The sequence below is a fragment of the Burkholderia sp. AU4i genome, assembly GCF_000466765.1.
GTDB lineage: Bacteria > Pseudomonadota > Gammaproteobacteria > Burkholderiales > Burkholderiaceae > Burkholderia > Burkholderia cepacia.
Window position 1 is genome coordinate 1 of sequence record NZ_ASSI01000010.1, and the last position, 49,837, is coordinate 49,837.

The following is a 49,837-nucleotide window of genomic DNA, read 5'->3' on the forward strand; positions in this document are numbered from 1 at the left end:
CCGCGCTGCCTCGACGGGTGCGGCGGATACCGGCTTCGCCACGGCAGCCGATGCCGCCGCGACGCGCGGACCCGGCACCGCTCGCGGCACGGACGGCTGTCCGCCCGGCGCGCTGCCGGCTGCCACAGCCGGCTCGAACGCGAGCATCCGCAGCAGCGTCATCGTGAAACCGGCGTATTCGTCCGGCGCCAGGCCGAGTTCCGCGCGGCCGACCGTCGCGATCTGATAGAACAGCTGGACCTGCTCGGGGCTCAGCGTCTCCGCGAAGCGGCGCAGGTCGCCCGCTTCGGGCCATTCGTCGAGCACCGAGCCCGGCGCGAACTGCGCCCACGCGATCCGGTGCAGCAGGCTCGCGAGATCCTGAAGCGCGGTCGAGAACGACAGGCTGCGCAGCGACATCTCGTCGGCAATCGCAAGGATTTCCGGGCCGCTGCCCGCGGCAAGGGCGTCGAGCAGACGCACCATGTAAGTCTGGTCGAGCGCGCCGAGCATGCCCGACACGGCCGACTCGGTCACCTCGTTTGCCGAATAGGCGATCGCCTGGTCGGTGAGGGACAGCGCGTCACGCATGCTGCCCTGCGCGGCACGCGCGAGCAGGCGCAGCGCCTGCGGCTCGAACGTGATGCGCTCTTCGCCGAGAATCCGTTCGAGATGCGACACGATATGCCCGGCCGGCATCTGCTTCAGGTTGAACTGCAGGCAGCGCGACAGCACGGTGACGGGAATTTTCTGCGGATCGGTCGTCGCAAGGATGAACTTGACGTGCGGCGGCGGCTCTTCGAGCGTCTTCAGCATCGCGTTGAACGCGTGATTCGTCAGCATGTGCACTTCGTCGATCATGTAGACCTTGAAGCGCGCATCGACGGGCGCGTACACGGCGCGTTCGAGCAGCGCGGCCATTTCATCGACGCCGCGGTTGCTCGCGGCATCCATCTCGACGTAATCGACGAAACGCCCTTCGTCGATCTCGCGACAGGCGCGACACACGCCGCACGGCTGCGACGTGACGCCGGTTTCACAGTTGAGTGCCTTGGCGAAGATCCGCGACAGCGTCGTCTTGCCGACACCGCGGGTTCCGGTAAACAGATAGGCGTGATGGAGACGCCCGCCGTCGAGCGCGTGCGTGAGCGCCCTGACGACGTGCTCCTGGCCGACGAGCGAAGCGAAATCCTTCGGACGCCACTTGCGTGCGAGAACTTGATAGGTCATCGGGAAATTGTATCAGTAACGCTGCGTCGCGCCGACACGCGAAACGGTGCGAAAGACAGGCAACGCGCGGGTAAAACGGAGTGTGGTGCAGAAATAAAAAACGCCCGGCGAACGGGGCGAGAAGGAAGGTGACGAGCCCAACCCTCGGCACTGGCAGAAAACGATTGTGGCTGCTTCGTTCCCGACCTGACCAGGTTCACCGCCCCACCATGCGAGGAGGCCCGTCACGGCATATTCTATCACCGCTTCCGGACGAATGCGACCGATTGTTCGCACCAATGCGAATATGACCGGGCAAACCGGCGCGCATCGGGTCGCACGACGATCGCCCGCATCGAATTGCCTGCGTCCCCTTGTAATTTGCGGGCCGGCCTCCACCTGCAGGGCACAACGGTCGAACGGCGCGCCGTACCCCTACTCGCGTAGCGGCTACTATCGCCGCCCGCAGCAGATAGCAATTTAGGCTAATATGACGCCCGAACGACCCGCGAGCCGCGGCATGCAGCGCTTACACCCCTCCTGTCCGGAGAGCGGAGTGACCTGCCGCAGCGGCCGGCAGCCAACGGCGGCCGGTACGCCGCAACGCGCAAGCAGGCAGTCCCCGAACCGTAAGAGGTATTGACCCAATGAGCGAACAGATCAAACACATCAGCGACGCATCGTTCGAACAGGACGTCGTCAAGTCCGACAAGCCCGTGCTCGTCGATTTCTGGGCCGAATGGTGCGGCCCGTGCAAGATGATCGCCCCGATCCTCGACGAAGTCGCGAAGGACTACGGCGACAAGCTGCAGATCGCGAAAATCAACGTCGACGACAACCAGGCAACGCCCGCCAAGTTCGGCGTGCGCGGCATCCCGACGCTGATCCTGTTCAAGAATGGCGCGGCCGCCGCGCAGAAGGTCGGCGCGCTGTCGAAGTCGCAGCTCACCGCATTCCTGGACAGCCACCTGTAATACCGGCAGTTCCGCGGACGTGTTGTCAACCGGCAACACGTCCGTCGCCAAGCCGCCGTTCGCTCGCTCAAGCGCGAATCGGCCTATGCTAGAATTAAAAAACGTCTACAAGACGCATTTAAGTCTCTGAGCGCTTCCGCTCGCCCTCCTCCCTTTATTTCTTTCGTCGTCTCCTCCCTGGCGGGTTCTCCGTATGCATTTATCCGAGCTCAAGTCTCTGCACGTGTCCGAACTGATCGAAATGGCCAATGGCCTCGAGATCGAAAACGCGAACCGCCTGCGCAAGCAGGAGTTGATGTTTGCCATTCTTAAAAAGCGCGCCAAGACGGGTGAGACGATCTTCGGTGACGGTACGCTCGAAGTGCTGCCGGACGGTTTCGGCTTCCTGCGCTCGCCGGAAATGTCGTACCTCGCGAGCACCGACGACATCTACATCAGCCCGTCGCAGATCCGCCGCTTCAACCTGCACACCGGCGACACCATCGAAGGTGAAGTCCGCACGCCGAAGGACGGCGAGCGCTACTTCGCGCTGGTGAAGGTCGACAAAGTCAACGGGCAGCCGCCCGAGGCCTCGAAACACAAGATCATGTTCGAGAACCTCACGCCGCTGCACCCGAACAAGCCGCTCTCGCTCGAACGCGAAATGCGCGGCGAAGAGAACGTCACGGGCCGCATCATCGACATGATCGCGCCGATCGGCAAGGGCCAGCGCGGCCTGCTCGTCGCATCGCCGAAGTCGGGCAAGACCGTGATGCTCCAGCACATCGCGCACGCGATCAAGCAGAACCACCCGGACGTGATCCTGTTCGTGCTGCTGATCGACGAGCGTCCTGAAGAAGTGACCGAAATGCAGCGCTCGGTCGCGGGCGAAGTGATCGCGTCCACGTTCGACGAACCGGCCACGCGCCACGTCCAGGTCGCCGAAATGGTGATCGAGAAGGCCAAGCGCCTCGTCGAAATGAAGCACGACGTCGTGATCCTGCTCGACTCGATCACGCGTCTCGCACGTGCGTACAACACCGTGATCCCGGCATCGGGCAAGGTGCTGACGGGCGGTGTCGACGCGAACGCACTGCAGCGTCCGAAGCGCTTCTTCGGCGCGGCACGCAACATCGAGGAAGGCGGCTCACTGACGATCATCGGCACCGCACTGATCGAAACCGGCAGCCGCATGGACGACGTGATCTACGAAGAGTTCAAGGGCACCGGCAACATGGAAGTGCACCTCGAGCGCCGCCTCGCGGAAAAGCGCGTCTATCCGTCGATCAACCTGAACAAGTCGGGCACGCGCCGCGAGGAAATGCTGATCAAGCCCGAGATCCTCCAGAAGATCTGGGTGCTGCGCAAGTTCATCCACGACATGGACGAAGTCGAGGCAATGGAATTCCTGCTCGACAAGATCCGCCAGACGAAGAGCAACTCCGAGTTCTTCGACCTGATGCGCCGCGGCGGCTAAGCGCCCCCGCCCCGCACCGAACGGCCGCCCGCGCATCCTGCCCGGCGGCCGTTTTTCGGTGCCAACCTGAACGTGAACGTACAGGTTGATCTACAATCGCATCATCGCCCCGATCGAATTCCCTCCACGCCCCATGCCGAACGACACCTCCACCCCGTTGCTGACCGTGAGCGACGCCGCGTCGCGACTCGGCGTCACGCCGCGCACGCTGAAGTATTACGAGGAGCGCGGGCTCGTCACGCCGTCGCGCAGCGAGGGCCGCTACCGCCTCTACGACGAAGCCGACCTCGAGCGCTTCGCGCGCATCCTGCGGCTGCGCGCGCTCGGCTTCTCGCTGCACGGCATCACCGAAATGCTGAAGCGCCCGCTGGAAGAAACGGGCGACGGCCGGCGCCGCTACTCGGAAGCGTCGCTGCGCGACATCCGTACCGGCCTCGCCGAGCAGGTCGATACACTCGACCGGCGAATCGCGGCCGTCCAGCGCGAACTGAAGGAAGCCGTCGCGCTGCGCAGGGAACTGCAGCATGACATCGACTACGTCGAGCGGCGTCTTGCCGGCGAAAGCGCCGACACGCTGATCGCGCAGCGGCAGGCCGAAAGCGGCACGCGGCGCGCGCGCAAGGCGCGCGAATGAACGCGATGCCCGGCCGCCCGCCGCTGTGGAGCCGCGCGAACCTGCGCGCGGACCTGTTCCCGTGGGCGCTCGCGCTCGTCACCGGCATCGACTATTTCGACAACGCGGCCTTCTCGTTCTTCGCGAGCTACATCGCGGGCGGCATCAACGCTTCGCCCGACGAACTCGTGTGGTCGTCGAGCGCTTACGCGGTCACGGCCGTGCTCGGCATCCTGCAGCAGCAATGGTGGGTCGACCGGCTCGGCCATCGCCGCTACGTCGCCGGCTGCATGCTGATGTTCTCGTTCGGCGCGATCGCGGCCGCGCTCGCCGACACGTCGCTCGAACTCGCGTTCGCGCGCGGTTTCCAGGGGTATTTCATCGGCCCGATGATGGGCGCGTGCCGGATCCTGATCCAGATCAGTTTCAAGCCGCAGGAACGGCCGCCCGCGACACGCGCGTTCCTCGTCATGATCCTGCTCGGCAGCGCGCTCGCGCCGATCGTGGGCGGCCTGCTCGTCGCGCATGCGACATGGCGCGCGCTGTTTGCGTGCACGGCGCCGGCCGGCATCGCGTTCGCGATCCTCGCGCTGCTCACGCTGCCCGACTCGGGCCGGACGCCCGACGACGAACGCGGCTCCGGACATTTCTGGCCGTATGTCGTGTTCGCGCTCGCACAAGGTGCGCTGCAGATCGTGCTGCAGCAGGTGCATTACCAGCTCTACAGCGGCTCGCCGATGCTGATCCTGCTGACGATCGCGGGGATCGGCGCGCTCGCGTGGTTCGCGTATCACCAGTGGAACCATCCGACGCCGCTCGTGCGCCTTCACGCGTTCCGCGAAAGGACGTTCCAGGTCGGGCTGCTGCTCTACATGTTCTATTACTACGAGTCGACAGGCTTCAGTTACCTGACCTCGCGGCTTCTCGAAGGCGGGCTCGGCTATCCGGTCGAGAACGCCGGGCGGCTCGTCGGCACGATGTCGCTGATTTCGGCCACCGCGCTGTTCGCCTACCTGCGTTACGCGAAATTCGTCACGCACAAGAAGTGGTTCGTCGTGCCGGGGTTCGCGATCGCCATCACGGCCGCGCTGTGGATGACGCGAATGACGCCGCAGGTCGGCGAAGCCGCGCTGATCGTCCCGCTGCTGCTGCGTGGGCTGCTCCTGCTCTTCATCGTGCTGCCGGTGGCCAACCTGACGTTCCGGATCTTCGCGATCGACGAATACACGCACGGCTACCGGCTGAAGAACATCGTGCGGCAACTGACGATCTCGTTTGCGACGTCGTCGGTGATCATCGTCGAACAGCACCGCGTGGCCGTGCACCAGACGCGACTCGTCGAGCGCGCGAACGTGTTCGATCCGCTGTTCCAGCAGGCCGTCGATGCGCTGACGCGCAGCTATGCGGCCGCCGGCCACGCGCTGAACGACGCGCACGGGCTCGCGATCGCGTCGATCGCGCGCATGGTCGCGCAACAGGCGTCGTTTCTCGCGTCGCTCGACGGCTTTTACTTCCTGGCGGGCGTCGCGCTCGTCGGCGGCCTCTTCGCGGCATGGCAAAAAGAGATCGATTGAGTTAAAAGACAGGCTTTGGATTTCCGCGAGCCGCCTTCATGCTCTCGAAACTGACCCGCTGGTTCGACGACCGCCGCCGCGACCGCGCGCTGCGCAGCCATCCGATCCCCGATGCGCTATGGCAGGACACCGTCGAGCGCCTGCCGTTCCTCGCGGCGCTGTCGCCCGACGCGCTCGGCCGGCTGCGCGAACTGACGAGCCTGTTCGTCGCGAAGAAATCGTTCTCGACCGCGCACGGGCTCGAGCTGACCGACGCGATGATCGTCGCGATCGCCGCGCAGGCCTGCCTGCCCGTGCTGAATCTCGACCTGTCGCTGTACGACGGCTGGGTCGGCGTCGTCGTGTATCCGGGCGAATTCGTGATCCGCAAGACGGTGCAGGACGAGGACGGCGTCGTCCACGAAGTGGAGCAGGACGCGAGCGGCGAGGCCTGGGAAGGCGGCCCCGTGATCCTGTCGTGGGAGGATGCGCAGATGACGGACGGCCGCGACGCGTACAACGTCGTGATCCACGAGTTCGCGCACAAGATCGACATGGTCAACGGCGCAGCCGACGGCTATCCGCCCCTTTTTCGCCGCTGGCACGCGCCGCACCTCGATGCGCAGGCCTGGGCCGACGTGTTCGAGCACGCGTACGACCAGTTCTGCGCGCGCGTCGACGCGGTGCCGGACCGCGCGTGGGCGCGCTTCGAGCGGGAATCGCTGATCGATCCGTATGCGGCCGACCACCCGTCCGAATTCTTCGCGGTGTGCAGCGAAGCGCTGTTCGTACGACCGAAAGCGTTCGAGTCCGAATTTCCGGAGCTGTACCGGCTGCTCGCGCGCTACTACCGGCAGGATCCGGCCGGCACCGGCGCGCTCGACGCACCGTGAAAATAATTCGTCAACCATCTGATTTTCTGGCATAATCGCCGTTTTTCGACCTTAGGCAAGTGGCTCGCGCCGGGCTTGACGTCGGCTGGATCGCGCAACTTTGCGCGGCACGGCACGGCAAGCGGCGGGTTGGCTACCGCTCTCACCAAGGAAAATCATGAAACCTGGCATTCACCCGGATTACCGCGAAGTCGTCTTCCAAGACATGTCGAACGGCTTCAAGTTCATCACGCGCTCGACGATCCAGACGCGTGAAAACATCGAACTCGACGGCAAGACCTACCCGCTCGCCAAGATCGAAGTGTCGTCGGAATCGCACTCGTTCTACACGGGTCAGCAAAAGATCATGGACACGGCCGGCCGTGTCGAGAAGTTCAAGAACAAGTTCGGCGTTCGCGCCAGCGGCAAGGCGAAGTAAGCTTTGCACCGCATCCGGTGGTTGCAACGCACCGGTATCGCACAAAAGGGCAGCCCAGGCTGCCCTTTTTTGTCTCTGCTCGCCGGAAAAGCACCGGCCGGCGTCCGGGCATCGGCCTGACGCGCAACTGCCGGCGCGTCTACAATGCCGGATGCTCGAAACCGGCTCGACCGCGCGCACCCGCGCCGGCCGCCCGCCCATAACAAATCGCTCATCTGCATGAAGCCTGTCGTCCGTCTCACCGCCTCCGCCACGCGTGCGCTGCCGCGCTGGCTGCTGCTTACCCTCTGCTTCGTCTACGCAGCGTTCGGCCTGTTCGGCCGCGACCCGTGGAAGAACGAGGACGCGGCGGGCTTCGGCGTGATGTGGACGATGGCCAAGGGCGGCTGGCACGACTGGCTGCTGCCGAACCTCGTCGGCAAGTTCATCACGACCGACGGGCCGCTCGGCTACTGGCTCGGCGCGCTGTCGATCCGCGGCCTCGGCCCGTGGGTCGATGCGAGCAACGCGTCGCGCGTCGATACCGGCGTGCTGTTCTGCGTCGCGTGCGCGTTCGTCTGGTACGCAGCCTACCTGCTCGGCCGGCGTGCCGAGGTCCAGCCGTTCAAATACGCATTCGGCGGCGAACCCGAGCCGCGCGACTACGGCCGCACGCTCGCCGACGGCGCGCTGCTGGTGCTCGTCGCCTGCTTCGGCCTCGCGGAACGCGGGCACGAAACGACGCCGCAGCTGGCGCAGTTCGCGTGGATCGCCATGCTCGTCTACGGGATCGTCCGCGGCATCGACAAGCCGATGCAGGGCGCGCTGTGGTGGGGTCTCGCGATCGGCCTCGTCGCCCTGTCCGGCAACCCGGTGCTCGTCGTCGCCCTGCTCGCCGGCACGGCCGTGCTGTGGCTCGTCACGCCCGAGATGCGCAACCTGCGCCTGCCGCTGGTCGGCGTACCGCTCGCGGCCGCGATCTTCGCGCTGTGGCCGCTTGCCGCGTTCGTCGCGGCGCCCGACGACGCCGCATGGTTCTTCAACCAGTGGATTCACGGCAGCCTGATGCGCTTTTCCGGCCCGCCGACCGCCGTGCTCGGCTATGCGGCAAAGAACCTGCCGCTGTTCACGTGGCCCGCGTGGCCGCTCGCGATCTGGGCATGGTGGAGCTGGGCCGGCATGCGCCGCCGCGCGCACGTCGCGATCCCGCTGTCGGTCGCCGTGCCGCTCGTCGCGCTCGTGATCCTGCAGAGCCAGCAGTCGAACCGCATGTACATGCTGCTGATGCCGCCGCTCGCGGTGCTCGCGACGTTCGCGCTGCCGACCCTCAAGCGCGGCGCGATCAACGCGATCGACTGGTTCGCGGTGCTGAGCTTCACGATCCTCGGCACCTTCGTGTGGCTCGTGTGGCTCGCGTCGCTCACGGGCTTCCCGCATCCGCTCGCCCGCAACCTCGCGCGCCTCGTGCCCGGCTACGAGCCGCACTTCAAGATCCTGTCGTTCATCTGCGCGGTGATCGCCACGGTGTGCTGGTGCTTCCTCGTGCGCTGGCGCATCTCGCGGCAGCCGAAGGTCCTGTGGCGCAGCGTCGTGCTGTCGGGTGCGGGCACCACGCTGATGTGGGTGCTGCTGATGACGCTGTGGCTGCCGATCGTCAATTATGGCCGGACCTATCGCGACGTCGCGCAGCAGATCGCCGTGCACCTGCCGTCCGACTACGAGTGCATCTCGCCCGTGCGGCTCGGTGACGCGCAGCTCGCGACCTTCGCGTATTTCGGCAACATGCGCTTCGATTTCTCCGGCGACTGCGACGTGATCCTGCGCCAGGACCGCGCGGACTTCGGCGAGCCGAGCTCGATGTCGCAATACGTGTGGCGTCTCGTGTGGGAGGGCCGCCGCGTCGCCGACCGCGACGAGCGCTTCCGCCTGTACGAGCGCATCGAACGGCCGAAGACGCCCGTCAAGCGGCGTCCGCCGCGCCGTCAGCCGGCCGACTGACGATGTTCGGCGACATCCGCCGGATCGTCGGTCTCGCGTGGCCGGTGCTCGTCGGCCAGCTCGCGATCATCGCGTTCGGCGTGATCGACACCGCGATGGTCGGCCGCTACTCGGCCGTCGATCTGGCCGCGCTCGGGCTCGGCTCGTCGATCTACGTGTCGATCTACATCGGCCTGACGGGCATCCTGTCCGCGCTGCAGCCGATCACCGGGCAACTGTACGGTGCGCGACGCTATGCCGAAATCGGCGAGGAAGTGCGCCAGGCGCTGTGGCTCGCGCTGCTGCTCGCGGTGCCCGGCTTTCTCCTGCTGCATTTTCCCGAGCCGCTGCTGCGCGTCGCGCACGCACCCGCCGCGCTGCACGACCGCACCGTCGACTACCTGCGCATCCTGTCGTACGGGCTGCCCGCCAGCCTCGTCTTCCGCATCTACAACGCGCTGACCAACGCGGCCGGCAAGCCGCGCCTCGCGATGATCCTGCAGATCGGCGCGCTGGTGCTCAAGTTTCCGCTCAACGTGTGGTTCATCTTCGGCGGGTTCGGCGTACCGGCCCTCGGCGGCCCCGGCTGCGGGCTCGCGAGCACGCTGATCAACTGGGCGCTCGCGCTGATCGGCTACACGCTGCTCGCGAAGCTCGACGTGTTCGCGCCGCTCGCGATCTTCTCGCGCTTCTGCTGGCCGGTGTGGGAACGCCAGAAGGCGATCCTGAAACTCGGCGTGCCGATGGGCCTGTCGTACCTGATCGAGGTCACGTCGTACACGTGCATGGCGCTGTTCATCGCGCAATTCGGCACGACGACGCTCGCCGGCCACCAGATCGCCGGCAACATCGGCGCGGTGCTGTACATGACCCCGCTGTCGATCGGCGTGGCGGCATCGACGCTGGTCGCGCGCGCGCTCGGCGCCGGACGGCCCGAAGAAGCCCGGCTGCTCGGCCGGCACAGCGTGATCTTCGCGTGCGGCATTGCCGCGACATACGGCCTGCTCGTGTTCGTGCTGCGACCGCTGATCATCGGCGGCTATACGCCGAACCCGGCCGTCGCCGCGGCCGCGATGCCGCTCGTCGCGATCGTCGCGTGCTACCACGTCTTCGATGCGCTGCAGGTCACGTCGGCGTTCGTGCTGCGGGCCTACAAGGTCGCGATCGTGCCGACCGTGATCTATGCGGTCGCGCTGTGGGGCGTCGGGCTCAGCGGCGGCTACGTGCTCGGCTTCGACGTGGGTGGCATCGCGCCCGCTTGGCTGACCGGCGCGCGCGGCTTCTGGTTCGCGAACACGGTCAGCCTGATGCTCGCGGGCGCCGGGCTGGTGCTGTACCTGCGCCGGGTGAGTCGCGCGCACGCCCCGGCGCCGGCCTGACGCGCCGCCCGCTACCTGTCCTCCAGCACGTCGGCCGCATGGTATGACGACCGCACGAGCGGGCCGGCGACGACTTCCCTGAAACCCAGCGCCAGCGCGTCGTCGCGCCATGCGGCGAATGCCTCGGGGCTCACGTAGCGTCGCACCGGCAGGTGGTGCGCCGACGGCGCCAGATACTGGCCGAGCGTCAGCACGTCGACTTCGTGCGCGCGCAGGTCGCGCAGCGTGTCGCGCACCTCGTCGTCGCGCTCGCCGAGCCCGAGCATCAGTCCCGACTTCGTCACGAGCGTCGGCCGCGCGGCCTTCGCCTGCGCGAGCAATTCGAGCGAGCCGCGATAGTCGGCGCCCGGCCGCGCCGCGCGATACAGCGACGGCACCGTCTCGATGTTGTGATTGAACACGTCGGGCCAGGCCGTCGACAGCGCATCGAGCGCACGGGCCACGCGGCCGCGGAAGTCCGGCGTCAGCACTTCGACGCCGATGCCCGGCACGCTCGCGCGCACCGCCGCGATGCACGCGGCGAAATGCGCGGCACCGCCGTCGCGCAAGTCGTCGCGGTCGACCGACGTGATCACGACGTAGCGCAGACCGAGCGCCGCGGCCGCGTCGGCCAGCCGCGCCGGCTCGTCGGGATCGAGCGGCTCGGGACGACCGTGCGCAACGTCGCAGAACGGGCAGCGCCGCGTGCAGAGGCCGCCCATGATCATGAAGGTCGCGGTGCGCTGCGCGAAGCACTCGCCGATGTTCGGGCACATCGCCTCCTCGCAGACGGAATGCAGCCGATGGTCGCGCAGCACGGCAGCCATGTCGGCCACCGCCGCGCTCATCATCGGCCGCGCGCGCAGCCACGGCGGCTTCGGCAATGCCGCGCCGGCCGCGGGCTCGACGCGCACCGGAATGCGCGCGAGCTTGTCGCGGCTTCTCGCGCCCGGCTGGCCGAGCGCCGTGAGGCTGGGTCGTTCGAGCGCGGCGGCCATCGTCAGTCTCCGAGGAATGCGACGATCAGGCGGTTCACGTCGGCGGCCGCCTCCATCTGCACCATGTGCCCGCTGCCGGCGATCACTTCGGCACGCACGCCGTCGGGCAAACCCTGCACGTGATGCGCCGGGATCACCTGGTCGCGCTCGCCCCAGATCACGAGCGTGCGCGGTGCAAGCGTCACGAGCCGGTCGCGGAACACACGCCGCTGTGCGGCGCCGTCGAACGCCGCGTTCGCGATCTTCTCGAGCGCGGCCTGCACGCCTTCGAGCCGCTTGTACTTGACGAGATCCTCGACGAGCTGCCGCGTGACCAGCGCGTTGTCCGCGAACAGCGCGCCGAGGTGCGGCTTCAGCGTATTGCGGCTGTTGCCGGCGACGAAACCGTCGATGTAAGCGCGGTTGATGTCGGTGCCGAGCCCCGCGCTCGCGATCAGCGTCAGCGACGCGACGCGTTGCGGCGCCCGTTCCGCTGCCGCCATCGCAACCGCGCCGCCCATCGAATGGCCGATCAGGTGTGCCTGGTCGATGCCCTTCGCATCGAGCAGCGCGAGCACCGCGTCGGCGAGTTCGTCGAGGCTGCCCGTCTCGACCGCCTTGCCCGATTCGCCATGGCCGGGCAGGTCCAGCGCCCACACGGGCCGGTGCGCGGCGAGATCCGCGTGATTGAACAGCCAGTTGTTCAGGTCGCCGCCGAAGCCGTGAATCAGCACGGCGGGTGTGCCGGTGCCTTCGCCGAGCTTCAGGAAGCGCACCGTCCGGCCGCCGATCTGCGCCTTCTCGGGTTGCGGGCCGGCCGCTTCGTCGGAGGCCGCGCTCGGCACGAAATCGCGCTGGAAATCGGCGATCGCCGCGTCGATGTCCGCATCGCTCGCATCGGCCGCCGCGACGACGCCGAGCAGCGCGCCGACCGGCAGCGTCTCGCCTTCCTGCGCGACCTGCCGACGCAGCGTGCCGTCGAACGCGCATTCGACGCCCGACGAGATCTTGTCGGTTTCGACGTCGAGCACCTCGTCGCCCTTCGTCACGCGTTCGCCGATCGTCTTCAACCAGCCGTTGACCTGCCCCTGCTCCATCGACAGCCCCCACTTGGGCATCGTGATCATGTGAATCGACATCGTGTCAGCTCCTCGTCTTCAGGACCGCCTGCGCAATCGCATCGGCGGACGGGATATACAGGTCTTCCAGCACGCTCGCGAACGGCGCGGGCGTGTGCGGCGCGGTCACGAGCTCGATCGGCGCCTTCAGCGCATGGAACGCGCGCTGCGCGACGAGCGCGGCAATGTCGGTCGCGATCGAGCAGCGCGGGTTCGCTTCGTCGACGACCACGACGCGCCCGGTGCGCTCCGCGCTTTCGAGGATCGTTTCCTCGTCGAGCGGCGACGTCGTGCGCAGATCGATCACGTCGACCTGAATGCCGTCCTTCGCGAGCGTCGCGGCCGCGTCCATCGCGAGATGCACCATCCGGCCGTACGTGACGATCGTCGCGTCGTCGCCGTCGCGCATCACGTTTGCCTCGCCGAACGGAATCGCATAGGACTCCTCCGGCACGTCGCCTTCGCGGGTATAGAGCAGCTTGTGTTCGAGGAAGATCACGGGATCGTTGTCGCGGATCGCCTGGATCAGCAGCCCCTTCGCGTCGTACGGCGTCGACGGGCACACGACCTTCAGCCCCGGGATGTGCGTGAACAGCGACGTGAGCATCTGCGAGTGCTGCGCGGCCGCGCGCAGCCCTGCGCCGTACATCGCGCGGATCACGACCGGCGTCACGGCCTTGCCGCCGAACATGTAGCGGAACTTGGCGGCCTGGTTGAAGATCTGGTCGAAGCACACGCCCATGAAGTCGATGAACATCAGCTCCGCGACGGGCCGCATCCCGCATGCGGCCGCACCGACCGCCGCGCCGATGTAGCCGCCCTCCGACAGCGGCGTATCGAGCACGCGGCCCGGAAACTTGTGGAACAGCCCCTTCGTCACGCCGAGCACGCCGCCCCACGCGTCGTCCTCGCCCGGCGCGCCCGCGCCGCCCGCATTGTCCTCGCCCATCACGATCACGCTGTCGTCGCGCGCCATTTCCTGCGCGAGCGCCTCGTTGATCGCCTGCGAATAAGTAATCTTCCTTGCCATGTCTGTCTCCTGGAATGTTCGGTTCGCCGTGTCGGCCGCGGTGTCAGGCCGCGCTCACGGGTACGACACGTAGACGTCGGTCAGCAGGTCGGCTGCGTCGGGCAGCGGCGCGGCCTTGGCCTGCGCGACCGCGTCGTCGATCAGCGCCTTCACCTGGGCATCGACCGCGCGCAGATCGGCGGTCGTCAACGCTTCGGCCCGCACGACGCGCGTCTCGAAATGCTTCAGGCAGTCCTTCTCGTCGCGCAGCTTCTGCACCTCGCCGGGTGCGCGATAGGTCTGCGCGTCGCCTTCGAAGTGGCCGAAATAGCGCGTGAACTTCACCTCGACGAGCGTCGGGCCGCCGCCGTTGCGCGCGCGCTCGACGGCTTCGCCGAGCGCTTCGTGCACCGCGAAGAAGTCGAAGCCGTCGACGATCACGCCCGGCATCCCGAACCCGTTCGCGCGATCGGCGATGTTGTCGGTCGCGACCGACCAGCTCGACGACGTCGCTTCCGCGTAGCCGTTGTTTTCGGCCACGAAGATCGCGGGCAGCCGCCACACCGACGCGAGGTTCATCGATTCGAAGATCACGCCCTGGTTCGACGCGCCGTCGCCGAAGAAGCACACGCCGACGCCGCCCGTCTTCTTGTGTTTCGCCGCGAGCGCGGCGCCGCACACGAGCGGGCCGCCCGCGCCGACGATCCCGTTGGCGCCGAGCATCCCCATCGACAGGTCGGCGATGTGCATCGAACCGCCCTTGCCGTGGCAGACGCCGGTTTTCTTGCCGTAGATCTCGGCCATCATCCCGTGCACGTCGACGCCCTTCGCGATGCAATGGCCGTGGCCACGGTGCGTGGTTGCGACGTAGTCGTCGAGGCCGAGGTGCAGTATCGTGCCGACCGCGGACGCCTCCTCGCCCGCGTACAGGTGAACGAAGCCGGGGATCTCGCCGGTCGCGAATTCGACGTGCAGGCGTTCCTCGAATTCGCGGATCGTGCGCATCAGCCGGTAGGCGTCCAGCAGCTTGTCCCTGCTGAGCTGTGTCGAAACGGTCATGTGTGTCTCCTGGGTAGGTCTGACTGCGAATGCCGCCGCGGCGATGCCGTGGCGACGGATTGCACGGCCTGCGGCCGTCAGTGGAACGTGAAGCCGCCGTCGACGTTCACGGCCTGGCCCGTCACGTTGTCCATCGTCGCGAAGAACAGCGCGAGCCGGCCCATGTCTTCCGGTGTCTGCGCGCGGCCCTGCGGGATCAGCGTCAACTGGTGCCGCTGCCACGATTCCTCGACCGTTTCGCCGTCGGCCTTCCATTCGTCGGACAGACGGTCCCACATATAGGTACGGACGATGCCGGGGCAGATCGCGTTGACGGTCACGCCGTCGCGCGCAAGCTCCTTCGCGAGCGCGTTCGTGAAGCCGACGACCGCGAATTTCGATGCGCTGTAGTGCGCGAGATTCGGAAAGCCTTCCTTGCCGGCGATCGACGCGACGTTGATGATCCGGCCGCGGCCCTGCGCCTTCAGGTGCGCGAGCGCCGCGCGGCAGCCGAGGAAGGTGCCCTTCGCGTTCACGTCCATCACGACATCCCAGTCGCGCTCGGTCAGTTCGGCGACCGGATGAATGCTGATCACGCCCGCGCAATTCACGAGGATGTCGAGCCGGCCGAGTTCGGCGAGCGCCTGCGCGACCATCGCGTCGACCTGCGCGGCCTGCGTGACGTCGACTTTCGCGACCGCCGCCCGCCGGCCGAGCGCGCGTATCTCGCGCGCGGTGGCGTCGAGCGCGTCGTCGAGCAGGTCGGCCAGCAGGATGTCGGCGCCCGCGCCGGCAAGCGTCAGCGCAATGCCGCGGCCGATGCCGCGCGCGCCGCCCGTGACGATGGCGACCTGTCCTTCGAGTGAAGCCGTCATGGCAATGTCTCCTTGAGGATCGTTATGGATGTCGAAATGTCATGCGAAAAAGCGGCGGCTCAGTCGTGCCACGCACCGGCATCGCGCAGCAGTTGCCGCGACGACGCGTAACGCAGCGTGCGGCCGACATCGACCGTCAGCGGCCCGCGCCAGTCGAGCGAGATCTCGTAGCGATCGCCGCGCGCGACCTCGATCTCGCGTTCACCGTCGAACGCGAGCGTGCCGCGCTCGAACGGGATCGTCTGCCACGCGCCCGGCTCGAGCCGTTCGCAACTGCGCATCACGACGCGATCGACGCGGCCCGGCGCAATCGGCGCGACGAGCGGCGTGCCGGCCGCGTTGCCTTCGGCCGCGAAACGCATCGCGAGCCCGTGCGGCGCGCTGCGTTCGAGCGGCGCCCACGCGCCGCCGAGCGCGGACAGGCCGATCCCGTCCGGTTCCGCGAACGTCAGGTAGAGCGAATCGATGTCGTCGGACCCCGAGATCGCGCGGGCGCCGATGAAACGCTGGCGTGCGGCGCACACGTCGACGAGCGCGATCTCCTCGCGCCCCGGCTGCGCACCCGCCACGCAGCGCACGACGAGCCGCTTGTTGCGCGTGAACGCGACTTCGGCCGGCACCGCGCCGGTCGCGGCGAGTCCTGCCGCGACGCCCGCGACGGTTGCCTCGCGATGTTCGGGGAACGCGTTGTTGGTGCCGGTGGACAGCGCGACGAGCGGTGTCGCGCCACAGTGCGCGGCCACGGCGCGATGCGTGCCGTCGCCGCCGAGCACGACGATCAGCGCGACTTCCATCCGGTGCAGGTACGCGGCACCGGCCTGTGTATCGGCGACGGTATCGGTGATCGGCAGGTCGACGAATTCGACCTCGGGCCAGCGCTCGTGCGGCGCGACCGCGCGATGCGTGTCGATCGCGCGCAGCAGCAGCGTCGCGATGCCCGTGCGGTCGCGCAGCGTCAGCACGCGCTCGACGCCCATCGCGCCGAGGCCGGCCAGCAGGCGCACGATCATGTTCGCCTTCTCCGCCGTCGGAAACACGGAGGCATGCGTCGTGAGGCGGCGGATGTCGCGCCCCGATGCGGGGTTCGCGATCACGCCGACGGTAACGGGCGTCGTCACGGGTTTGTCTCCATCCAGTTGGCCGGCCCCGGCGCATGGGTGTACGCCGCGGCCCTGCCTGTCTCGTCCGCTGCCATCGCCGGGCGGCGGATCTTCATCGTCGACGCGACCGCGCCGACCTGCCCGTGATCTCTGCAAGCGGCGTGCCATCGTGCGTGCGATGACCGTGAAACCCGTGTGCACGCTGGCGCGGCGGGAATGTCGACGCCGCCGGTTCGCTGCCGGAGCCACGGCGTGCGCGGCAATTCCGCCCGTTCGTCTCACCCCGTCGATGCGACGAAACGGCCGCCGCGACGCCGCTGCAAGCGCGCCGTTGCGCCCGCAAACCCCGCGCTGTCGCGGTGCCGCGCGGGCCGCGTCATGCCGGACGATCCGCGCATGCCGCACATGCGTGCGTCTCAGCGACACGAGACAGCGCGCGATACCGGTGAGACGAACGTCTCACGCCCGCCGCGTGCTGCGATGCAATGTGATCCGTCGAACGGGATGTGCTACAAGAACATCGCATTCCCCGCCGTACGGAAACGGAGCCGACCATGCCTTACGCCGTCCCCCAGGCCCAGCACGCCGACCGTGTGCTCGGCGCGCTCGCCGGACGCCTGCCCGCGCCGGCCGAATCCACGCGCCTCGTGTCATCGTGGCAACGGTCGCTCGAGCGCTACCGTCTCGACCCCGCTTCGTCGATCGGCCCGCGCGTGCTGACCGCGGCGGAGCTGCGCGAAGTGCGCGACAAGGAGGAGGCCTTTCTGCGCGCGTCGGGCCAGTGCCTGACGCGGCTGCACGACATGATCCGCGTCGCCGACTACTGCGTGATGCTGACCGACGCGCACGGCGTGACGATCGACTACCGGATCGATCGCGAACGCCGCAACGACTTCCGTCATGCGGGGCTGCACATCGGCTCGTGCTGGTCGGAAAGCGAAGAAGGCACCTGCGGTGTCGCGAACGTGCTGACCGATCTCGCGCCGATCACCGTGCACAAGACCGATCACTTTCGCGCGGCCTTCACGACGCTCACCTGCAGCGCGGCGCCGATCTTCTCGCCGGGCGGCGAGCTGATCGGCGTGCTCGACGCGTCGGCCGTTCAATCGCCCGACGGCCGCGACAGCCAGCGTCTCGTCTATCAGCTCGTGCGGCAGAGCGCGGCACTGATCGAGGACGGCTACTTCGTGCACAGCACCGCGCAGCACTGGATCCTGTTCGGGCATCCGAATCGTCATTACGTCGAAGCGCAACCCGAGTGGCTGATCGCGTTCGACGAATGCGGCAATATCGTCGCCGCGAACCGGCAGGCGCGCGACGCGCTGCCCGCGTTGCGCGAACCGCGCCATATCGACGAGATCTTCGATGCGACCGAGATGCCGCTGCGCGATGCCGCGCGGCTCGATGCGATCGTCGCGCTGCGGCTGCGCGCGACCGGCGCGCCGCTCTATGCGCGGCTGCGCGCGCCGCTACGGCGCACCGGCCGCGAGCCCGGCACGGCCTCGCGCCGCCCGGGCACCACGCAACGCCACGTCGGCGCGCTGACGCCGTTCCTGCACAGCAGTGATGCGCATATCGCGCAACAGGCCGAACTCGCGTTGCGGGTCGCGAGCAAGCGGCTGCCGATTCTCGTGCTCGGCGAGACCGGTGCGGGCAAGGAAGTGTTCGCGCGCGCGATCCACGACGCCGGCGCGCGGCGCGCGCGGCCGTTCGTCGCCGTCAACTGCGGCGCACTGCCGGAAGCATTGATCGAGAGTGAATTGTTCGGTTACGCGGCCGGTGCGTTTACCGGCGCACGCAAGCACGGCGCGCGCGGCAAGATCGCACTCGCCGACGGCGGCACGCTGTTCCTCGACGAAATCGGCGACATGCCGCTCGCGCTGCAGACACGCCTGTTGCGCGTGCTCGCCGATGGCGAGGTCGTGCCGCTCGGCAGCGATACGCCCGTGCGCGTCGATCTCGACGTAATCTGCGCGACGCACCGCGATCTCGCGCGCATGGTGGCCGACGGCACGTTCCGCGAGGATCTGTACTACCGGCTGAGCGGCGCGACGTTCGAACTGCCGCCGCTGCGCGCGCGCGCGGACGTGCGCGACGTGATCGCCACCGTGTTCGCCGAGGAGGCGCAGGCAACCGGCCACGTGCTGACACTCGATGCAACGCTCGCGGAACAGCTCGCCGCGTATCCGTGGCCCGGCAACGTCCGGCAGTTGCGCAACGTGCTGCGCTATGCGTGCGCGGTGTGCGACGCCGCGCGCGTGATGCGACAGGATCTGCCCGCCGATATCGCCGCGCAGCTCGGCGGCGCGTCGATCGGCACCCTGCCTGACGACGAGCGCGGCCGCATCGTCGCGGCGCTCACCGCGCACCGCTGGCGGCCCGACGCCGCCGCGCAGGCGCTCGGCATCTCGCGCGCGACGTTGTACCGGCGCATCGCGAAGCACCGGATCGTCGCGCCGCACCGCGCGTGACGCGCGGGTGCCGACGCGTGCCCCGTCACGCGAGCTGCCCGACCGCGTCATGCGCGTCGTGCGCGTCGTTTTCCTCTGCGGCGGCTTCGTCGAGCCGCGCGAACACCTCACGCGCCGCGAACAGCGCGTTGAGCGCGGCCGGGAAACCCGCGTACACGGACATCTGCATGAACACCTCGACGATCTCGTCGCGCGTGCAGCCCACGTTCAGCGCGGCCTCGATATGCACCTTCAACTGCGGCTGCGCGTTGCCGAGCGCGGCCAGTGCCGAGATCGTCGCGATCTCGCGCGCCTTCAGGTCGAGTTGCGGCCGGCTGTAGATGTCGCCGAAGCCGAACTCGACCAGCAGCCGTGCGAAGTCCGGGGCGATCGGCGCAAGCGCTGCAATCACGCGTTCGCCCACCTCCCCGTCGATTTCCTTCAGTTTGTTCCAGCCGCGCGTGTAGCGGTCTTCAACGAGTCGTTCCATGGTGTTCGTCCTGTTCCGATGGGGAGTGAGAGGGTTTTGCCCGTCGTGCCGCATCACGCTCCTGTGCCTCGTAGTACGCGATCTTGTCGCTGATCACGTCGAGGCTCGCCTGCAGCTCCGCGAGATGCGCGCGCACCGCGTCGCGATGCGTGACCAGCAGGCTGCGCCGCGCACCGAAGGTCGGCTCGCCCTGCGCGCGCAGCGCCGCGAATTCCTGCATCTGCGCGATCGGCATGCCGGTCGCCTTCAGGCGCATCACGAAGGCCAGCCAGTCAAGGTCGGCCGGCGCATAGAGCCGGTGCCCGGCCGCCGTGCGCGAAATCGCACGCAGCAGGCCGGCCTGCTCGTAGTAGCGCAGCGTATGCGTGGACAAGCCGGTCAGCTCGGCGACTTGCCCGATCGTCAGCGGACCGGTGGCGGAAGGTTTGGATACGGTTTTCGACATGGCAGGAACAAGGTTAGGAGTTAGAGTCAACTCTAAGTCAAGCGCTTTTGAACGGCCAGCGCGACGACGACCCACGACACCCTGCGACACCGTAAAGAATGGTCAAAACCGCCGCCCGGCACGGGTTTCGGTCTTTACAGCGCCGCAAGCCTTCAGCAAGATTCGGTCAGCCTGTCTTAAAAAGGGCACGCATTTGTCCTATGCTTAACGGCGACGCCCGGCCAAGTCTCGCCCGCCGTCCGTTGCAACAGCCATTCATCCGTCAGAATCAGAACCAGGGAGCCTTTGCCATGCTGAAAAAGCTGCTGATGCTGTTCGTCGCGCTGTCGCTGTCACTCGCCGCAGGCCTTGCCGCGGCCGTCGAAGTCAACACGGCCGACCAGGCCGCGCTCGAATCCGTGAAGGGTCTCGGGCCGGTGAAGTCGAAGGCGATCATCGACGAACGCACCAAGAACGGCCCGTTCAAGGACGCGGACGATCTCGCGAACCGCGTAAAGGGCCTCGGCACGAAGTCGGTCGGCCATCTCGAGGAAAACGGCCTGACGATCGGCGGCTCGTCGACGCCGCCGAAGGGCGTGAAACTGTCGAAGCCGGCCGCGACGACACCGGCGCCCCCGTCGGCAACGACGTCGGCAGGCACCGCGTCGACGTCCACGACCGCAACGGCCGGTACGACGGCCACTGCGCCGGCACCGGCGGCAAGCGCGCCGGACACGGCGGCGAAACCGGCCAAGACCAAGCGCGCGTCGAAGAAGGAAAAGGCCGCCGCGGCCGCAGCGGCATCCGCCGACACGGGTGCGAGCGCACCGGCCGCCGCGTCGTCGACCAAGGCGACGAAGGGTTCGAAGAAGAAAAACAAGAAGGACAAGGCAGCCTCCGCCGCCGCGGCGTCGGGCGCCTGATGTGCGCCGCGCGCGCGACGGCGTGCGCGCGGCATTCGTTCAACGGGCGTCGTCGTCACGACGCCCTTTTCAGTAAAGGTGAAGCACCATGGGTCTCCTCGACATCGTTGGCGGTCTGCTCGGCGGCCAGGCCGGCGGCAACTCGCAAAGCGCGCTGATCACGACCGCGCTCGAATTCATCAACAACCAGCCGGGCGGCCTGAACGGCCTGATCGAGAAATTCAAGGCCGGCGGCGCCGGCGACATCATCGGCTCGTGGGTCGGCAACGGCGAAAACCAGCCGATCTCGGCAGACACGCTGCAGAACGTGCTCGGCTCCGACGTCGTCGGCTCGCTCGCGAGCAAGGTCGGCATCGATCCGTCGCAGGCTTCGTCGATCCTCGCGCAGGTGCTGCCGCACGTCGTCAACGGCGCGACGCCGAACGGCGAAGTGCCGGCAGGCGGCCAGGTCGATACGTCGAACGTGCTCGGCACGCTCACGCAACTCGCGGGCATGTTCGGCGGCAACAAACAGGGCTGAGCCCGCAACACGCCGGCTGACTGCCCCGGCGGCGGTTTTGGCCGCCCCATAAGCAAACACCCCGCCGAGGCGGGGTGTTTGTTTTTGCGCGCCCGGCGCGAACCGGGCGGGCAGCCGATGGCAGGCGATCAGTGAACGACGCGGTCGAACACGAACTTGCCGTCGTTGACGTCGACCGGGATCACGTCCTTCGGACCGAAACGGCCCGCGAGGATGAGCTTCGCGACCGGGTTCTCGATCTCCTGCTGGATCGCGCGCTTCAGCGGCCGCGCACCGAACAGCGGATCGTAGCCGACCTTGCCGATCTGTTCGAGCGCCGCCGGCGACACGTCGAGCGCCATGTCGAGCTTCGCGAGCCGGTCGTGCAGGCGGGCGAGCTGGATCTTCGCGATCGACTCGATGTTGCTGCGGTCGAGCGCATGGAACACGACGACGTCGTCGATCCGGTTCAGGAACTCGGGGCGGAAATGCTGCTTCACCTCGAGCCACACCGCGTCCTTGATCTCTTCCTGCGGCGCGCCCGTCATCGCCTGGATCACCTGCGAGCCGAGGTTCGACGTCATCACGATCACCGTGTTCTTGAAGTCGACCGTGCGCCCCTGCCCGTCCGTCATGCGGCCGTCGTCGAGCACTTGCAGCAGCACGTTGAACACGTCCGGATGTGCCTTCTCGATCTCGTCGAGCAGGATCACGCTGTACGGCTTGCGGCGCACGGCTTCCGTCAGGTAACCGCCTTCCTCGTAACCGACATAGCCCGGCGGCGCGCCGATCAGCCGCGCGACGCTGTGCTTCTCCATGAACTCGCTCATGTCGATGCGGATCAGGTGCTCTTCCGAATCGAACAGGAACGTCGCCAGCGCCTTGCACAGCTCGGTCTTGCCGACACCCGTCGGGCCGAGGAACAGGAACGAGCCGTACGGACGGTTCGGATCGGCGAGACCCGCGCGCGAACGGCGGATCGCGTCGGCCACCGCGCTGATCGCCTCATCCTGGCCGACCACGCGCTCGTGCAGCTTTTCCTCGATGTGCAGCAGCTTCTCGCGTTCGCCCTGCATCATCCGCGACACCGGAATCCCGGTCGAACGCGACACGACTTCCGCGATTTCCTCGGCACCGACCTGCGTGCGCAGCAGGCGCGGACGCGTCGGGTTGTGCTGCTCCTGCTCTTCGGCCTGCGTGACCTGCTTCAGCTGCGCCTCGAGCTGCGGCAGCTTGCCGTACTGCAGTTCGGCGACCTTCTCCAGCTTGCCGTCGCGCTGCAGACGCGCGATGTCCGCCCGCACCTTCTCGATCTCTTCCTTCAACTGCGCGCTGCCCTGTACCGCGGCCTTCTCGGCGGTCCAGATCTCCTCGAGGTCCGCATATTCGCGGCCGAGGCGCTCGATCTCTTCCTCGATCAGCTGCAGGCGCTTCTGCGATGCTTCGTCCTGCTCCTTCTTCACGGCTTCGCGCTCGATCTTCAGCTGGATCAGCCGGCGGTCGAGCTTGTCCATCTCTTCGGGCTTCGAATCGATTTCCATCTTGATCTTCGAAGCGGCTTCGTCGATCAGGTCGATGGCCTTGTCGGGCAGGAACCGATCGGTGATGTAGCGGTGCGACAGTTCGGCCGCGGCGACGATCGCCGGATCGGTGATGTCGACGCCGTGGTGCAGTTCGTACTTCTCCTGCAGCCCGCGCAGGATCGCGATCGTCGCCTCGACGCTCGGCTCGTCGACGAGCACCTTCTGGAAGCGGCGCTCGAGCGCGGCATCCTTCTCGATGTACTTGCGGTATTCGTCGAGCGTGGTCGCGCCGATGCAGTGCAGCTCGCCGCGCGACAGCGCCGGCTTCAGCATGTTGCCCGCATCCATCGCGCCTTCGGCCTTGCCCGCGCCGACCATCGTGTGGATTTCGTCGATGAAGACGATCGTCTGGCCTTCGTCCTTCGCGATGTCGTTGAGCACCGCCTTCAGGCGCTCCTCGAATTCACCGCGATACTTCGCGCCGGCGAGCAGCGCGGCCATGTCGAGCGACAGCACGCGCTTGCCCTTCAGCGTCTCCGGCACCTCGCCGTTGACGATCCGCTGCGCGAGCCCTTCGACGATCGCGGTCTTGCCGACGCCCGGCTCGCCGATCAGCACCGGGTTGTTCTTGGTGCGGCGCTGCAGGATCTGGATCGAACGGCGGATTTCGTCGTCGCGGCCGATCACCGGATCGAGCTTGCCCGCACGGGCGCGCTCGGTCAGGTCGACCGTGTACTTCTTCAGCGCCTCGCGCTGGCTTTCCGCATCCTGGCTGTGCACCTGCGAGCCGCCGCGCACCGCGGCGATCGCGGCTTCGAGCGACTTGCGCGTGAGGCCGTGCTGGCGCGCGAGCTTGCCGGCTTCGCCCTTGTCGTCGGACACGGCGAGCAGGAACATCTCGCTCGCGATGAACGTGTCGTTGAGCTTCTGCGCTTCCTTGTCGGCCTGGTTCAGCAGCCCGGCCAGCTCGCGGCCGATCTGGATGTCGCCGCCCGTGCCCGTCACTTGCGGCAGGCGCGAGATCGCTTCGTTCAGCGCGCCTTGCAGCGCCTGGATGTGAACACCCGCGCGCGACATCAGCGAGCGGGCGGAGCCGTCCTGCTGCGCGACCAGCGCGGCCAGCACGTGAACGGGTTCGATGTATTGATTGTCGCGGCCGGCCGCAAGGCTTTGCGCGTCAGCGAGTGCTTCCTGGAACTTGGTGGTGAGCTTGTCGATTCTCATTTTGTCGAGACCTCCAATTTTCGATTAACACCAAGGTGAGGATGGTTATGCGGCTTTCAAGCGTAATTCGGGTTGATTCAGCGCAAAAATCGATGGATATCCTCAAAGCGGCCCCGGGACGGGCCGCTGCCGGGTCGCAGGGCGCGGCGCTCGCGTATCAGTCGGCCGTCGACGGCGGCTCGACGGACACGGGCGCGTCTTCCGGCAGCGGCGCGGCGGGATGCACGCGCACGACCGGGCGAATGCCGAGCAGCGCCATGAGCGGCGCAGCGGGTTCGACCAGTTCACCGAGCGTGTGACGGTCGAGTTCGGCGAAGAACGCGTCACGCGCGGCCGCCAGTACGCCCTTCAGGCGACACTGCGGCTCGATCACGCAGCCGCGCGACTCACCTTCGGCCGAAAAGCAGCCGACCAGCGCGAAATCGCTCTCGGTTGCGCGCACGACCTGGCCGACGGTCAGTTGCAGCGATTCGGGGAACAGCCTCAGCCCGCCATTGCGGCCGCGAACGGTGTCGACCCATCCCAGCTCGCCAAGCTGCTGCACGACTTTCATCAGATGGTTCTTCGAGATGCCGTAGGCGTCCGAGATCTCCTGGATCGTCGCGAGTCCCTCGCCGCGCACGGCAAGGTAAAGCATCACGCGCAGCGAATAGTCGGTGTAGTCGGTGAGTCTCATGGGTGAATACGGAAGAGATCGATCGTGTCCCATTTACGTGAGCCGGGCCGATCGGGATGCGCACGGGGCCGGTCGACAGCCCTGTTCCGCGGCCCCGGGTTGCCGGGATGGCGCGCGCGCAATAAGATGCGTGACATCTACACGTTTTTCAGGGGTCGTTGGTCGCTATTTTGCGTCAAAATCCGGCCGGCGTCCTGCCCGATGCCGGCGCCGCCGCCCCGTCGTTGTCTGTCTCTCCCGGCCCTTTTTGCCATGACCGTCCTGCCCGCCTCGCCCGAACCCGCACCGGCCCGCCCTCGCGACGCCGAGCCGACCGAAGAAAACATCCGCGATCTCGTCTACGCGTTCTACGACCGCGTGCGCACCGATCCGCTGCTCGGGCCCGTGTTCGACGCAAGGCTGGCCGGCCGCTGGGACGACCACCTGCCGAAGATGGTCACGTTCTGGTCGAGCCTCGTGCTCGGCACCAAGGGCTATCGCGGCAACGTGCAACAGGCGCACCAGCCGCTCGGCGGGATCGAGCCGGCCCATTTCAGCCGCTGGCTGTCGCTGTTCCTGAAGACCGTCGAGGCGCGCTACGCACCGCCCGCGGCGATCCGCTTCATGGAGCCGGCGCTGCGGATCGCACAGAGCCTGCAGTTGAGCCGCTTCGGCTGGGATTACCGGATTCCGCCCGAGCAGCAGGCGCTGCTCGACGCGATCGCACCGCGCCGCCGCGGCGGGGACGACGGGGGCGACGATCCGCACGCGTTGCCGTCGCGTGCCCGCGGCGAGCCGTTTCCGGCGAAGATCATCGGGCGCAGCGGCGATCCGGACGCGTAACGGGTTGCCGTCACGGGTTGCCGTCGCGCGCGGCGCTTGCATGCATGCGGCACCTTGCCGCACGATGCCGCCGCCGCGCTCAGCGTCGTGTATTGCCCGATTCGATCCCCCAGCGCGCGAGCGCGGCATCGTCGGTACTGCGCGCGTCGACCCAGCGCTCGCCGTCCGGCGTGGTTTCCTTCTTCCAGAACGGCGCTTCGGTCTTCAGGTAGTCCATCACGAACTCGCACGACGCGAACGCGTCGCCGCGGTGCGACGCAACCGTGGCGACCATCACGATCTGGTCGAGCGGCAGGAGCCTGCCGACGCGATGCACGATCGCGACGTCGATGCCCGGCCAGCGCCGGCCGGCCTCGGCCGCAATCTTCTCGAGCGCCTTCTCGGTCATCCCCGGATAGTGCTCGAGTTCCATCGCGGCAACCGCATCACCTTCGTTCAGATCGCGCACCGTGCCGACGAAGCACGCGACCGCGCCGATCTTCGGGTTGCGCGCACGCAATGCCGCGACCTCGGCGTTCAGGTCGAAGTCGTCGGTCTGGATTCGTACCGTTGCCATTGCCGGTGCCTCAACCGCCCGTCACCGGCGGAAAGAACGCCACTTCGCAGCCTTCGGTGAGCCGCGTATCGGGATCGGTCATCTCGTGATTGCACGCCATGCGCAGCGCGCGTCCTTCCGCGAGCGTCTCGGCCCATGCCCCGCCGCGCACGCGCAGCCACGCGCGCACGTCGCCCACGGTCGTGACGCTGTCCGGCACGTCGGCCTGCTCGTCGGCCACACCGAGTGCCTCGCGTACGCTTGCAAAAAATTTCAGCTGAATCTTCATGGTTCGGGAAGCCGTCGCGTTACGACAGCAGTTCGGAAAACGGAATGAAACGCACTGTCTCGCCGGCGCTGATCGCGTGCTGCGGCGGATTGTCGATCAGGCCGTCGCCCCACACCGTCGACGTCAGCACCGCCGAACTCTGGTTCGCGAACAGGTCGAGGCCGCCGGCCGCGTTCACGCGGGCACGCAGGAATTCGTTGCGGCGGTCGCCCTTGCGTTGCGAGAAGTCGGCACGCAGCGACAGCGCGCGTGGCGCAACGTCGCGCACGCCGGACAGGCGCAGCAGGAACGGCCGCACGAACAGCAGGAACGTGACGAAACTCGACACCGGGTTACCGGGCAGCCCGATGAAGTGCGCATCGGGGCGATCGTCGCCGCGGCGCACCGCGCCGTAGGCAAGCGGCTTGCCGGGCTTCATCGCGATCTGCCACAGCGCGAGCCGCCCTTCGGCCTCGACGGCCGGCTTCACGTGATCCTCGTCGCCGACCGACACGCCGCCGCTCGTCAGGATCACGTCGTGATCGCGCGCGGCCGCGCGCAGCGTGTCGCGCGTCGCGGCGAGCGAATCGGGCACGATCCCGTAGTCGGTCACGTGGCAGCCGAGCCGCTCCAGCAGCCCGCGCAGCGTGAAGCGGTTCGAGTTGTAGATCGCGCCGGGCTTCAGCGGCTCGCCCGGCATCGTCAGTTCGTCGCCGGTGAAGAACACCGCGACGCGAACCCGCCGCGCGACCGGCAACTGCGCGCAGCCGACCGATGCGGCAAGACCGAGCGCCTGCGGCGTGAGCCGCGTGCCGGCCGGCAGGATCACCGAGCCCTGCCGGATATCCGCGCCCTGCGCGGTGATCCATTCACCGGCCTTCGGCGTGTGCAGGATCTCGACCGCATCGCCGTCGGCCGACGCCTGCTCCTGCATCACGACAGCGTCGGCGCCGGGCGGCACCGTCGCGCCGGTGAAGATCCGCGCGGCCGTGCCGGCAACGAGCGGCGCGGCCGGATGGCCCGCCGGAATGCGCTGCGACACCGGCAAACGCCGCTCGCCATGCAGCAGGTCGGCGACGCGCACCGCATAGCCGTCCATCGCGCTCGTATGCATCGGCGGCACGTCGAGCGGCGAGCTCACGTCGGCCGCCAGCACGCGGCCGAGCGCATCGAGCGTGGCGACGGTTTCGACGCCGGGCAACGGCTTCGCGGCATCGAGCAGCGCGGCGAGCGCCTCGGCGGTCGACAGCATCGGCGCGCGCGGCGCCGCGGGATTCGGGTTCGACATCGATGGAATCGGGGATCGTTGGATGCAATACGTCATTGTAGCGACGCCGTCGCGCGGGCGCGCGATATGGCGGACATGCGGAAACTGTGATTCGCGCGAACGCGCGGGTCTGGCACTTGTTTCACGCGCGATGCCGGTTTGACCGCAGCCGCGCGGCGCGGCACCGCCAAACGAAACGGCCGGAACCCCGATCCGTTCGACGAATCGGCATTCCGGCCGTCCTGCGCTGCCGGGCCCGCGGCCCGGCCACGCGTCATGCGCCCGTATGGGCGGCGATGAAGTCCTTCACCTGCTGCGCGTCGGCCTTCACGACCTCGAAACGCTGCGGCAGCGCCTCGAGCCCGTCGAATGCGGCCGGACGCTCGGCCTCGCGATCGAGCGCCTCGCGAATCGTCTCGCCGAACTTGATCGGCTGAGCGGTCTCGAGCACGACCATCGGCACGCCCGCGTCGAGGTGCTCGCGCGCGACCTTCACGCCGTCGGCCGTGTGCGTATCGATCATCGTGTCGTAACGCGAGAACACGTCGCGGATCGTCGCGATGCGGTCCGTGTGGCTGCTGCGGCCCGACACGAAACCGAACTCGGCGACCCGTGCGAAATCGCCGCTCGCCGCGAGATCGAAGCCGCCTTTCTCCTCGACGTCGCGGAACAGCTGCATCACGCGCGCCGGATCGCGGCCGAGCAGGTCGAACACGAAGCGCTCGAAGTTCGATGCCTTCGAGATGTCCATGCTCGGGCTGCTCGTGTGATAGGTGTTCTCGGCGCTGCGCACGCGATACGCGCCCGTGCGGAAGAACTCGTCGAGCACGTCGTTCTCGTTGGTCGCGACCACGAGCTTCGCGATCGGCAGGCCCATCATCCGCGCGATGTGGCCCGCGCAGACGTTGCCGAAGTTGCCCGACGGCACCGTGAACGACACGCGCTCGTCGTTGGACTGCGTCGCCGCGAAGTAGCCCTTGAAGTAGTACACGACCTGCGCGACGACGCGCGCCCAGTTGATCGAGTTGACCGTGCCGATCTTCTGCTGCGCCTTGAACGCGTGATCGTTCGACACCGCCTTCACGATGTCCTGGCAGTCGTCGAACACGCCCTCGACCGCGAGGTTGAAGATGTTCGGATCCTGCAGGCTGAACATCTGGGCCGTCTGGAACGCGCTCATCTTCTTGTGCGGCGACAGCATGAACACGCGCACGCCGGCCTTGCCGCGCATCGCGTATTCGGCCGCGCTGCCCGTGTCGCCGGACGTCGCGCCGAGAATGTTCAGCGTCTGCCCGTGCTTCGCGAGCGTGTACTCGAACAGGCTGCCGAGCAGCTGCATTGCCATGTCCTTGAACGCGAGCGTCGGGCCGTTCGACAGTTCCAGCAGCGACAGCGCCGCGCCGTTCTCGGTGCCGAGCGTCTTCAGCGGCGTGATGTCGGACGCGTTCTCGCCATGGCGCGTGTTGCGGTACACGTCGGCCGTGTACGTGCGGCGCGTGATCGCGCGCAGGTCGTCGGCCGGCACGTCGTCGCAGAACTTCGACAGGATCTCGAACGCGAGATCCGCATACGGCAGCGTGCGCCAGCGCGCGAGCTCGTCGGCCGACACCTTCGGATATTCGGACGGCAGGTACAGCCCGCCGTCCTTCGCGAGGCCGCCGAGCAGGATGTCGGAGAACGTGTGGCGCTCGCCGATGCCGGCGCCGCGCGTGGAGATGTAGTTCATGTCGCCTTCCGTCCTCAGTTCAGCGCTTCCATGCGCAGCTTCGTTACCTTCGAGACCACCGTCGAGAGGCTCTCGATCTGCGCGATCGCCGCGTTGACGTTCTTCTCGACCGTCTCGTGCGTGATCAGGATGATGTCGGTCTCGCCGTTCGCGCCGTCGATCTGCTCGGATTCCTTCTGCAGCAGCGCGTCGATCGAGATGCCCGACGCGGCGAGGATGCGCGTGATGTCGGCCAGCACGCCCGTCTGGTCGGCGACGCGCAGGCGCAGGTAGTAGCCGCTCGTCACTTCCTCGATCGGCAGGATCGGCGTGTTCGACAGGCTGTCCGGCTGGAACGCGAGATGCGGCACGCGATGCTCCGGGTCCGCCGTGTGCAGGCGCGTGACGTCGACGAGATCCGCGACCACGGCCGACGCGGTCGGCTCCGCGCCCGCGCCCTTGCCGTAATACAGCGTCGTGCCGACCGCGTCGCCGTGCACGACGACCGCGTTCATCGCGCCCTCGACGTTCGCGAGCAGGCGCTTTTCCGGGATCAGCGTCGGGTGCACGCGCAGCTCGATGCCGTTTGCGGCGCGGCGCGCGATGCCGAGCAGCTTGATCCGGTAGCCGAGCTCTTCCGCGTAGCGGATGTCGGTCGCGTCGAGCTTGCTGATGCCTTCGACGTATGCGCGGTCGAACTGCACCGGCACGCCGAACGCGATCGCGCTCATGATCGTCGCCTTGTGCGCGGCGTCGACGCCTTCGATGTCGAAGGTCGGATCGGCTTCCGCGTAGCCGAGCTCCTGCGCGGCCTTCAGCGCGGTCGCGAAGTCGAGCCCGCGATCGCGCATTTCCGACAGGATGTAGTTGGTCGTGCCGTTGATGATGCCCGCGATGTACTGGATGCGGTTCGCGGTCAGGCCTTCGCGCAGCGCCTTGATGATCGGGATGCCGCCGGCGACGGCCGCTTCGAACGCGACCATCACGCCCTTCGCGCGCGCAGCCTCGAAGATCTCGGTGCCGTGCACCGCAAGCAGCGCCTTGTTGGCCGTCACGACATGCTTGCCGTTCGCGATCGCGCGCAGCACGAGGTCGCGCGCGATGCCCGTGCCGCCGATCATCTCGGCGACGATCGCGATCGACGGATCATCGACGACCGCGTTGAAATCGTCGGTGATCTGCGCGGCGCCGGCGTCGCCGCCGAGCGCAGCCAGCGCCTTGGCAGGGTTGCGCACCGCAATGCGCGTCACCTCGATGCCGCGCCCCGCGCGTCGCTTGATTTCTTCCTGGTTGCGGCCCAGCACCGTGAAGGTGCCGCTGCCCACCGTGCCGAAGCCCAACAGGCCAACTTTGATCGGTTCCATGCTGCGTGTGATCGATGAGTAAGAAGTAGTGAGTACCGTGTGGCCCTGCCGCTCAGGCCGAATGGCGCTTGCGGTAGCCGTCGAGGAAGCGTGCGATCCGGTTGATCGAATCGGTCAGGTCGTCGAGGTTCGGCAGGAAGACCACGCGGAAGTGGTCCGGCGTCGTCCAGTTGAAGCCCGTGCCCTGCACGAGCAGTACGCGCTCCTCGAGCAACAGGTCGAGAATGAACTGCTGGTCGTTCTGGATCGGATAAAGCTTCGGGTCGAGGCGCGGGAACATGTACAGCGCGGCCTGCGGCTTCACGCAGGTCACGCCCGGGATCGACGTGAGCATGTCGTACGCGAGTTCGCGCTGCTTGTACAGGCGCCCGCTCGGCACGATCAGCTCGTTGATGCTCTGGTAGCCGCCGAGCGCCGTCTGGATCGCGAACTGCCCGGGCACATTCGCGCACAGGCGCATCGACGACAGGATGCCGAGCCCCTCGAGGTAATCCTTCGCGCGCCGGCGGTTGTCGCCGCCGAGGCCCGACACGGCCATCCAGCCCGCGCGGTAGCCGCACGAGCGATAGCTCTTCGACAGGCTGTTGAACGTGACGGTGATCACGTCCTCCGACAGCGAACCCAGCGCCGTGTGCTCGAGGCCGTCGTAGACGATCTTGTCGTACACCTCGTCGGCGAACACGATCAGCCCGTGCTGGCGCGCGATCTCGAGCAGTTCGAGCAGCAATTCGTCCGAATAAAGCGCGCCCGTCGGGTTGTTCGGGTTGATCACGACGATCGCCTTCGTGTTCGGCGTGATCTTGCGGCGGATGTCGTCGAGATCGGGCATCCATGCGTTCTGCTCGTCGCAGATGTAATGCACCGGCGTGCCGCCCGACAGGCTGACCGCCGCCGTCCACAGCGGGTAGTCGGGCGCGGGCAGCAGCACTTCGTCGCCGTCGTTCAGGAGCGCCTGGGTCGCCATCACGATCAGCTCGGACGCGCCGTTGCCGATGTAGATGTCGTCGAGGCCGACGCCCACGACGCCCTTTTCCTGCGTGTAGTGCATCACCGCCTTGCGCGCCGAGAACACGCCCTTCGAATCCGAATAGCCGGACGACGTCGGCAGGTTGCGGATCATGTCCTGGATGATCTCGTCCGGCGCATCGAAACCGAACGGCGCGAGGTTGCCGATGTTCAGCTTGATGATGCGGTGGCCTTCTTCCTCGAGGCGCTTCGCGTGCTCGAGCACCGGGCCACGGATGTCGTAGCAGACGTTGAGCAGCTTGTTCGACTTCTGAATCGGTTTCACGACGACACGGTTCCTGGGTTGGCCTTGCGGCCGGGGGGACGGGATCAAAACTGGAAAGCGGCCGGTCTGTGCGCGCTGTCTAGACTGGGGAAAAGCGGGCGGTCGGGCGCGGCTTGTGGCGACGCGCGACGCAAGTGGCGCCCGGGGGCGACCAAAAAGTTATAATTTAGCGGATTTTGGCCGACTTTCGCAATGCACCATAGCCGCGCCGGGCCCACGCCGTCAGGCGTCCCGCGTGCCCGGGCAAGCGAAACCGGCCTTCCGGGCCCCCTGTGGCCCTGCAACACATTCCCCTTCGGAACCGCGGAATACCGACTTGAAACTGCACCAGGACGCGAGCGGCGCGCTCAACACCGTCACCGGCTACGGCCCCGATTATGTCGACGTCAATCTCGAACGCCATGAAACGAGCGTCATCGTGCTGCCCGGCGCGCCGGTCCAGACGTGGCCCGTGTCGTCATTCGACGCGCTCGCGCCCGAGCATTTCGCGATGCTGCTCGAGCCGACGCCCGAACTCGTCATCTTCGGCAGCGGCGCACGGCTGCGCTTCCCGCACCCGCGGCTCGTCGCGGCACTCACGGCCAAGCGGATCGGCGTCGAGACGATGGATTTCCAGGCGGCCTGCCGCACCTACAACATCCTGATGGCCGAAGGCCGCAAAGTCGCCGCCGCGCTCTTAATTGAACGTTAATCCGCGATGCGGTAAAACTCGGGCCGGCGCAGCGGGTCGATCCCCCGGATCGGCCCGGGCAGGCCGCCCGCCCCCGGCGCAACCCGCCGGCGGCCCGTCACAACAACCAACAGGCTGAAAATCCATGAACGATACGCCGTCGAGGCTACCGCTCAACCGCATCACGCTCGTCCTCCTCGTCGTCGCGCTCGCGATCGTCTGGTTCGCGCCGCTCGGGCTGCGCCACCTGATCCCGAGCGACGAAGGCCGCTACGCGGAAATGGCGCGCGAGATGTTCGTCACCGGCGACTGGATCACGCCGCGCTACAACGGCTACAAGTATTTCGAGAAGCCGCCGCTGCAGACCTGGCTGAACGCGCTCACGTTCGCGTGGTTCGGCATCGGCGAATGGCAGGCGCGCCTCTACACGGCCGTCGCGAGCTTCGCCGGCGTGCTGCTGGTCGGCTTCACGGGCGCGCGCCTGTTCAACCCGCTGTCGGGCTTCCTCGCCGCCGTCGTGCTCGCGGCGTCGCCGTACTGGAACCTGATGGGCCACTTCAACGCGCTCGACATGGGCCTTGCGTTCTGGATGGCGCTGTCGCTGTGCTCGCTGCTGCTCGCGCAACGGCCCGGGCTGCGCCCGGCCGCGGCACGCGACTGGATGTGGGCGTGCTGGGCCGCGATGGCGTTCGCGGTGCTGTCGAAGGGCCTCGTCGGCCTGATCCTGCCCGGCGCTGTGCTCGTGCTCTATACGTTGATCGCGCGCGACTGGGCGCTCTGGAAGCGCCTGTACCTGGTGAGCGGCCTCGTGATCTTCTTCGCGATCGTCACGCCGTGGTTCGTGCTCGTCCAGCAGCGCAACCCCGAGTTCTTCAACTTCTTCTTCATCGTCCAGCAGTTTCGCCGGTACCTGACCCCGGAACAGAACCGTCCGGGCCCGCTCTACTACTTCGTGCCCGTGCTGCTGGTCGGCTTCCTGCCGTGGCTGTCGGTTGCGTGGCAGAGCATCCGCCATGCGCTGCGGATGCCGCGCCAGCCGAACGGCTTCTCGCCGATGCTCGTGCTGCTGATCTGGAGCGCATTCATCTTCCTGTTCTTCAGCGCGTCGCATTCGAAGCTGATCTCGTACGTGCTGCCGGTCGCGCCGGCGCTCGCGCTGATCATCGGCGCGTACCTGCCGCTGATGACCGCCGACCGGTTCCGCCGCCACCTGCTCGGCTACCTCGTGTTCTTCGTCGCCGCGGCGTTCGGGATCATCTTCCTCGCATACCAGGGCGATGCCCGCACGCCGAACGCGCTGTACCGCGCGTTCCAGATGTGGCTGTATGCGGGCCTCGCGGTCGCCGCCGCGCTGACGCTCGGGGCCGCCTGGCTGAACCGCCGCACGGGCGTCGCCGCCGCGCTTGCCGCGTTCGGCGCCGCGTGGCTCGCCTTCGGCACGATCGGCGGCACCGGGCACGACGAGTTCGGCCGCTACAGCTCGGGCGCGCTGCTCGCGCCGACGGTGCGCGCCGAGCTGGCGAAACTGCCGCCCGACACGCCGTTCTACTCGATCGAGATGCTCGATCACACGTTCCCGTTCTACATGGGCCATACGACGATCATGGTCCAGCGCCAGGACGAGCTCGCGTTCGGCATCTCGATGGAGCCCAACAAGTGGATTCCGACCGTCGACGAATGGATCACGCGCTGGAAGCAGGAAACCCATGCGCTCGCGATCATGCCGCCCGGCCAGTACGACGCCCTGGTCAAGCAAGGCGTGCCGATGCGCGTGGTCGCGCGCGACAACCGTCGCGTGATCGTCGAGAAACCGCAATCGTAAGGACGCCCATCGCATGAATCCCGTTTCGCTCGTCTGCATCGTCACCGGCGTGATGCTCAACGCCGTTGCGCAACTGCTGCTGAAGGCCGGCGTCAACGCCGTCGGGCACTTCGAGTTCAGCCGCGCGAACATCATCCCGGTCGGGCTGAAGATCGCCACCCAACTGCCGATCATCGGCGGCCTCGGCTGCTACGTGCTGAGCGTCGTGGTCTGGATCCTCGGGCTGTCGCGGGTCGACGTGTCGATCGCGTACCCGATGCTGTCGCTCGGCTACGTCGTCAACGCGTTCGCGGCCTGGTACCTGTTCGGCGAGGTGCTGTCGATCCAGCGGCTCGTCGGCATCGGCATCATCCTGATCGGCGTGCTGGTGCTCGCGCGAAGCTGAGCACGCTCCGCCGCGTTAAGCGTCCGCCTACAAAAAATCACGGTGCGTTTCCGCCAACCGGTGTTTAATGCCGGTTTCGGCCGGGATCGCCCGACCCTTTTATTACACGCCATTACAGGCCAAAGCGTACATGAGCCAGACTACCGCTCCGTTTCTGCCGTTCACCCGCCCCGAGATCGATGAGGAAACCATCCAGGGCGTCGTCGAAGTGCTGCGTTCGGGCTGGATCACCACCGGCCCGCAAAGCCAGAAATTCGAAGCGGCGCTGTCCGAATACTGCGGCGGCCGTCCGGTCCGCGCGTTCAACTCGGGCACCTGCACGCTCGAGATCGGCCTGCGCATCGCGGGCGTCGGCCCCGGCGACGAGGTGATCACGACGCCGGCGTCGTGGGTCTCGACCAGCAACGTGATCCTCGAGACGGGCGCGACGCCCGTGTTCGCCGACATCGATCCCGTCACGCGCAACATCGACCTCGACAAGCTCGAGCAGGCGATCACGCCGCGCACGAAGGCGATCATCCCCGTGTTCCTGTCCGGCCTGCCGGTCGACATGGACCGCCTGTACGCGATCGCGCGCGCGCACAAGCTGCGCGTGATCGAGGACGCCGCGCAGGCGTTCGGCTCGACGTGGAACGGCAAGCGCATCGGCGCGATCGGCGACATCGTGTCGTTCAGCTTCCACGCGAACAAGAACCTCACGACGATCGAAGGCGGCGCGCTCGTGCTGAACAACGAGGAAGAAGCGACGCTCGCGCAGAAATACCGGCTGCAGGGCATCACGCGCACCGGCTTCGACGGGATGGACTGCGACGTGCTCGGCGGCAAGTACAACCTGACCGACGTCGCCGCGCGTGTCGGCCTCGGCCAGCTGCCGCACATCGAACGCTTCACCGCGCAGCGCCGCGCGCTCGCCCGCGCGTATTTCGACGCATTCGACGGCAGCGCGGCCGTGAAGCTCGGCGTCGGCCTGCCGGTCGCCGAATTCGAGAACGGCAACTGGCACATGTTCCTGATCACGCTGCCGCTTGAGCGGCTGACGATCACCCGCGCCGAGTTCATGGCGCAGATGAAGGAACGCGGCATCGGCACGGGCATCCACTACCCGGCGATCCATCTTTTCACGCTGTACCGTGCGCGCGGCTTCAAGGAGGGCATGTTCCCCCACGCCGAACGGTACGGCGCGTCGACCGTCACGCTGCCGCTCTTCACGCAGATGACGGAAGGCGATGTGCGTCGCGTGGTCGACGCCATCAACCAGATTTGCGAACAATACGGAAATTAAGCGTACATGAGTCACCTTGAAGCACGCGCCGGGCATCCGGGCGCCGGGCACCTGGACGCAGGCCGTCCCGAAGTATCGGTCATCATCCCCGTGTACAACGAGGAAGACGGCCTCGCCGCGCTGTTCGCGCGGCTGTATCCGGCGCTCGACGCACTCGACACGTCATACGAAGTGATCCTGATCAACGACGGCAGCCGCGACCGCTCGGCCGCGATGCTCGCCGATCAGTTCCACGTACGTCCCGACACGACGCGCATCGTGCTGCTCAACGGCAACTACGGCCAGCACATGGCGATCCTCGCCGGCTTCGCGCAATCGCGCGGCGAGATCGTCATCACGCTCGACGCCGACCTGCAGAACCCGCCCGAGGAAATCGCCAAGCTGATCGCGAAGATGCGCGAGGGCTACGACTACGTCGGCTCGATCCGCAAGCAGCGCCAGGACAGCCTGTGGCGGCGCAAGGCGTCGCAGATGATGAACCGGCTGCGCGAGCGCATCACGCGCATCAAGATGACCGACCAGGGCTGCATGCTGCGCGCGTACAGCCGCCGCATCATCGATACGATCAACGTATGCGGCGAAGTCAACACGTTCATCCCCGCGCTCGCCTATACGTTCGCGCAGAAGCCGACCGAGATCGAGGTCGCGCACGAGGAGCGCTTCGCCGGCGAATCGAAGTACTCGCTGTACAGCCTGATCCGGCTGAACTTCGACCTCGTGACGGGCTTCTCGGTCGTGCCGCTGCAGTGGCTGTCGTTCATCGGCGTGATCCTGTCGCTCGGCTCCGCCGCGCTGTTCGTGCTGCTGCTCGTGCGACGCTTCATCGTCGGCGCGGAAGTGCAAGGCGTGTTCACGCTGTTCGCGATCACGTTCTTCCTGCTCGGCGTGATCATCTTCGCGCTCGGCCTGCTCGGCGAGTACGTCGGACGCATCTACCAGCAGGTGCGCGCGCGGCCGCGCTACCTGATCCAGGCCGTGCTCGAGCAGCACGACGGCGTGCCGCCGGTGCCGGCCGGCACGAACCGCACGGGAGCCGGGCAATGAAACCGCGCGCAGTCGTCTTCGCGTATCACAACGTCGGCGTGCGCTGCCTGCAGGTGCTGCTCGCGCGCGGCGTCGACGTCGCACTCGTCGTCACGCACGAGGACAACCCGAACGAGAACATCTGGTTCGGCAGCGTCGCATCGGTCGCCGCCGAGCACGGGATCCCGGTCGTCACGCCGGCCGATCCCGCCGATCCGGCGCTGCGCCGCGCGGTGTCCGACGCGCAGCCCGATTTCATCTTCTCGTTCTACTACCGGCACATGCTGCCGGTGGACCTGCTCGCGATCGCGCCGCGCGGCGCGTACAACATGCACGGTTCGCTGCTGCCGAAATACCGGGGTCGGGTACCGACCAACTGGGCCGTGCTGAACGGCGAGACCGAAACCGGCGCAACGCTGCACGAGATGGCCGCGAAGCCCGACGCGGGCGCGATCATCGCCCAGACCGCGGTGCCGATCCTGCCGGACGACACGGCCGCGCAGGTGTTCGACAAGGTCACGGTGGCCGCCGAGCAGACGCTCTGGCGCGTACTGCCCGCGCTGCTCGCGGGCGAGGCGCCGCACCTGCCGAACGACCTCGCGACCGGCAGCTACTACGGCGGGCGCAAGCCCGAGGACGGCCGCGTCGACTGGTCGAAGCCGGCCGCGCAGGTCTACAACCTGGTGCGCGCGGTCGCGCCCCCGTATCCGGGCGCGTTCACGGACGTCGACGGCACGCGTTTCGTGATCGCGCGCGCGCGCCTCGCGGCGCCCGGCAGCGCGGCAGCGGCCGCCGCGGCAGATTTGCCGCCCGGCCTGCACGTAAGCGATAATGCGCTATTCGGCGTCTGCGGCGACAGCCGCGCCCTATCCATTCTCGAGCTGTGGCAGCAGCGCGACGGCAGCGAAACCGTCGTGACGCCCGCGGAATTCGCGCAGTTCATTCATTCTTCCCGTCATTCATGAAAGCAAAAAAAGTCCTGATCCTGGGTGTGAACGGCTTCATCGGCCATCACCTGTCGAAGCGCATTCTTGAAACCACCGATTGGGAAGTGTTCGGCATGGACATGCAGACCGACCGGCTGGGCGACCTCGTCAACCACGAGCGGATGCATTTCTTCGAAGGCGACATCACGATCAACAAGGAGTGGGTCGAGTATCACGTGAAGAAGTGCGACGTGATCCTGCCGCTCGTCGCGATCGCGACGCCCGCCACCTACGTCCAGCAGCCGCTGCGCGTGTTCGAACTCGACTTCGAGGCGAACCTGCCGATCGTGCGTTCGGCCGTCAAGTACGGCAAGCACCTCGTGTTCCCGTCGACCTCCGAGGTCTACGGCATGTGCTCGGACGAGCAGTTCGACCCGGATGCATCGGCCCTCACCTACGGCCCGATCAACAAGCCGCGCTGGATCTACGCGTGCTCGAAGCAGCTGATGGACCGCGTGATCTGGGGCTACGGGATGGAAGGCCTGAACTTCACGCTGTTCCGTCCGTTCAACTGGATCGGCCCGGGCCTCGACTCGATCTACACGCCGAAGGAAGGCAGCTCGCGCGTCGTCACGCAGTTCCTCGGCCACATCGTGCGCGGCGAGAACATCAGCCTCGTCGACGGCGGCTCGCAGAAGCGCGCATTCACCGACATCGGCGACGGCATCAGCGCGCTGATGAAGATCATCGAGAACAAGGACGGCGTCGCGTCGGGCAAGATCTACAACATCGGGAATCCGAAGAACAACTTCTCGGTTCGCGAACTCGCGCACAAGATGCTCGAACTGGCGGCGGAATTCCCCGAATACGCCGATTCGGCCAAGCAGGTGAAGCTCGTCGAGACGACGTCCGGCGCGTACTACGGCAACGGCTACCAGGACGTGCAGAACCGTGTGCCGAAGATCGACAACACGATGCAGGAGCTCGGCTGGGCACCGCAGGCGACGTTCGACGACGCGCTGCGCAACATCTTCGAAGCGTATCGCGGCCACGTCGCCGACGCGCGCGCGCTCGTCGAGCAGCAAGGCTGAGCGGGACGTTCGCTTGGCTCGCATCGTCCTCAAGATCGACGTCGACACGCTGCGCGGCACGCGCGAAGGCGTGCCGAACCTCGCGCGCATCTTCGACCGCTTCAGTGCGCGCGCGACCTTCCTCTTCAGCCTCGGGCCCGATCACACGGGCTGGGCGCTGCGGCGCGTGTTCCGCCCCGGCTTCCTGAAGAAGGTGTCGCGCACGTCGGTGGTCGAACACTACGGCGTGAAGCAGCTGATGTACGGCGTGCTGCTGCCGGGCCCCGACATCGGCCGCCGCGCGATCGCCGACATGCGCGCGATTCACGAGGCCGGCTTCGAATGCGGGATCCACACGTGGGATCACGTGTACTGGCAAGACAACGTCCGTGCGCGCGATCGCGACTGGACCGCGCGTGAAATGCAGAAGAGTCACGCGCGCTTCATCGAGATCTTCGGCGCGCCGCCCGTCACGCACGGCGCGGCCGGCTGGCAGATGAACGATTCCGCGTTCGAGCAGATCGACGCATGGGGGATGCGCTACGCATCCGACGGCCGCGGCCATTCGCCGTACCTGCCCGTCGTCGACGGCCGCACGCTGTCGCACGTGCAGATGCCGACCACGCTGCCGACGCTCGACGAAGTGCTCGGCATCGACGGCGTCGACACGCACAACGTCGCCGCGCACATCCTCAAGTTCACCGAAACCAATCCGCACGACCAGGTGTTCACGCTGCATGCGGAACTGGAAGGCCAGAAGCTCGCGCCCGTGTTCGAGCAACTGCTCGCCGGCTGGCGCGCGCAAGGCCACACGTTTGCGACGATGGGCGACTACCACGCGACGCTGGACCGCGACTCGCTGCCATCGTACCCTGTCACGTGGGGCGAAATTCCCGGCCGCTCCGGCGAACTGATCGTCCAGCCCGACTGAGTTCGCGCGCGCCGGCGTCGCCCGCGCCGCCCATGCGGCGCGCTGCCGCGACGCCCCGCCGAACTGCGCCGCCGCAGCGGCGCCTTTCCATAACAACAGGAGAAACACGTGTCCGTCGAAGTTGACCGTCAAGTTCCCGATTTCACCGCACCGGCCACGGGCGGCGACATTTCGCTGTCCGGCCTGAAGGGCAAGAAACTCGTGCTGTACTTCTATCCGAAGGACAACACGCCGGGCTGCACGACCGAAGGGCTGCAGTTCCGCGATCTCTATCCGAAGTTCAAGAAAGCCGGTGCGGAAGTCATCGGCGTGTCGCGCGACAGCCTGCGCTCGCATGACAATTTCAAGGCAAAGCTCGAACTGCCGTTCCCGCTGATTTCCGATGCCGACGAAGCGCTGTGCGCGCTGTTCGATGTCATCAAGATGAAGAAAATGTATGGGAAGGAAGTGCGCGGAATCGAGCGCTCGACGTTCCTGATCGACGCCGACGGCGTGCTTCGCCAGGCATGGCGCGGCATCAAGGTACCGGGTCATGTGGACGACGTGCTAAGTGCTGTACAAGCGCTTTGAGGCGCGTTATATTGGGCCGCAATGAATGCCAGTTCGCCCCATATTTCTCGTAGCTGCGCCGGTGCCTGTTGCAATGCTTCACGGCACCTGACGCGCATCACGACGGCATCAGCCGAGCCGCATGTCCCTGTCGACGGGGCAGCGGCTTTTTTTATGGAACGCGCGCCGGCCCTCCCCGGTCCGGCCTTTACCGCATCGAGGAGCTGATCGACACTTAGGCGAACCGGCTAGACGAAATTCCTGTGCGCCACCGCGCGCAAACTGCATGCATCTACGTCACGCAGGATGCGATCAGCGGCGCACGCCATGCGACACGATTCCTCCCGAGGGACACCATGCCTTTGCCTACTCCCCCCAGCAAGCTCGGCAGCCTGCTGCCGCCCGACGAATACAAGGCGAAAGCGCGGCCCGCGAAAGCCGCGAAGAAATCCGCCGAAGGGGACGCATCCACAGCCGGTGACTACGGTCCGGCGAGCGTGGCCCAACCGATGATCGAAGCCGCGAACACGGCCGCGCCGCTGCGCGCCGTCGCGTCTTCGGCGCAGGAAACCGCGAGCGCACCCGCACGCGGTCGCAAGACCAGACAGACGGCCGCACTGTTGCAGCCGATGCCGGCACCCGCCGAACCCGCGGCGCCGGTCGTCGCGCGCAACGACAAGCCGGCCGCCGGCAAACCGGCCGCGGCTCCCGCGCGCGACACGGGCGCCGCGACGAAATCGCGCAGCCGCAAGGCCGCCGAAGCCGAACAGCAGAAACTGTTCGTGCTCGACACCAACGTGCTGATGCACGACCCGAGCAGCCTCTTCCGCTTCGAGGAACACGACGTCTATCTGCCGATGATGACGCTCGAGGAACTCGACAACCACAAGAAGGGGATGTCCGAAGTCGCGCGCAACGCACGCCAGGTCAGCCGCACGCTCGACGCGCTGGTCGCCGACGCGGGCCCGATCACGGCCGGCATTCCGCTGTCGCGCCTCGGCAGCCGCGAGGCGGTCGGCCGCCTGTACTTCCAGACGAAGCTCACCGACATCGCGCCCGTCGAAGGCCTGCCCGAAGGCAAGGCCGACAACCAGATCCTCGGCGTCGTGCGCGCGCTGCAGCGCGACCGGCCGGACCGCCAGGTCGTGCTGGTGTCGAAAGACATCAACATGCGGATCAAGGCGCATGCGCTCGGCCTGCCCGCTGAAGACTACTTCAACGACCAGGTGCTCGAGGATTCGGATCTCCTGTACAACGGCGTGCGTGAGCTGCCGCAGGATTTCTGGACCAAGCATGCGAAGGGCATGGAGAGCTGGCAGGACACGAAGACGGGCACCACGTACTACCGCGTGACGGGCCCGCTCGTCGCGTCGATGCTCGTCAACGAGTTCGTCTATCTCGAGCCGCAGAACGGCGAGCCGACGTTCCATGCGATCGTCCGCGAACTGAACGGCAAGACGGCGCTGCTGCAGACGCTGCGCGACTACAGCCACCACAAGAACAACGTGTGGGGCATCACCGCGCGCAATCGCGAGCAGAATTTCGCGCTGAACCTGCTGATGAACCCGGAGATCGACTTCGTCACGCTGCTCGGCCAGGCCGGTACCGGCAAGACGCTCGTCGCGCTCGCGGCCGGCCTCGCGCAGGTGCTCGACGACAAACGCTACAACGAGATCATCGTGACGCGCGCGACCGTGCCCGTCGGCGAGGACATCGGTTTCCTGCCCGGCACCGAGGAAGAGAAGATGCAGCCGTGGATGGGTGCCTTCGACGACAACCTCGAAGTACTGCAGAAGACCGACGACGCCGCCGGCGAATGGGGGCGTGCCGCGACGCAGGAACTGATCCGTTCGCGCCTGAAGGTGAAGAGCATGAACTTCATGCGCGGCCGCACGTTCGTCGACAAGTACCTGATCATCGACGAGGCGCAGAACCTGACGCCGAAGCAGATGAAGACGCTCGTCACGCGTGCGGGCCCGGGCACGAAGATCGTGTGCCTCGGCAACATCGCGCAGATCGACACGCCTTACCTGACCGAAGGCAGCTCGGGGCTCACGTATGTCGTCGACCGCTTCAAGGGCTGGGGCCACAGCGGCCACGTGACGCTCGCGCGCGGCGAACGCTCGCGACTCGCCGACTACGCGTCGGACATCCTGTAACGCGACAGGCCGGCCCGTCGGCCGGCCGTCGACGCATCGCGGCGCTCCGTTTCCGGAGCGCCGTTTTTATTTTTGGGGTCTGAAACGTTGGTCATGCATCGTTACGCAACAGCTGCACTTACGCGCGAAACTTCAAGTAAATTCTCAGGAACGGTTGATTAAGTCCCGCCGGAACGTCTACCATCGGGTCTGTCTGTTGTCATACGATTCGCGAGCGTCCCGCGCTCGCCCGCCTTGCCATGCTTCGAATCTGGGTTCCCGTTGCTGTCGTTTCACTGCTTGCGGCCTGCTCCAGCGTGCCGCCGCAGTCGGCATCGCGCCCCGCGTCGGGCATGAGGATCACGACGCCGCGCGCATTCCCCGCTCCCGCCAATTTCCCGAAGTTCGTCGATCACAGCGTCGGCCAGGAAGAAATTTCGATCCAGGCGATGAGCCTCGTCGGCGTCCCGTATCGCTGGGGTGGCAACACGCCGACGAGCGGCTTCGACTGCAGCGGGCTCGTGCGCTACGTGATCGGCCGCGCAGCCGACGTGAACCTGCCGCGCACGACCGCCGACATGAGCGGCCGCGGCGTATCGGTCGAGCCCGACCAGATCGCGCCGGGCGACCTGATCTTCTTCAACACGACCGGACGGCCGCATTCGCACGTCGGCATCTACGTCGGCAAGCTGCGCTTCGTCAACGCACCGTCGACGGGCGGCACCGTGCGGCTCGACTACCTGACGAACCCGTACTGGGCCAAGCGTTTCGACGGCATTCGCCGCGTCGCGCCGCCGCGCGGGGCACCGACGCCGTTCGATGCGCCGACCTACGAGGCGAAGCGCGACGAGCCGCGCAATTCGCCGGCGGTCGCGGCTGCTCCGGTGGTCGTGACGGCTGCCACCGCGCCGCGGCAACCTGCGACTGCGTCGTCGCAAGCGAGAGCGGCGCAGGTGCAGGCGCCCGCCCCGACCACGCCGGTCGTGACGACGGCCGCAGTTGCACCAGCAGCACCGGCCGCCGATCCGTACGAACCGCCGCCCTCGCGGATGCAGACGGCCCAGCAGCAGGCCACGTCGATGAATGACGAGGTGACCGCGACGACGGCCAATGCCGCACCCGCCGCCACGGCGGAAGCCGGCACGCAGATTCCGACGACCGCACTGACGGCCGCCCAGGCCGCCGCCTTCGATGCCGAACCGCCGCCCGCCACCGCGTCGATGCCTCCACGCAGCACCGAGCCCGTGCAGGTGTGGCGTGCGTCGACGCAATCCGCGCCCGTCAGTCCGCGCACGAGTACGGCAGACGATCCGATCGCGCGGTTCGCGAACGGCAGTTACTGACCGGTCGCTCGACCTTCGACCGCCGCGAGGTTGGCGGCATCCGCCGCCCTCCACCTCGCCGCCCCCTTCCGCCGCCCCAATAGAAAATGCGCCGCAGCCTTTCGGCTTGCGGCGCATTTCATGTCCGTTCGACAGTGCGGTCGATCAGAAGATCTGATGGCCGAGCCACCATCCACCGGCCGCGAACAGCGCGGCTGCGGGCAGCGTCAGCACCCACGCCCATACGATGTTGCCGGCGACACCCCAGCGCACGGCCGACAGCTTCTGTGTCGCACCGACACCGACGATCGCGCCGGTGATCGTATGCGTGGTCGATACGGGAATGCCGAGGAACGACGCGATGAACAGCGTGATCGCCCCGCCGCTTTCCGCGCAGAAACCGCCGACCGGCTTGAGCTTCGTGATCTTCTGGCCCATCGTGCGCACGATGCGCCAGCCGCCGAACAGCGTGCCGAGGCCCATCGACAGGTAGCACGCGCCGATCACCCACGCGGGCGGCGCATCGGCGGTGGCCGATGCGTAGCCGCTCGCGATCAGCAGCATCCAGATGATGCCGATCGTCTTCTGTGCGTCGTTGCCGCCGTGGCCGAGGCTGTACAAGCCGGCCGACAGCAGCTGCAGCCGGCGGAAGCGCCGGTCGACCTTGCTGGGCGCGGTTCGGAAATACAGCCACGACACGCCGAGCATGAACAGCGAACCGAGGATGAAACCGAGCAGCGGCGAAATGAAGATGAACGCAACCGTCTTCAGCAGCCCGTCGATGTTCAGCGAGCCCCAGCCCGACTTCGCGAGCGCGGCGCCGACGAGGCCGCCGATCAGTGCGTGCGACGAGCTCGACGGAATCCCGTAGTACCAGGTGATCACGTTCCAGCCGATCGCGCCGACCAGCGCGCCGAATATGACGTAGTGGTCGACGATCTCGGGGTCGATCGTGCCTTTGCCGACGGTCTGCGCGACTTTAAGGTGGAAGATGAAATACGCGATCACGTTGAACGCGGCCGCGAATACGACGGCCTGCTGGGGCTTCAGCACCCCGGTCGACACGACGGTGGCGATCGAGTTCGCCGCGTCGTGAAAGCCGTTCATGAAGTCGAATACGAGCGCGACGAGAACGAGCGTCGCGACCATCCAGAGGGCGAGTTGTATCGAATGCATCGTGGTCCGCTCAGGCGTTTTCCAGCACGATGCCTTCGATGATGTTCGCGACGTCCTCGCACTTGTCGGTGATCTCTTCGAGCAGCTCGTAGATCGCCTTCAGCTTGATGAGCGTCTTCACGTCGTCTTCCTCGCGGAACAGCTTCGACATCGCCGCGCGCAGCACGCGATCGGCCTCCGATTCCCAGCGGTCGATCTCCTCGCACTGCTTGAGGATCTGCGCCGACTGCTTCATGTCGGACAGCAACCCGACCGCCTGCTGCACGTGCTGGGCGGACTGCGTGACGATGTGCGCGAGCTGGCTCGCCTCGGACGTGACGGACTGCACGTCGTACAGCGACACGGCGGTCGCGACGTCTTCCATCAGGTCGAGGATGTCGTCCATCGTCGTGATCAGCTTGTGGATCTCGTCGCGATCGAGCGGCGTGATGAAAGTCTTGTGCAGCAGATCGATCGCCTCGTGCGTGAGCTTGTCAGCGGCCTTCTCGGCAATTTGCACGTTTTGCTTGTGAATCTCGGCGTCGGCGAGATTGTCGATCAGCAGTTCGAGCTCGCGGCCACCGGAAACGATGTGCTTCGCGTGCGCGTTGAAGAGTTCAAAGAACTTGCCCTCGGTGGGCATGAATCGACCGAACATGGGATTCCTGAGAGATTGTCAAACTACTGTCACGAAAACGGGCGACATTGTACCGTTTTCGGTCGCGCCGCGACGCGCGCACATGCGCGCACCGGGATTGGATACAACGTTTGGCGATTTAGGACTTTACAATCGGCGTTACTCGCCGTAGAACGTCTGCGCTCCCGCAAAGTTGTCGAACTTCGTGTATTGCCCCAGGAACGTGAGCCGAACGGGGCCGATCGGGCCGTTACGCTGCTTGCCGATGATGATCTCGGCCGTGCCCTTGTCGGGGCTGTCCGGGTTGTAAACTTCGTCGCGGTAAATGAACAGGATCACGTCCGCATCCTGTTCGATTGCGCCCGATTCGCGCAAATCGGACATCACCGGACGCTTGTTCGGGCGCTGTTCGAGGCCGCGGTTCAACTGCGACAGCGCGATCACCGGCACGTCGAGTTCCTTCGCGAGACTCTTCAGCGATCGCGAGATTTCCGAGATTTCGGTCGCCCGGTTCTCGCCCTGCGACGAACCCGACATCAGCTGCAGGTAGTCGACGATGATCAGCCCGAGCTTGCCGCACTGCCGCGCCAGGCGCCGCGCGCGCGAGCGCAATTCCATCGGGTTCAGGCCGCCCGTCTCGTCGATGAAGAGCTGCGCCTCGCTCATCTTCTGCACCGCGTGCGTCAGCTTCGGCCAATCCTCGTCCGTCAGGCGCCCGGTACGCATCCGGTGCTGGTCGAGCCGGCCGATCGAGCCGAGCATACGCATCACGAGCTGGGTGCCCGGCATTTCCATCGAGAACACCGCGACCGGCAGCCCGTACTCGACCGCGACGTATTCGCCGATGTTCATCGAAAAGGCGGTCTTACCCATCGACGGTCGCCCCGCGACGATGATCAGTTCGCCGCCGTGCATCCCGGAGGTCATCCGGTCGAGGTCGACGAAGCCCGTCGGCGTACCCGTGACGTCGCTCGGGTTCGCGGTGTGATACAGCGTGTCGATGCGCTCGACGACCTGCGTGAGCAGCGGGCCGATCTCGAGGAAGCCCTGGTTGCCGCGCGCGCCCTCTTCGGCGATCGAGAACACCTTCGATTCGGCCTCGTCGAGCAGCTGACGGACTTCCTTGCCCTGCGGGTTGAACGCATCGGCCGAGATTTCGTCGGCAACCGACACGAGCCGGCGCAGCACCGCACGGTCGCGCACGATTTCCGCATAACGGCGGATGTTCGCGGCGCTCGGCGTGTTCTGCGCGAGGGCATTCAGGTACGCGAGGCCGCCGACGTCGTCGGCCTTGCCGGACGTGGTCAGCGCTTCGTACACGGTCACGACGTCGGCCGGGCGCGTCGACGCGATCAGCCGGCCGATGTGCTCGTAGATGATCCGGTGATCGTAGCGGTAGAAATCGCCCTGAGACAGGAAGTCGGCAATCCGGTCCCATGCCGCGTTGTCGAGCAACAGGCCGCCGAGCACCGACTGTTCGGCTTCGACCGAATGCGGCGGGACTTTCAGCGATTCGATTTGGGGATCTTGCGGCGCGTTCATGGGTTGGGATTATCGCGAATAGATCGCAGCAGCGCTACCGCTCCGGCGATCGGGCAATAAAAAAGGCAGGCCCCGGTTGCCCGGGCGCCTGCCCTTGTCCGGACGACGGAAGCCGCCCGGAAAGCTTGCGTACGCTTACGCGTGGTCGCCGATCACGTTGATCGTGACGTCGACGACGACGTCCGTGTGCAGCGCGACCTGGACGTTGTGCTCGCCGATCATCTTCAGCGGGCCTTCCGGCATGCGAACTTGCAGCTTCTCGACTTCGAAACCTGCCTTCTTCAGCAGTTCCGCGACGTCGCCGTTCGTGACCGAGCCGAACAGACGGCCGTCAACGCCCGACTTCTGCGTGATTTCGAACGACTGGCCGTTCAGCTTCTCGCCGACTGCCTGCGATGCTGCCAGCTTTTCAGCGGCGATCTTTTCGAGTTCAGCGCGGCGCACTTCGAATTCGGCGATCGCTTCCTTCGTTGCACGGCGAGCCTTGCGGTTCGGGATCAGGAAGTTGCGAGCGTAACCGTCCTTGACCTTGACGATGTCGCCCAGGTTGCCCAGATTGGCGACTTTTTCCAACAGAATGATTTGCATTCGAATTCTCCTTATGGCGTCGCCGAGTTACGCCTTGTGCTGATCGGTGTACGGCAGCAGCGCGAGGAAACGCGCACGCTTGATTGCCGTGTCGAGCTGACGCTGATAGTGCGCCTTCGTACCCGTCAGACGCGCCGGCGTGATCTTGCCGTTTTCGCCGATGAAGTCCTTCAGCGTTTCCGTGTCCTTGTAGTCGATCTGCTCGACGCCTGCGGCCGTGAAACGGCAGAACTTCTTGCGCTTGAAGAGCGGGTTTTGTTGCTGACGACGCTTGTCGAATTTCTTACCAGTCGGGCGGGGCATGATTTCAGTCCTTTCCAATGTCCTGCAATGCTGTGATGTGAAACACCAAGGTTCTCGCGTTGCGGCTTTTCTTTGCCAGGAAGCCCGTGAACAGCGTTTCGACGCCCATTTCACGGCTTTCCAGCCTGCCGCTCGCCTCACCGGCCGCCACCGCCTCGATCGTCATTTCGACCTGACGGGGAATGCCTGCTTCGACGACTTCCGTGCGGTGATGCAATGTGGCGCTTGCGATCGGAACACCTGCCGGCGTATATCGCACCGGTGCGCGTTCGACGACGCTCGCCGTCAATTGCAACCTGTTCACGTGAGTGGCGCGCTCCTTGATGGCTTAATGAATGACGAACTTAAGCCTGCGCTTCGGTCGGCTGAGCTGCAGCCGCCTTCTTGGCTTCTTCGCGCTGAACTTCCTTCATCATCGGCGACGGGCCGGTTTCGGCCTTCTTCATCTTGACGATGAGGTGGCGCAGCACGGCGTCGTTGAACTTGAACGCGTGTTCGAGTTCGTCGAGCGTCGTCTGGTCGCACTCGATGTTCATGCAGACGTAGTGAGCCTTCGCGAGTTTCTCGATCATGTAGGCCAGTTGGCGACGGCCCCAGTCTTCGACACGGTGGATCTGACCGCCGTGCGACGTGATCGTGGTCTTGTAACGCTCGATCATCGCGGGCACTTGCTCGCTCTGATCGGGGTGCACGATGAATACGATTTCGTAATGACGCATTACACACTCCTTGTGGATTAAAGCCACCCGGGCGTCTGAACCGGTGTGGCAAGTGAGAAGCCGAAGATTCTAACCCGGATACGGGGCGCATGCAAGACCAATCGACGATCGGCGTGCGGATTCGGCCATGTTTTCAAAGACTTGAAGGGGCGAGGCCGGGCAGCCGGGCCGTTCTTCGGCCTTTTCCCCGGTCAGGGTCGGAGCGCAAGCGTGCGGCGGGCCCGCAGCCCGCCGTCGCGACGTCACTCGCTGCGCGTGCCGGCCAGCCGCGCGTCGAGCGCGGTCCTGAACGCCGCAAGTGCCGACGGCTCGGCGTCGGTCACGGCCCACCACGTCATCCCGGCCGCATCCCAGCGGTCGAGCGCATAACCCTGCGACACGGTCGAGTACGGCGCCCCCGGCCCTTCCCCGGCCGGCCGCACATAGACGTCGATCACGTGCTGCCGGTAACGGTACACCAGCACCGCGACACGGCGGCGCCCGACGTAGTCGAGCCGGCCGCCGACCAGCGCGAAGCCGTTCGCCGCGAGATCCTCGACCGGCGGCGCATAGTCGAGCCGGCCGTTGAACCACGGCTTGACCGTGTGCCGGTCGGTCGAGATCACGTCGATGTCGCGCGCCGACAGGTCGGCACGCACGTGGCTCGACACGAGTTCGTCGACCGTGCGGTCGGTGTCGGCGTGGCGCGCGGACACCACCATCCCGCCCGCCGCGGCAAGCGCCACCAGCAGCGCGACGCCCCAGCCGAGGCCGGGCAATGCCGCGACGCGCGGCCCGGTGCCGGCCGT

General features: G+C 66.7%; 48 protein-coding genes, 1 other RNA gene and 1 pseudogene. 23 read left to right on the forward strand and 27 right to left on the reverse strand.

Going from position 1 to position 49,837, the window contains the following annotated elements; translation table 11 throughout:
* Together dnaX and ffs are read right to left on the reverse strand one after the other, a co-directional pair.
* Positions 1-1,209, reverse strand: a 1,209-nt coding sequence (gene dnaX / locus L810_RS01025; RefSeq protein WP_042972741.1) for a DNA polymerase III subunit gamma/tau, incomplete at its 3' end; no start/stop codon positions are given.
* A gap of 127 nt (positions 1,210-1,336) precedes the next feature.
* An RNA gene (ffs, locus tag L810_RS44265) (signal recognition particle sRNA small type) lies at positions 1,337-1,435 on the reverse strand.
* 400 nt (positions 1,436-1,835) lie between these two features.
* Here ffs and trxA point away from each other — a divergent pair.
* The 8 genes from trxA (at position 1,836) to L810_RS01065 (ending at position 10,430) form a co-directional block, all read left to right on the forward strand.
* Entirely contained in the window at positions 1,836-2,162 is a 327-nt protein-coding gene (gene trxA / locus L810_RS01030) for a thioredoxin TrxA (RefSeq protein WP_006402348.1), read from the forward strand.
* A 193-nt stretch (positions 2,163-2,355) separates the two neighbouring features.
* Positions 2,356-3,618, forward strand: coding sequence for a transcription termination factor Rho (gene rho, locus L810_RS01035; protein WP_006478662.1), 1,263 nt, complete (start codon positions 2,356-2,358; stop codon positions 3,616-3,618).
* Positions 3,619-3,751: 133 nt separating this feature from the next.
* The gene (locus L810_RS01040) at positions 3,752-4,252 is read left to right on the forward strand and encodes a MerR family transcriptional regulator (RefSeq protein ID WP_042972744.1); all 501 of its coding nucleotides are present in this window, start codon (positions 3,752-3,754) and stop codon (positions 4,250-4,252) included.
* Positions 4,249-5,805: an MFS transporter gene (locus L810_RS01045; protein WP_021156484.1), complete on the forward strand. Its 1,557-nt coding sequence runs from the start codon at positions 4,249-4,251 to the stop codon at positions 5,803-5,805. The genes L810_RS01040 and L810_RS01045 overlap by 4 nt, the downstream gene beginning before the upstream one ends.
* Before the next feature lie 38 nt (positions 5,806-5,843).
* Positions 5,844-6,677 carry a zinc-dependent peptidase gene (locus L810_RS01050; protein ID WP_021156485.1) on the forward strand — a complete coding sequence of 278 codons (834 nt, stop codon included), beginning with the start codon at positions 5,844-5,846 and terminating at the stop codon, positions 6,675-6,677.
* Between the two features lie 157 nt (positions 6,678-6,834).
* Entirely contained in the window at positions 6,835-7,095 is a 261-nt protein-coding gene (locus L810_RS01055) for a type B 50S ribosomal protein L31 (protein WP_021156486.1), read from the forward strand.
* A 144-nt stretch (positions 7,096-7,239) separates the two neighbouring features.
* Positions 7,240-9,072, forward strand: a complete 1,833-nt coding sequence (locus tag L810_RS01060) for an ArnT family glycosyltransferase (RefSeq protein ID WP_104766265.1) — start codon at positions 7,240-7,242, stop codon at positions 9,070-9,072.
* Between the two features lie 2 nt (positions 9,073-9,074).
* A complete protein-coding gene (locus L810_RS01065) occupies positions 9,075-10,430 on the forward strand; it encodes an MATE family efflux transporter (protein WP_042972746.1) in 1,356 nt (451 codons plus the stop codon).
* 11 nt (positions 10,431-10,441) lie between these two features.
* Here L810_RS01065 and lipA read toward each other — a convergent pair whose 3' ends face one another.
* The 6 genes from lipA to L810_RS01095 form a co-directional block, all read right to left on the reverse strand.
* The gene (lipA, locus tag L810_RS01070; RefSeq protein ID WP_021156487.1) at positions 10,442-11,407 is read right to left on the reverse strand and encodes a lipoyl synthase; all 966 of its coding nucleotides are present in this window, start codon (positions 11,405-11,407) and stop codon (positions 10,442-10,444) included.
* A gap of 2 nt (positions 11,408-11,409) precedes the next feature.
* Positions 11,410-12,525, reverse strand: a complete 1,116-nt coding sequence (locus tag L810_RS01075; RefSeq protein ID WP_021156488.1) for an acetoin dehydrogenase dihydrolipoyllysine-residue acetyltransferase subunit — start codon at positions 12,523-12,525, stop codon at positions 11,410-11,412.
* Positions 12,526-12,529: 4 nt separating this feature from the next.
* Positions 12,530-13,534 carry an alpha-ketoacid dehydrogenase subunit beta gene (locus L810_RS01080; protein WP_021156489.1) on the reverse strand — a complete coding sequence of 335 codons (1,005 nt, stop codon included), beginning with the start codon at positions 13,532-13,534 and terminating at the stop codon, positions 12,530-12,532.
* Between the two features lie 54 nt (positions 13,535-13,588).
* A complete protein-coding gene (locus L810_RS01085; protein ID WP_021156490.1) occupies positions 13,589-14,572 on the reverse strand; it encodes a thiamine pyrophosphate-dependent dehydrogenase E1 component subunit alpha in 984 nt (327 codons plus the stop codon).
* Positions 14,573-14,649: 77 nt separating this feature from the next.
* Positions 14,650-15,426: an SDR family NAD(P)-dependent oxidoreductase gene (locus L810_RS01090; RefSeq protein ID WP_021156491.1), complete on the reverse strand. Its 777-nt coding sequence runs from the start codon at positions 15,424-15,426 to the stop codon at positions 14,650-14,652.
* 59 nt (positions 15,427-15,485) lie between these two features.
* The gene (locus L810_RS01095) at positions 15,486-16,544 is read right to left on the reverse strand and encodes an ATP-NAD kinase family protein (RefSeq protein WP_021156492.1); all 1,059 of its coding nucleotides are present in this window, start codon (positions 16,542-16,544) and stop codon (positions 15,486-15,488) included.
* Positions 16,545-17,080: 536 nt separating this feature from the next.
* Here L810_RS01095 and L810_RS01100 point away from each other — a divergent pair.
* The gene (locus L810_RS01100; RefSeq protein ID WP_021156493.1) at positions 17,081-18,997 is read left to right on the forward strand and encodes a sigma-54-dependent Fis family transcriptional regulator; all 1,917 of its coding nucleotides are present in this window, start codon (positions 17,081-17,083) and stop codon (positions 18,995-18,997) included.
* 25 nt (positions 18,998-19,022) lie between these two features.
* On the opposite strand, the gene L810_RS01105 is transcribed toward L810_RS01100, so the two are convergent.
* Positions 19,023-19,466, reverse strand: a complete 444-nt coding sequence (locus L810_RS01105; RefSeq protein WP_021156494.1) for a carboxymuconolactone decarboxylase family protein — start codon at positions 19,464-19,466, stop codon at positions 19,023-19,025.
* On the reverse strand, positions 19,450-19,911 hold the full coding sequence (locus L810_RS01110) for a MerR family transcriptional regulator (protein ID WP_021156495.1): 462 nt from the start codon (positions 19,909-19,911) through the stop codon (positions 19,450-19,452). Before L810_RS01110 ends, L810_RS01105 begins: the two co-directional genes overlap by 17 nt.
* 290 nt (positions 19,912-20,201) lie before the next feature.
* Here L810_RS01110 and L810_RS01115 point away from each other — a divergent pair, with 290 nt between their 5' ends.
* Entirely contained in the window at positions 20,202-20,813 is a 612-nt protein-coding gene (locus L810_RS01115; RefSeq protein ID WP_021156496.1) for a ComEA family DNA-binding protein, read from the forward strand.
* A gap of 88 nt (positions 20,814-20,901) precedes the next feature.
* Positions 20,902-21,333: a YidB family protein gene (locus tag L810_RS01120; protein ID WP_021156497.1), complete on the forward strand. Its 432-nt coding sequence runs from the start codon at positions 20,902-20,904 to the stop codon at positions 21,331-21,333.
* Positions 21,334-21,461: 128 nt separating this feature from the next.
* On the opposite strand, the gene clpB is transcribed toward L810_RS01120, so the two are convergent.
* Together clpB and L810_RS01130 are read right to left on the reverse strand one after the other, a co-directional pair.
* Entirely contained in the window at positions 21,462-24,059 is a 2,598-nt protein-coding gene (gene clpB, locus L810_RS01125) for an ATP-dependent chaperone ClpB (RefSeq protein WP_021156498.1), read from the reverse strand.
* Positions 24,060-24,216: 157 nt separating this feature from the next.
* Positions 24,217-24,735 (reverse strand): Rrf2 family transcriptional regulator, encoded by a 519-nt coding sequence (locus L810_RS01130; RefSeq protein ID WP_042972750.1) that lies wholly within the window; start codon positions 24,733-24,735, stop codon positions 24,217-24,219.
* Between the two features lie 252 nt (positions 24,736-24,987).
* Between L810_RS01130 and L810_RS01135 the strand changes: the two genes are divergently transcribed.
* Positions 24,988-25,557, forward strand: coding sequence for a group III truncated hemoglobin (locus L810_RS01135; RefSeq protein WP_021156500.1), 570 nt, complete (start codon positions 24,988-24,990; stop codon positions 25,555-25,557).
* Between the two features lie 79 nt (positions 25,558-25,636).
* Here the strand turns inward: L810_RS01135 and L810_RS01140 are convergent, their stop codons facing one another.
* From L810_RS01140 to L810_RS01165, 6 genes are all read right to left on the reverse strand, one after another.
* Positions 25,637-26,113, reverse strand: coding sequence for a molybdenum cofactor biosynthesis protein MoaE (locus tag L810_RS01140; RefSeq protein ID WP_021156501.1), 477 nt, complete (start codon positions 26,111-26,113; stop codon positions 25,637-25,639).
* Positions 26,114-26,123: 10 nt separating this feature from the next.
* A complete protein-coding gene (gene moaD, locus L810_RS01145; protein WP_011352296.1) occupies positions 26,124-26,381 on the reverse strand; it encodes a molybdopterin converting factor subunit 1 in 258 nt (85 codons plus the stop codon).
* 19 nt (positions 26,382-26,400) lie between these two features.
* A complete protein-coding gene (locus tag L810_RS01150) occupies positions 26,401-27,648 on the reverse strand; it encodes a molybdopterin molybdotransferase MoeA (RefSeq protein WP_042972751.1) in 1,248 nt (415 codons plus the stop codon).
* A 253-nt stretch (positions 27,649-27,901) separates the two neighbouring features.
* The gene (gene thrC, locus L810_RS01155; protein ID WP_021156504.1) at positions 27,902-29,353 is read right to left on the reverse strand and encodes a threonine synthase; all 1,452 of its coding nucleotides are present in this window, start codon (positions 29,351-29,353) and stop codon (positions 27,902-27,904) included.
* 14 nt (positions 29,354-29,367) lie between these two features.
* Positions 29,368-30,696: a homoserine dehydrogenase gene (locus L810_RS01160; RefSeq protein WP_021156505.1), complete on the reverse strand. Its 1,329-nt coding sequence runs from the start codon at positions 30,694-30,696 to the stop codon at positions 29,368-29,370.
* A gap of 52 nt (positions 30,697-30,748) precedes the next feature.
* A complete protein-coding gene (locus L810_RS01165) occupies positions 30,749-31,987 on the reverse strand; it encodes a pyridoxal phosphate-dependent aminotransferase (protein ID WP_021156506.1) in 1,239 nt (412 codons plus the stop codon).
* Positions 31,988-32,303: 316 nt separating this feature from the next.
* Between L810_RS01165 and L810_RS01170 the strand changes: the two genes are divergently transcribed.
* The 9 genes from L810_RS01170 (at position 32,304) to L810_RS01210 (ending at position 40,666) form a co-directional block, all read left to right on the forward strand.
* Complete coding sequence (locus L810_RS01170; protein ID WP_021156508.1) at positions 32,304-32,678, forward strand: Mth938-like domain-containing protein; 375 nt, start codon at positions 32,304-32,306, stop codon at positions 32,676-32,678.
* A 124-nt stretch (positions 32,679-32,802) separates the two neighbouring features.
* Positions 32,803-34,479, forward strand: coding sequence for a glycosyltransferase family 39 protein (locus tag L810_RS01175; protein WP_021156510.1), 1,677 nt, complete (start codon positions 32,803-32,805; stop codon positions 34,477-34,479).
* Between the two features lie 13 nt (positions 34,480-34,492).
* Positions 34,493-34,864 (forward strand): EamA family transporter, encoded by a 372-nt coding sequence (locus tag L810_RS01180; RefSeq protein WP_021156511.1) that lies wholly within the window; start codon positions 34,493-34,495, stop codon positions 34,862-34,864.
* 130 nt (positions 34,865-34,994) lie between these two features.
* On the forward strand, positions 34,995-36,146 hold the full coding sequence (locus tag L810_RS01185) for a DegT/DnrJ/EryC1/StrS family aminotransferase (protein ID WP_021156512.1): 1,152 nt from the start codon (positions 34,995-34,997) through the stop codon (positions 36,144-36,146).
* Positions 36,147-36,152: 6 nt separating this feature from the next.
* Positions 36,153-37,190 carry a glycosyltransferase gene (locus L810_RS01190; RefSeq protein WP_021156513.1) on the forward strand — a complete coding sequence of 346 codons (1,038 nt, stop codon included), beginning with the start codon at positions 36,153-36,155 and terminating at the stop codon, positions 37,188-37,190.
* On the forward strand, positions 37,187-38,134 hold the full coding sequence (locus L810_RS01195; protein ID WP_021156514.1) for a formyltransferase: 948 nt from the start codon (positions 37,187-37,189) through the stop codon (positions 38,132-38,134). Before L810_RS01190 ends, L810_RS01195 begins: the two co-directional genes overlap by 4 nt.
* A complete protein-coding gene (locus L810_RS01200; RefSeq protein WP_006482864.1) occupies positions 38,131-39,186 on the forward strand; it encodes a bifunctional UDP-4-keto-pentose/UDP-xylose synthase in 1,056 nt (351 codons plus the stop codon). The genes L810_RS01195 and L810_RS01200 overlap by 4 nt, the downstream gene beginning before the upstream one ends.
* A 13-nt stretch (positions 39,187-39,199) precedes the next feature.
* On the forward strand, positions 39,200-40,096 hold the full coding sequence (locus L810_RS01205) for a polysaccharide deacetylase family protein (RefSeq protein WP_021156515.1): 897 nt from the start codon (positions 39,200-39,202) through the stop codon (positions 40,094-40,096).
* A 108-nt stretch (positions 40,097-40,204) separates the two neighbouring features.
* Positions 40,205-40,666, forward strand: a complete 462-nt coding sequence (locus tag L810_RS01210) for a peroxiredoxin (RefSeq protein WP_011657063.1) — start codon at positions 40,205-40,207, stop codon at positions 40,664-40,666.
* A 198-nt stretch (positions 40,667-40,864) separates the two neighbouring features.
* On the opposite strand, the pseudogene L810_RS49580 reads toward L810_RS01210, so the two are convergent.
* Positions 40,865-41,106: pseudogene (locus L810_RS49580) on the reverse strand (hypothetical protein); the annotation flags it as partial.
* On the opposite strand from L810_RS49580, the gene L810_RS01215 reads away from it, so the two are divergent.
* Together L810_RS01215 and L810_RS01220 are read left to right on the forward strand one after the other, a co-directional pair.
* Positions 41,002-42,804 (forward strand): PhoH family protein, encoded by a 1,803-nt coding sequence (locus L810_RS01215; RefSeq protein WP_042972757.1) that lies wholly within the window; start codon positions 41,002-41,004, stop codon positions 42,802-42,804. The pseudogene L810_RS49580 and the gene L810_RS01215 overlap by 105 nt on opposite strands.
* 239 nt (positions 42,805-43,043) lie before the next feature.
* Positions 43,044-44,126, forward strand: coding sequence for a C40 family peptidase (locus L810_RS01220; RefSeq protein ID WP_021156517.1), 1,083 nt, complete (start codon positions 43,044-43,046; stop codon positions 44,124-44,126).
* Between the two features lie 144 nt (positions 44,127-44,270).
* Here L810_RS01220 and L810_RS01225 read toward each other — a convergent pair whose 3' ends face one another.
* From L810_RS01225 to L810_RS01260, 8 genes are all read right to left on the reverse strand, one after another.
* The gene (locus L810_RS01225) at positions 44,271-45,281 is read right to left on the reverse strand and encodes an inorganic phosphate transporter (protein ID WP_021156518.1); all 1,011 of its coding nucleotides are present in this window, start codon (positions 45,279-45,281) and stop codon (positions 44,271-44,273) included.
* Between the two features lie 10 nt (positions 45,282-45,291).
* Positions 45,292-45,918 (reverse strand): DUF47 domain-containing protein, encoded by a 627-nt coding sequence (locus tag L810_RS01230; protein ID WP_006478627.1) that lies wholly within the window; start codon positions 45,916-45,918, stop codon positions 45,292-45,294.
* 138 nt (positions 45,919-46,056) lie between these two features.
* Positions 46,057-47,439 (reverse strand): replicative DNA helicase, encoded by a 1,383-nt coding sequence (locus L810_RS01235; RefSeq protein ID WP_006486249.1) that lies wholly within the window; start codon positions 47,437-47,439, stop codon positions 46,057-46,059.
* A 135-nt stretch (positions 47,440-47,574) separates the two neighbouring features.
* The gene (gene rplI, locus L810_RS01240) at positions 47,575-48,027 is read right to left on the reverse strand and encodes a 50S ribosomal protein L9 (protein WP_021156519.1); all 453 of its coding nucleotides are present in this window, start codon (positions 48,025-48,027) and stop codon (positions 47,575-47,577) included.
* Positions 48,028-48,054: 27 nt separating this feature from the next.
* On the reverse strand, positions 48,055-48,330 hold the full coding sequence (rpsR, locus tag L810_RS01245; RefSeq protein ID WP_006486248.1) for a 30S ribosomal protein S18: 276 nt from the start codon (positions 48,328-48,330) through the stop codon (positions 48,055-48,057).
* A 4-nt stretch (positions 48,331-48,334) separates the two neighbouring features.
* The gene (gene priB, locus L810_RS01250) at positions 48,335-48,634 is read right to left on the reverse strand and encodes a primosomal replication protein N (protein ID WP_011657069.1); all 300 of its coding nucleotides are present in this window, start codon (positions 48,632-48,634) and stop codon (positions 48,335-48,337) included.
* Positions 48,635-48,674: 40 nt separating this feature from the next.
* Positions 48,675-49,049 carry a 30S ribosomal protein S6 gene (rpsF, locus tag L810_RS01255; protein WP_006402295.1) on the reverse strand — a complete coding sequence of 125 codons (375 nt, stop codon included), beginning with the start codon at positions 49,047-49,049 and terminating at the stop codon, positions 48,675-48,677.
* 242 nt (positions 49,050-49,291) lie between these two features.
* Positions 49,292-49,837: anti-sigma factor family protein (locus L810_RS01260; protein WP_042972754.1), on the reverse strand; the 546-nt coding region annotated here is incomplete at its 5' end.

Excerpts from the sequence above, each read along its gene's own strand:
- L810_RS01100 (WP_021156493.1), top strand. The coding sequence starts at position 17,081 with ATGCCTTACGCCGTCCCCCAGGCCCAGCACGCCGACCGTGTGCTCGGC.
- L810_RS01060 (WP_104766265.1), top strand. The coding sequence starts at position 7,240 with ATGCCGGATGCTCGAAACCGGCTCGACCGCGCGCACCCGCGCCGGCCG.
- L810_RS01080 (WP_021156489.1), bottom strand. The coding sequence starts at position 13,534 with ATGGCAAGGAAGATTACTTATTCGCAGGCGATCAACGAGGCGCTCGCG.
- L810_RS01075 (WP_021156488.1), bottom strand. The coding sequence starts at position 12,525 with ATGTCGATTCACATGATCACGATGCCCAAGTGGGGGCTGTCGATGGAG.
- L810_RS01195 (WP_021156514.1), top strand. The coding sequence starts at position 37,187 with ATGAAACCGCGCGCAGTCGTCTTCGCGTATCACAACGTCGGCGTGCGC.
- L810_RS01185 (WP_021156512.1), top strand. The coding sequence starts at position 34,995 with ATGAGCCAGACTACCGCTCCGTTTCTGCCGTTCACCCGCCCCGAGATC.
- rho (WP_006478662.1), top strand. The coding sequence starts at position 2,356 with ATGCATTTATCCGAGCTCAAGTCTCTGCACGTGTCCGAACTGATCGAA.
- L810_RS01235 (WP_006486249.1), bottom strand. The coding sequence starts at position 47,439 with ATGAACGCGCCGCAAGATCCCCAAATCGAATCGCTGAAAGTCCCGCCG.
- L810_RS01110 (WP_021156495.1), bottom strand. The coding sequence starts at position 19,911 with ATGTCGAAAACCGTATCCAAACCTTCCGCCACCGGTCCGCTGACGATC.
- L810_RS01105 (WP_021156494.1), bottom strand. The coding sequence starts at position 19,466 with ATGGAACGACTCGTTGAAGACCGCTACACGCGCGGCTGGAACAAACTG.
- L810_RS01135 (WP_021156500.1), top strand. The coding sequence starts at position 24,988 with ATGACCGTCCTGCCCGCCTCGCCCGAACCCGCACCGGCCCGCCCTCGC.
- L810_RS01085 (WP_021156490.1), bottom strand. The coding sequence starts at position 14,572 with ATGACCGTTTCGACACAGCTCAGCAGGGACAAGCTGCTGGACGCCTAC.
- lipA (WP_021156487.1), bottom strand. The coding sequence starts at position 11,407 with ATGGCCGCCGCGCTCGAACGACCCAGCCTCACGGCGCTCGGCCAGCCG.
- rplI (WP_021156519.1), bottom strand. The coding sequence starts at position 48,027 with ATGCAAATCATTCTGTTGGAAAAAGTCGCCAATCTGGGCAACCTGGGC.
- moaD (WP_011352296.1), bottom strand. The coding sequence starts at position 26,381 with ATGAAGATTCAGCTGAAATTTTTTGCAAGCGTACGCGAGGCACTCGGT.
- L810_RS01180 (WP_021156511.1), top strand. The coding sequence starts at position 34,493 with ATGAATCCCGTTTCGCTCGTCTGCATCGTCACCGGCGTGATGCTCAAC.
- thrC (WP_021156504.1), bottom strand. The coding sequence starts at position 29,353 with ATGAACTACATCTCCACGCGCGGCGCCGGCATCGGCGAGCGCCACACG.
- L810_RS01230 (WP_006478627.1), bottom strand. The coding sequence starts at position 45,918 with ATGTTCGGTCGATTCATGCCCACCGAGGGCAAGTTCTTTGAACTCTTC.
- L810_RS01090 (WP_021156491.1), bottom strand. The coding sequence starts at position 15,426 with ATGACGGCTTCACTCGAAGGACAGGTCGCCATCGTCACGGGCGGCGCG.
- L810_RS01175 (WP_021156510.1), top strand. The coding sequence starts at position 32,803 with ATGAACGATACGCCGTCGAGGCTACCGCTCAACCGCATCACGCTCGTC.
- L810_RS01120 (WP_021156497.1), top strand. The coding sequence starts at position 20,902 with ATGGGTCTCCTCGACATCGTTGGCGGTCTGCTCGGCGGCCAGGCCGGC.
- rpsR (WP_006486248.1), bottom strand. The coding sequence starts at position 48,330 with ATGCCCCGCCCGACTGGTAAGAAATTCGACAAGCGTCGTCAGCAACAA.
- L810_RS01115 (WP_021156496.1), top strand. The coding sequence starts at position 20,202 with ATGCTGAAAAAGCTGCTGATGCTGTTCGTCGCGCTGTCGCTGTCACTC.
- L810_RS01220 (WP_021156517.1), top strand. The coding sequence starts at position 43,044 with ATGCTTCGAATCTGGGTTCCCGTTGCTGTCGTTTCACTGCTTGCGGCC.
- L810_RS01140 (WP_021156501.1), bottom strand. The coding sequence starts at position 26,113 with ATGGCAACGGTACGAATCCAGACCGACGACTTCGACCTGAACGCCGAG.
- L810_RS01040 (WP_042972744.1), top strand. The coding sequence starts at position 3,752 with ATGCCGAACGACACCTCCACCCCGTTGCTGACCGTGAGCGACGCCGCG.
- L810_RS01055 (WP_021156486.1), top strand. The coding sequence starts at position 6,835 with ATGAAACCTGGCATTCACCCGGATTACCGCGAAGTCGTCTTCCAAGAC.
- trxA (WP_006402348.1), top strand. The coding sequence starts at position 1,836 with ATGAGCGAACAGATCAAACACATCAGCGACGCATCGTTCGAACAGGAC.
- L810_RS01130 (WP_042972750.1), bottom strand. The coding sequence starts at position 24,735 with ATGAGACTCACCGACTACACCGACTATTCGCTGCGCGTGATGCTTTAC.
- rpsF (WP_006402295.1), bottom strand. The coding sequence starts at position 49,049 with ATGCGTCATTACGAAATCGTATTCATCGTGCACCCCGATCAGAGCGAG.
- L810_RS01160 (WP_021156505.1), bottom strand. The coding sequence starts at position 30,696 with ATGGAACCGATCAAAGTTGGCCTGTTGGGCTTCGGCACGGTGGGCAGC.
- L810_RS01200 (WP_006482864.1), top strand. The coding sequence starts at position 38,131 with ATGAAAGCAAAAAAAGTCCTGATCCTGGGTGTGAACGGCTTCATCGGC.
- L810_RS01045 (WP_021156484.1), top strand. The coding sequence starts at position 4,249 with ATGAACGCGATGCCCGGCCGCCCGCCGCTGTGGAGCCGCGCGAACCTG.
- L810_RS01225 (WP_021156518.1), bottom strand. The coding sequence starts at position 45,281 with ATGCATTCGATACAACTCGCCCTCTGGATGGTCGCGACGCTCGTTCTC.
- L810_RS01215 (WP_042972757.1), top strand. The coding sequence starts at position 41,002 with ATGCCTTTGCCTACTCCCCCCAGCAAGCTCGGCAGCCTGCTGCCGCCC.
- L810_RS01050 (WP_021156485.1), top strand. The coding sequence starts at position 5,844 with ATGCTCTCGAAACTGACCCGCTGGTTCGACGACCGCCGCCGCGACCGC.
- L810_RS01065 (WP_042972746.1), top strand. The coding sequence starts at position 9,075 with ATGTTCGGCGACATCCGCCGGATCGTCGGTCTCGCGTGGCCGGTGCTC.
- L810_RS01190 (WP_021156513.1), top strand. The coding sequence starts at position 36,153 with ATGAGTCACCTTGAAGCACGCGCCGGGCATCCGGGCGCCGGGCACCTG.
- L810_RS01150 (WP_042972751.1), bottom strand. The coding sequence starts at position 27,648 with ATGTCGAACCCGAATCCCGCGGCGCCGCGCGCGCCGATGCTGTCGACC.
- clpB (WP_021156498.1), bottom strand. The coding sequence starts at position 24,059 with ATGAGAATCGACAAGCTCACCACCAAGTTCCAGGAAGCACTCGCTGAC.